The organism is Streptomyces sp. NPDC001663 (assembly GCF_042893105.1).
Taxonomy (GTDB): Bacteria; Actinomycetota; Actinomycetes; order Streptomycetales; family Streptomycetaceae; genus Streptomyces.
This window is the reverse complement of sequence record NZ_JBIAUR010000001.1, coordinates 1,260,626-1,316,264: the sequence shown is the minus strand read 5'-3', so window position 1 is coordinate 1,316,264 and position 55,639 is coordinate 1,260,626. Positions and strand designations below refer to the sequence as shown.

Sequence of the window (55,639 nt, the reverse complement as noted above, 5' to 3'; positions counted from 1 at the left end):
TGGGGGCGCCGGGGTGGGCGGGGCGCGGCGTGCGGCGGCCGGCGGCCCGCGCGCCCCCCCCCCCCCCGCACGCCCCCGCGGGGCCGGGGGGGGCCCCCCCCCCCCCCCCCGCTTCTCAGCCGGTGAGGTCTTCGGTTGTGGCCGTCCGGCGGTGCGAGGCTGGGCGCGACAGTACGTTCGCGCCGCCGGACGGAGTCTGCAGAACCTCCGAAGAGGTGTGGCTGGGACCGCGGCGGATGCGACGGAACCGCGGTGCCTCTTCCCTCAGGTCGAAGAAGAGGCACCCGGGACCTTCACCACCGCACTGGCTCGCACGCCGCCGCGGTCCTCGGCCTGCCCGCGCCGTGCCGACGGCCACCCCTCATCCGGGCCGTTCGGCTGTCGCGGGCCGTCTGTCGGTCAGTCCTCGCGCAGGGCGCGGACCGCCTCCTCCACGCGCTTGCCGTACTCCGGGTCGGCGGCGTGGAAGTGGGCCAGGTTCTTCTCGATCACGTCGTCGCGGGAGACCTTCGAGAGGCCGCCGGCGATGTTGGCGATCAGACGGGACTTCTCGTCCTCGGACATCAGGCGGTACAGCTCGCCCGCCTGGAAGAAGTCGTCGTCCTTGGTGTGCTGCGGGGCCTCGTGGGTGCCGGTCCACCCGCTGATCGCCAGCGGGGCGGACAGCGCGCGGCCGGTCTCCGCCGGGCCGTCGTACGAGTTCGGCTCGTAGTTCTTGGCGCCGCGGCCCTGGGAGTTGGTGGCCATGAAGCCGTCGCGGCCGTAGTTCTGCGCGGTCGTCGCCTTCGGGGCGTTGACCGCCAGCAGGGTGTGGTTGACGCCCAGGCGGTAGCGGTGGGCGTCCGCGTAGGCGAACAGGCGGCCCTGGAGCATCTTGTCCGGCGAAGGACCGATGCCCGGCACGAAGTTGTTCGGGGAGAACGCGGCCTGCTCGACCTCGGCGAAGACGTTGTCCGGGTTGCGGTCGAGGACCAGGCGGCCCACGCGCTGCAGCGGGTAGTCCTTGTGCGGCCACACCTTGGTGAGGTCGAAGGGGTTGAAGCGGTAGTCCGCCGCCTCGGCCGCCGGCATGACCTGGACGTAGAGGGTCCAGGACGGGTTCACGCCCCGCTCGATCGCCTGCAGCAGGTCCGTCTGGTGCGAGCCCGCGTCCTTGCCCGCGATCTCGGCCGCCTGCTCGGACGACAGGGACCGCACACCCTGGTTGGTCTTGAAGTGGTACTTGACGAAGAAGGCCTCGCCCTCGGCGTTCGTCCACTGGTAGGTGTGTGAGCCGTAACCGTTCATGTGGCGGTACGACGCCGGGATGCCGCGGTCGCCCATCAGCCAGGTCACCTGGTGCGTGGCCTCGGGGGCGTGCGCCCAGAAGTCCCAGACGTTGTCCGGCTCCTGACGGCCCGTGAACGGGTCGCGCTTCTGCGAGTGGATGAAGTCCGGGAACTTGATGGGGTCCTTGATGAAGAACACCGGGGTGTTGTTCCCTACGAGGTCGTAATTGCCCTCTTCCGTATAGAACTTGACCGCGAAGCCACGCGGGTCGCGCACCGCGTCCGCGCCGCCGAGCGAGTCGGCCACGGTCGAGAAGCGCAGGAACACCTCGGTGCGCCTGCCGACGCTGCTCAGGAAGTCGGCGTACGTGAAGCCGGTGACGTCGTCGGTCACCTCGAAGTAGCCGTACGCGCCCGAGCCGCGGGCGTGCACCACGCGCTCCGGGATGCGCTCGCGGTTGAAGCGCGCCAGCTTCTCCAGGAGGTGCTGGTCCTGGAGCAGGAGCGGGCCGCCGGCGCCGGCGGAGGCTGAGTTCTGGTTGTCGGCGACCGGGGCGCCGGACTCGGTGGTGAGCACGCGCTTCGACATCGTGGACCTTCCGTGCGGGTGGCAGCGGAAAACTGTTTCCGCTTTGTGGAGCCTAAGTTCGGGACGAGAGGAACGTCAACAGTTTGTTGAAGTGGTTTCCGGGCGGTGCCGCCGCCTGGGCGCGACAGGACAGATGTCAGCGGTGGCACCGCCCGGAAGCTTCTACGGGCGCCGGCTCAGAGCCGGGCGCCGGACAGGCGCTCGACGGCCCGCAGCAGGGCCGAGTGGTCCAGGCCGCCGTCGCCCTGCGCGCGCAGGCTGGCCACCAGCTGGGCGACCACGGCACCGACCGGCAGGGCGGCGCCGACGTTGCGGGCGGCGTCGGTGACGATGCCCATGTCCTTGTGGTGCAGGTCGATGCGGAAGCCGGGCTTGAAGTCGCGCTGAAGGAAGTTGTCCTTCTTGCGCGTCAGCACGGTGGAGCCGGCGAGGCCGCCGTTGAGGACGTCCAGCGCCGCCTTGAGGTTCACGCCGGACTTCTCCAGGAAGACCACGGCCTCGGCGCACGCCTGGATGTTCACGGCGACGATCAGCTGGTTGGCGGCCTTCACGGTCTGCCCGGAGCCGTGCGGACCGCACAGCACGATGGTCTTGCCGAGCGCCTCGAAGATCGGCTTCGCGATGTCGAAGTCGGCCTGCTCTCCGCCGACCATGATGGACAGCACGGCCTCGATCGCACCGGCCTCACCGCCGGACACGGGCGCGTCGAGCACCCGAACACCCTTGTCCTTGGCGGCCTTTGCCAGGTCGACCGAGGTCTGCGGCGTGATGGACGACATGTCGATCAGCAGCGCGCCGGACCTGGCGTTCTCAAGGATGCCGTCGGGGCCGTACGAGATGGCCTCGACCTGCGGCGACGCGGGCACCATCGTGACGATCACGTCGGCGTCCTTCACGGCCTCGGCGATCGAACCGGCCACGGTGCCGCCGGCGGCGGCCAGGCGGTCCAGCTTGTCCTGCTCCAGGGTGAAGCCGGTGACGTCGTAACCCGCCTTGATCAGGTTCTCGGACATGGGGGAGCCCATGATGCCGAGGCCGATCCAGGCAATCGCCGGGCGGGTCGGGTGGGAAGAAGCTGCGGGAGAGTTGCTCATGACGGGGGTGTGCCTTTCGGTACGGGGGTCAGCGGGACAGCCAGTCGAAGGCCTCGGCGCTCGGGCGGTCGCCCGGCTTGTACTCGAGGCCGACCCAGCCGTCGTAACCCGCCTTCTTCAGCTGGTCGAGGAGGTCTTCGAGGGGCAGCGAGCCCGTGCCCGGCGCTCCGCGGCCCGGGTTGTCGGCGATCTGGACGTGGCCCGTCTTCGCCGCGTACCGCTCGATCACCGACGGGAGGTCCTCGCCGTTCATGGACAGGTGGTAGAGGTCCATGAGGAACTTCGCGTTGCCCAGCCCCGTCGCCTCGTTGACCTTGTCGACGATGCCGATGCCGGCCGGGGCGCTCACCAGCGGGTAGAGCGGCGACTCCGGCTTGTTCAGGGTCTCGATCAGAAGGACCGCCCCGATACGGTCGGCGGCCCGCGCCGCGAGCACCAGGTTCTCCAGTGCCAGCGCGTCCTGCTCGGCCGGGTCGACGCCCTCGACGCGGTTGCCGTACAGCGCGTTGAGCGCCTTGGTGCCGAGCGACTGGGCGAAGTCCGCGGCCACGTCGATGTTGGCGCGGAACTTCTCCGACTCCTCGCCGGGGATCGACAGGGCGCCGCGGTCCGGGCCCGGAAGCTGTCCGGCGTAGAAGTTCAGGCCGGTGAGCTGGACGCCCGCGTCCTCGATCGCCTTCTTCAGGGCGTCGAGCTCGGACTGCTCGGGGGTGGGGGAGTCGACCCAGGGCCACCACAGCTCGACCGCGGTGAAGCCCGCCGCGGCGGCGGCCGCGGGGCGCTCCAGGAGCGGGAGTTCCGTGAAGAGGATCGACAGGTTGACGTTGAAGCGCTGGTCGTCGAATCCCATTGGGGTCGGCGCTCCCTTCCGTGGTGGTTCTTGTTATTCCGTATTGCGGAAGTTCGTTTCTGCTTAATGGAAGACTGCCTGCGGTGAGGGAGGCCTGTCAAGAGAGCGCACACAAAAATGCCCCCGCGCGGAGGGCGCGGGGGCGGGCCGAAGAGGCTGATCAGAGCGCGTCCACGGCGCTCACCTTCCAGCCGTCGGAGGTACGGCTCATCGTCATCCGCACCCGGTTCAGGTCCAGGCGGGAGCCCGAGACCTGGGTGCTCTGCGTGACCTGGTTGACGAAGAGCAGGACGGTGACCCTGTCCGGTGCCGCCGAGACGACGGAGGCCGCGGTGACCGACGCCTTCACCACCCCGTGGTACTTCTTCGCCGTCGGCCCGACCACACTCGCCGTCGTCTTCCCGTACTCGTCCCGGAAGCGCCCGGTCAGCCGCTCACGCGCCCGGGTGAAGTCGCGGTCCAGATGCCGGTAGTCGTACGACAGCACGACCGGCGCCGCCTTCCGCGCGGCCGTGAGGGCCTGCGTACGGGCGCTCTCGGTGCGCCGCTCCTGCCCGTACTGCCAGCCGAGCACCGAGACCGCGACCAGGCCCATGACGAGGAGGGCGCCGAGAACCGCGGTGAGCAGCCACCGCCGGGACGGGCGGGCCGGCGCCTCGTCCGTCAGGTCCTCGGGTGACGGCTCCGGCGGGTCCTCCCAGCCGTCCGCGGCCGGCGGGTCGATCGTCAGGGTGCGCCCGGTGAGCGGTTCCTCGGGCTGCTTCGGGTCCTCGACCCGCCGGGTGCGCTTGGCCGCCGCGCGGGCGGCCGCGTTCATCGCGCGGCTGCGGGCTGTCGGGTTCGCCATCGTCGTACTCCTCACTGGTGGTGCGTGACCGGTGGCGCGGGTCAGCCCACGAACTCGACGTCGGAGGTCAGCCAGCGCCCGTCCCGGTGGACCAGGTCGAGCTGCAGCCGATAGGTGCGGGCCTCCCCCTTGGGCACGGCGGTGTTGGTGACCTTGCTGTCGGCGACCACCAGGACGCGGGCCGAGTGCGCGTCGGAGCGGACGATGCCGGCGTCGAGGACCTGCCCCTCGGAGACCGACTTGTTCTCGGCGACGAGCTTGGTCAGGTCCTGGGTCTGCGCGCTGAACTGCTTCCTGAAGTCGCCGGTGGCGCTCTCGAGGACGTTGGCGCTGTCCCGGTCGTAGTGCCGGTAGTCGAGCGAGGTGAAGTTCAGCGCGGACTGGCGGGCGGCGGACAGGATGTCCTGGCGCCGCATGTCCTTCTCGTGCTGGTCGTAGAGGCGCAGGCTCAGCCAGAGAGCGGCTGCCGTGGTCAGGAGGGTCGCCACGACGAGTCCGACCGTGAGTGCCTTCCCGTTCCCGCCGAGTTCCTTCACGGTCAGGCCATAGGACCGACTAGCAGCCATTGCCACGACTCCTTTCCGAACACCGTCTGCTGGCCGCCCGTCGAGCCGATCTCGACGGGCCTTCCGTCCGGGCCGGTCGCGGTGCCGGTCTCCGGGTCGTACGGCGTGACGTACGCCGCCTGGTTCGCGCCGCCCGAAGCGGAGCGTGCGCCGGGGGCGTTCTGCGCACCCCGCACCGAGGTCTTGCTGCCGCGCGGGGCGGTGCAGCGCGCGTCGGTGTTCGCCGCGCGCGTGCCGGTGTCCGAGGGGTCCCGCCGGGTCGTGCCGTATCCCTGGGTGCACGGCGCCGGGTCGTCGGCGTTCACCACAAGGCCGAAGTGGAAGGTTCCGTCGCCCGGGACGACCGTGTAGCTGCCCGAGACCAGCGCCGGGAAGGTGACGAGCGCCTGCTCGACGCCGGGCAGGTGGGCCAGCGTGACCTGGCCGCCGCTGATCAGGTTGGCCAGCAGGACCGAAAGCTGCGGACCGGTCGACTTCAGCAGGGAGTTGACCTCCTGCGCGGCCGGCGCGGCGTTGCCGATCAGCTTGCGCAGGTCCCCGTCGCTCGACTTCAACTGTTCGGTGAGCAGCGCCAGATCGTGCGCGAACGACTTGATGGACGAGCCCTGGTCGGCCTGCGTCTTGAGGACCTTCCGGGAGTCCTCGATCAGAGAGATCGTCTGGGGGAGCGAGTCGGACGCCGACTCGACGAGCGCGTTGCCGGAGTCCACCAGGCGGCTCAGGTCGGGGCCGGTGCCGTTGAAGGCCTTGCCCAACTCGTCGACGGTGACCCGGAGATCGTCCTTGCCGACGGAGTTCACCAGCCGGTCCAGGCTGAGGACGAGGTCGGTGGTGGGCAGCGGCACCCGGGTGCTGCCGCGTGGGATGGCGCTGCCGTCGAGGAGGTAGGGGCCGTGGGAGGTGCGCGGCTGCAGGTCGACGTACTGCTCGCCCACCGCCGAGCGGTTCGCGACCACGGCGAGGGTGTCCGCCGGGATGCGCGGCGCCCCGTCCTTGATGTCGAGGGCGACCGACACACCGTCGTCGCCGGTCAGCCCCAGCTTGCCGACGCGGCCCACCGGCACCCCGCGGTAGGTGACCTCGGCGCCCGGGAAGATGCCCCCGGAGTCGGCGAAGTCGGCCCGCACGGTGTAGCCGCGGTCCAGGAGGCTGTCCACCAGGCCGGTGTACTCGGCGCCGACGTACGACACCCCGACGGCGGTGACGGCGGCGAAGGCGAGCAACTGTGCCTTGACGGTACGGGTGATCACGGCTGGACCCCCTTCAGCATCAGCTCGGCGAGCGCGAGGTCGATCCCCTCGGGTGCGCGGGCGCCGGTGGCGTAGGCGCTTGTGCACACGGGCGGGCACAGCACGTCGCCGCCGCCCGAGGAGGCCGAGGGGGTCGGCAGGCCCGGCGCGCTCGGCAGCGCGGTCGGTGTGGGGACGCTCGGCAGGTCCGGGACGTCCGGGAGATCCGGCACGTCGGGGGTGCTCGGCGTCTGCGAACCACCCTTGTCCCCACCGGAGTTGCCGCCCGCTACGTTCCCGTACAGGTCCGCGAGGTCGAGGTCCGCGGTGAGATGGAGGTTGACGTAGTCGCCCTTCACCGCCTCGGTGGCGTTGCGCGGGAACGGGTAAGTGGTCAGCAACTCGAGGGAGTTGGGCAGGTCGCTGCCCGCCTTGTTCAGCTGCTGCAGGATCGGCCGGAGCTTCTTGAGGTTCGCGACCGTGTCGTCGTGCGAGGCCTCGACCACCTTGGTGCCGGTCTTGCCGAGCTTCGACAGTGCGGTGAGCATCTTCGTCAGGTTGCGCCGCTCGCCGGCCAGGACCTTCAGCGCGGGCGGCATAGTGTCGACGGCCTTGGCGATGGTCTTCTTCTCCTTGCCGAGCCGCCCCGCGAGCCGGTCGACGGCCTTGATCGCGCGGACGATGTCCGCCTTCTGTTCGTCCAGTCCGCCGACGAACGTGTTCAGCTCCTTCAGTAGCGACCGGACCCGGTTCTCCCGGCCGTCCAGGGCCTTGTTCAGCTCCACGGTGATCGTCTTGAGCTGGGCCACACCACCGCCGTTGAGCAGCGCGGACAGCGCGGACAGCACCTCCTCGACCTCCGGGTTGCGGCCGCTGCGGGACAGCGGGATGCGGTCGCCGTCGCGCAGCCGGCCCACGGGGGCCGTGCCGGTGGGGGCGGCGAGCGCCACGTACTTCTCGCCGAGCAGGCTGGTCTGCCGCAGTTCCGCGACCGCGTTGGCGGGCAGCTTCACCGAGTCGGCGACCCGCAGCCGTACGCGCGCGTGCCAGCCGTCCAGCTGCACCTTCTCGACCGCGCCCACCGTGACGTCGTCGACCTTCACCGCCGACTGCGGCACCAGGTCCAGGACGTCACGGAACTCGACGGTGACGTGGTACGCGTGCCCGTCGTCGGCGGCGCCGCCGGGCAGCGGGACGTCGTACCAGCCGTTGAACTCGCAGCCGGACAGCAGCAGCGAGCCGACCGCCGCCCAGGCGAAGGTTCCCGCCTTGCGTCGTATGCTCATGCGCTCGCCCCCAGGATCCCGCCGAGCGTCCTGTCGGTCGTGCCCGTCACCGCGGTGCCCTGCGTGGGAAGTTCGGGCAGGGAGTCGAAGAGTTTCGTCAGCTCCTTGCAGTCGGGGTTCTTGCCGCCTGTCTCGCCCGCCGTCTTGAGCAGGGAGCACAGGAGCGAGGCCGGATCCTGGGCCTGCTGGGCGTTGTTGCGGGTGTCGAGGGTGCCGGAGGACGGGTTGTAGGTGTTGTTCAGGTTGGACAGGCCGACGGGCGCGACCGTCAACAGCTCGTCCAGCGCGGCCCGTTGGGTGACGAGCACCTTGGTCACCTTGCTGAGGCCCTTCACGTCCGAGGTCAGCGACTTCTTGTTCTCCTTCACGAAGGCGGACACGTCACCCAGCGCCGTGGCGAGGTTCGCGAGCGCCGCCGCGAGGTCCTTGCGCTCGCCCGCGAGCTGCTGGGCGACCTTGGCGAGGCTGGTGTTGAACGACCGCACGCTCTTGTCGTCGGCCGCCAGCGCCGCGGTGAACACCTGCAGGTTCCGCACCGTGCCGAACAGGTCCGTGCGGCCGTCGGACAGCGTGGTGACCGCCTGCGAGAGGTCCTGGACCGTCTGGTTGAGGTTCTCGCCCTGTCCGTCGAGGTTGTCGGCACTGACCCCGAGCAGCCGCGACAGGGAGCCGTCCTTGTTGGCGCCCTTGGGACCGAGGGCGTCCGCCGTGGTGTGCAGGCTGTCGAAGACGCGGTCCAGTTCCACGGGTACTGCGGTGCGCTTCTCGGGGATGACGGCGCCGTTCCGCAGGACCGGGCCCTTCCGGTACACCGGCAGCAGTTGCACGTAACGGTCGCTGACCACCGAGGAGTTGATGATCGCGGCCTTCGCGTCGGCGGGGACCTTGCGCCCTTCGTCGTACTCGAACTCGACGCGCACCCGGTCGCCCTCGGGCGTGATCGTCTTGACCTCGCCGATCCTCACGCCGAGGACACGGACGTCCGAGCCGGGGTAGATGCCGACCGTGCGCGGGAAGTACGCGGTGACGTGGACCTTCTCGGACCGCGGCCACAGCGCGTAGGTGAGGGCGGCGATCAGCGCCACGACGGTGACCAGAACCAGGTTCCTCCTCACTGCCCCCCTCCCGTCTTCGGGACCACCGGAGCGGCGACGAGGTTCTGGACGTAAGAGTCGAACCAGCGGCCGTTTCCGAGGGTGTTGGTGAAGACCCGGACGTACGGCGCGAGCAGCTTCACGCTGCGGTCCAGGCTGGACTGGTTGCGTTCGAGCATCTGCACCACACGGTTCAGGCCCTTGAGGGCGGGCCCGATCTCCTTGTCGTTGTCGTCGACCAGGCCGGAGAGCTCGATGCCGAGCGTGGCCGAGGTCTTCAGCAGCTTGTGGATCGCCGTACGGCGCTTGCTGATCTCCTTGAACAGGCTGTTGCCGTCCTTGACGAGGGCGGTGAAGTCCTTGGAACGGTCGGCGAGTACGCCGGTGGTGCCGTTGGCGTGGTCGAGGAGTTCACCGAGGGCCTTGTCGCGCGAGGCCACCGTGCGGGAGATCCGCGACAGGCCCTTGATGGACGCGCGTACCTCGGCGGGCGAGTCCTGGAAGGTGGTGGAGATGGTGTCCATGGCCTTCGCCAGCTGCTCGGTGTCGACCTTCTCCGAGGTGGTGGTGAGGTCGCTGAAGGCCTGCACGACGTCGTACGCCGCCACCGTGCGCCGCAGCGGGATCTCGCTGCCGGGGCTCAACTGGCCCGGCCCCTTCGGCTGCAGGGCCAGGTACTTCGCGCCGAGGATCGTCTTGACTCGGATCGACGCACCGGTCTCGGTGCCGAAAGCCGGGTCGCCCTTGACCTTGAAGGTCACCTTGACGTGGTCGCCGTCCAGGTCGACGTCCTCGACCTTGCCGACCTTCACCCCGGCGATCCGCACCTCGTCGCCGGGCTTGAGACCGCCGGCCTCCGAGAAGGCCGCGCTGTAGGTCTTGCCGTCGCCGATGAAGGGGAGGCTGTCGGCGTTGAACGCGGCCACCGTCAGCAGCGCGAGGACGGTGAGGCCTACGGCGCCGATGACGACCGGATTGCGCTCACGGAACGGGATCAGGCGGGGGCGCCGGAGCCGTATGCGGGGCAGCCTGGGCGGATCGATGCGGACCTTCATCATCGGCTGAGGCTGAGGCTGAGGCTGCGGCTTCGGCTGCGGCTTGCCGGGGCGTGGTGCCCGCCGGGGAAGCCGTGGTCTGGGCAGCTTCGGCGGGTCGATGCGGACCCTCATCAGGGGTTCCGGCTTGCGAGGCCGGGGGGCTCGCTGGGGCAGCCGTAGCTTCGGCGGGTCGATGCGCACCTTCATCAGGGGCTCCGGGCGCTGCTTGCGCGTCACGATCCGCACCTCGCCCTCGCCACATGCATGTCGGGGGTCAGCACCTGCTTCGTCTTCGGCAGCACGATCCGGCCGTCGAAGTCGCAGAGGTAGAAGTTGAACCACGATCCGTACGACGCGGTCCCCGTCAGTGCGTTGAGCTTGTTCGGCAGCCGCTTCAGCACGCCCTCCACGGTCTTCTCGTTGTCGTTCAACGTCCCGGTGAGATCGGTCAGTCGGGCGATGTCGTCCTTCAGCGGCGGCCGCGCGTCCGTCAGCAGCCCCGAGGTGGCGTCCGTCAGATCGCCGATGTTCACCAGCGACTCGCCGATCGGCTTGCGGTCGGCGGACAGTCCGGAGATCACCCGCCGCAGCTGCTTGAGCAGCCCGGAGAAGCGGGTGCCGCGCTTGTCGAGCGTCCCCAGCACGGTGTTGAGGTTGTCGATCACCGAGCCGATCAGCTTGTCGCGGTCGGCGAGCGTCGTGGTGAGCGAAGCGGTGTGCACCAGAAGGCTGTTGACGGTGCCGCCCTCGCCCTGCAGCGTCTTGATGATCTCGGTGGCGAGCTGGTTGACGTCCTGCGGGCTGAGCGCGGCGAACAGCGGCTTGAAGCCGTTCAGCAGGGCGTTGAGGTCCAGCGCGGGCTGCGTGCGCTTCAGCGGGATGGTGGCGCCGGGCCTCAGCCGGGTGCCGTCGCCCACGCCCTCGGTCAGGGCGACGTACCGCTGTCCGACCAGGTTCCGGTAGCGGATGACCGCATGGGTGCTGGTGAGCAGCGGCCGGTCCGCGCCGACGGTGAAGGTGATCTCCGCCAGCGTCCGGTCCTTGATCCGGATGCCCTCGACCTCGCCGACCCGCACCCCGGCGACCCGGATGTCGTCGCCCTTCTCCAGGCCGGTGACATCGCTGAAGACGGCACGGTACGTGCGCTCGGGGGTGAAGGAGACGTTGACGATGGTGGCGGCCAGCAGGGCCGTCGCCGCGATCGTGACCAGCGCGAAGACGCTGAACTTGACGAGGGGAGCCGCGGTCTGCCGGGCCGGGGTGGTCCTCATGCCACACTCACCGCCGTCCCACGCGCCATCGGCCCGAACAGCAGCGTGGCGACCGGCGGCACCTCGTCGGCCGGCACGCCCATCACCGGCGACACCAGCGAGTCGACGGCCCGCTGCTCGGCCCGGGTGGCGGAGACGCCGAGCAGGGACGAACTCCCTTGCTTCGAGCCGTCGTTGAGGTGCGTTCCGGGGGACGGCACCTGCGGGCTGGGCAGATCACGGCAGTTCGGCCCCGAGTGCTCGCCGTATTGCGGCTCCTCGCCGGGCTGGTACGCGCCCTGCTGACGTACGACTTCGAGCGTGATGTGCATCTTGGCGCCCCGGAAGGCCTGATCGGAGGCCTGTTCCTCGTGGACCAGGCCGGCCAGGAGGCACGGGTACTCGGGGGAGTAACGGGCGAAGAGCTCCAGGGTGGGGCGGGAGACGCGGCCGAGGGTGATCAGCCGGTCGCCGTTCGCGTCGAGGAAGTCGTCCGCGGTGTCCGCGACCGTCGCCGTCGTGGTGAGCGCGCTCGCGAGCCGGTCCCGCTCCTCGACCAGCGTGCGGCTGGTGGTGACGGTGTTGCGCAGGATGTCCATCAAGTCGGGGGCCGCATCGCCGTACACCTCCGCGACGTCGGCCAGACGGGCGAAGTCCTCGGTGAGGGAGGGCAGATGGGGATTGAGGCGGTGCAGATAGGCCTCCACGCGTGTGAGGTTGTCGCCGATCCGGTCGCCGCGGCCCTCGAGGGCGGTGGCGAAGGCGGAGAGCGTGGCGTTGAGCTTGCCGGGCTGCACGGTCCGCAGCAGCGGCAGCAGGTCGTTCATCAGCTGCTGCACCTCGATGCCGACGCGGGTGCGGTCCTGGGTGATGACATCGCCGGCGCGGATGGACCGGGCCGAGGTGTGCGCGGGCGCGACCAGGTCGACGTACTTCTCGCCGAACAGCGTCTTCGGCAGCAGGCGTGCCCGCACGTCGGAGGGGATGTCGGCGACGTACTGCGGCTTGAGCGCGATGTCGAGCGTCGCCTTCGTCCCGTCGGCGTGCACCGAACGCACCTCGCCGACCAGCAGGCCGCGCAGCTTGACGTCGGCGCGCGGGTCGAGCTGGTTGCCGAGGCTGTCGGCCTCCAGCTTGATCCGCACGACCGGGGTGAACGCCTGCCGGTACACGGCGACGGACAGCGACAGCAGCAGCGCGAGGACGGCGAGGAACACCACGCCGTACAACCGCAGTCTCAGCACCCTCATACGGCTCACCCCGCAATCCGTACGGTCGTGTTGGCGCCCCAGATCGCGAGCGACAGGAAGAAGTCAAGGACGTTGATCGCCACGATCGAGGTCCGCACCGCGCGGCCCACCGCGACGCCGACGCCCGCCGGGCCGCCGCTCGCGTAGTAGCCGTAGAAGCAGTGCACGAGGATGATCAGGACGGCGAAGACGAGCACCTTGCCGAAGGACCACAGGACGTCGACCGGTGGCAGGTACTGCGAGAAGTAGTGGTCGTAGGTGCCCGCCGACTGGCCGTAGTAGCCGGTGGTGATGGTGCGGGCGGCGAGGTACGAGGACAGCAGACCGATCACGTACAGCGGGATCACGGCGACGAAACCGGCGATCATCCGCGTGGTGACGAGAAACGGCAGCGAGGGCACGCCCATGACCTCCAGGGCGTCGGTCTCCTCGCTGATCCGCATCGCGCCGAGCTGGGCGGTGAAGCCCGCGCCGACCGTCGCGGAGAGCGCGAGTCCGGCCACCAGGGGTGCGATCTCGCGGGTGTTGAAGTACGCCGACAGGAACGCCACGAAGTTGGAGGTGCCTAGCTGGTTGAGCGCGGCGTATCCCTGCAGGCCCACCTCCGTGCCGGTGAAGAACGACAGGAACGCGATGACGCCGACCGTGCCGCCCACGACCGCGAGGGCGCCGCGGCCGAAGCTCACCTCGGCGAGCAGCCGCAGGATCTCCTTCTTGTAGCGCCGAAGGGTGCGGCCCGTCCACGCCAACGAGCGGCCGTAGAAGGAAAGTTGGCGCCCCAGCGCCTCAAGACTGTCGAACAGCGCCATGCCTCAGCCCCTCTGCGGGACGACTTGGAAGTACACCGCGGTCATCACGAAGTTCGTCACGAACAGCAACATGAAGGTGATCACCACCGACTGGTTCACGGCGTCGCCCACACCCTTCGGACCGCCCTTCGCGGTAAGTCCCTTGTACGAGGCGACGATCGCCGCGATCGCCCCGAAGACGAGTGCTTTGATCTCGGCCGCCCACAGGTCGGAGAGCTGCGCGAGCGTGGTGAAGGAGGCGAGGTAGGCGCCCGGAGTGCCGTTCTGCAGAACGACGTTGAAGAAGTAGCCGCCGGCGACGCCGACCACGGACACCAGGCCGTTGAGCAGTACGGCGACGACCATGGACGCGAGCACCCGCGGGACGACCAGCCGGTGGACGGGGTCGATGCCGAGGACCTGCATCGCGTCGATCTCCTCGCGGATCTTCCGTGCCCCGAGGTCCGCGCAGATCGCCGTGCCGCCCGCGCCCGCGATCAGCAGCGCGGTGACGATCGGCGAGGCCTCGCGCAGCACGGCGAGGACCGAGGCGGCGCCCGAGAAGGACTGGGCGCCGAGCTGTCGCGTCAGACTGCCGATCTGCAGCGCGATGACGGCCCCGAAGGGGATGGAGACAAGAGCCGTCGGCAGGATGGTGACGCTCGCGACGAACCATGCCTGCTGGATGAACTCCCTTGCCTGGAACGGCCGTCGGGGCATCGTCCGGACGACGTCCAGCGCCATCGCGAACAGGTTCCCCGACTGCCGCAGTGCTCCGGTCGGTGACAGTCTCATACGTCCGCCACCGCCTTCCGGCGCCGCAACTCCGCTTCCCGTTCCGCGATCGCGTCCCAGCGGGGCGGTCGCAGGATGCCTGGACCCGGCAGCAGGCGGGGAGTCAGAGCCTGGCTGCCGGGAGTCTGTGTGCCGTTGCCCAGTTGGGCCAGCTCCTGCTCGACCTGGGCGGCGTCCTTCTCCTCCGCCATGCCGATCGGGCCCTGCATCCGCCCGTTCAGGAACTGCCGCACGACCGGCTCGTCACTGGTCAGCAGCTCCTCCCGCGGCCCGAACATGACCAGCTCGCGCCGGAACAACAGGCCGATGTTGTCGGGGACTTGGCGGGCGGAGGCGATGTCGTGGGTGACGATCAGGAAGGTCGCGTCGATCTGCGCGTTGAGGTCGACGATGAGCTGGTTGAGATAGGCGACGCGGACGGGATCGAGGCCGGAGTCGGGCTCGTCGAAGAGGATGATCTCGGGATCGAGCACCAGGGCCCGGGCCAGTCCCGCCCGCTTCCGCATCCCGCCGGATATCTCACCGGGCAGCTTCTCCTCGGATCCGATCAACCCGACCATGTCCATCTTCTCCAGCACGATGTGCCGGATCGCGCTCTCGGACTTGCGGGTGTGCTCGCGCAGCGGGAACGCGATGTTGTCGTAGAGATTCATCGAGCCGAACAGTGCGCCGTCCTGGAACAGCACGCCGAACAGCTTCCGCACCTCGTACAGTTCGTGCTCGCGAAGCCTCGTGATGTCCCGCCCCGCGATGCGCACGCTGCCGCGGTCCGGCTTCAGCAGCCCGACGAGCGTCTTGAGGAACACCGACTTGCCCGTGCCGGAGGGGCCGAGCATGACCGAGACCTCCCCGGCGGGCAGCGTCAGCGACACGTCCTGCCAGATGACCTGGTGCCCGAAGGACTTGGTCAGCCCTTCCACACAGATCTCGACACCCATCCGGTCCACCTCTCGGCCCCTGGAGCTGCTCCGACATCTGCTCTACGGGGAGGGGTGGGGGGTCCGTCGCTCGGGAGGGGGATTTTTTTCGGGTGGGTCTGCGGGGCCGAATTGGGGCGGGGTCTGTGGGGGTTCTGTGGGTCGGTTCGGGCGGGGTCTGTGGGGGCGCTGCGGTTCGGTTCGGGCGGGGTTCGTGGGGTGGAGTGGGTGGGTCTGCGGGATCGAGGTGTGTGGCCGGCGATGGATGCGCGAGGGGTTACAGAACCGCTTCGAGGGAGCCCGAGGGAATGGTCGGGTGGCCTGTGGGATCGATTCGGGCGGGGCCTGTGGGGGCGCTGCGGGTCGGTTCGGGCCGCCCGCGAGGCGGAGCGGGAGGGCCGGCGGGATCGATGTGTGCGCTTGCGCGGCGGATACGGGCGGGTCTACGGGGGCCGTTTCGGGCGGGTCTGCAGGTTCGGTCGGGCGGGTCAGCGGGACCGGTTCGGGCGGGCCTGCAGGATCGGTCGGGCGGGCCTGTGGGATCGGTTCGGGCGGGACTGCGGGCCGTTTCGGCCGGCGCTACGGGACCGTTCGGGCGGGCCTGCAGGATCGGTCGGGCGGGTCAGCGGGACCGGTTCGGGCGGGCCTGTGGGATCGGTTCGGGCGGGACTGCGGGCCGTTTCGGCCGGCGCTACGGGACCGTTCGGGTCGCGCCCCACCATGTGGTGTAGCCGCGATAAAGGCGAAGACGCAGGTCGCGCACACCATCGGTCGGCTCGGTACCCGCAACCCCTGACTCACCATCAGATAGAGGTCGTAGTCGCCGCCACCGGCGCGGAGGTCCACAGCCCTGGCCTTGGCGAACGCCGCATTCACCATCGGCGACGCCGAGCCGCAAGCATCTTTGATTGATGCGCCGTCAGGTCTCGGCGGTCGGCGGGCGTTGAACCCGGCCCGCGACCTGGGCTTTCGCCGCGATCGGCGCTACACCACTCGGCGGGACACCATCACCGTTCGGGCGGGCCTGCAGGATCGGTCGGGCGGGTCAGCGGGACCGGTTCCGGCGCGCCTGTGCGATCGATTCGCACGGGACTGCGGGCCGTTTCGGCCGGCGCTACAGGACCGTTCGGGCGGGCCTGTGCGATCGTTCGGACAGGACTGCGGGGCCGTTTCGGGCGGGCAGCGGGACCGGTTCGGGCGGGCCTGTGGGGCCGTTTCGGGCGGGTCTACGGGACCGACGGGACCGTGCTCAGGGTGGGGGTCGGCAGCGAGGTGGACGGTGCCGCGGGGGTGGGGACGGTGGACTCGACCGGCGTGGTGGGCAGGTCGGGGAGATTCGTCACCTTCGGTAGTCCGGACACCGTGGGCACGCTGGGTACCCCCGGCACCTTCGGGACCGTCGGCGCCGAGACCTCCGGCAGAGGCGGGACCGACAACGGCACCACCGGCGTTCCGTCGCCGGGCGGCCCGGCCGCCGGGGGAGTGGCCGACGTGGCCGAGGGGGCCGGTGACCGCCGCGCCTGACTCGTGCCGGTGCTGTCGGTCCGCAGGGCCCCCGCGCCGGGAGCCACCGACGGATGCGGAGCCGTCGTGGTGCCGCCGCCCCCGTCCAGTGCGTACGGCAGCACGAACCCCGCCACCGCCAGCGTCGCCGCCGTAGACGCGACCGCCACGGCCTGCGCCTTGCCGCCGGCCTTGAGGCGCCCGCGGCCGAGCAGGAACAGAAGGAACCCGAGCGTGGCCGCCAGGGAGTTGCGCAGGGTTCGCCGGGCCCGGGCCAGCAGCGACTCGACCGTGCGGTAGCTGAGCCCCATCTTCACCGCGACCTGGCCGACGTCCAGGTCCTCGGACTTCAGCCACAGTGCCTCCGCCTGCCGTGCGGGCAGCTCACCGCTGCGCACCGCCAGCCACTTCGCCTCCGCCCTGTCGCACACCGCCTCCTCCACCGGCACCGGACCGGGCGCGATCAGCGTCGGGCTGACGTGGACCTCGGCCTCACGGTTGACCTGCCGGTACCGGTCGACGCACAACCGCATCGTCACCGTCGTCAGCCACGCACCGAGCCGCTCGTCGTCCAGATTCGGCCGCTCCGCCGCACGCAGCATCGCCTCGTGCACGGCGTCCTCGGCGTCCTCCTGGCTCATCGACCTGCGCCGGGCCACCTTGAGCAACTGCTCGCGGTGGCTCCACATCCGCTGCCAACGCTCGTCGGCGGCATCCATCTCCGCAGGCATCTCCGTCGCCATGAGGGCCCCTTCGCGCTCACCCGCCGGTGTCCCGGTCCGGCGGGTGGCGACATTACCGCCGGGTAGCCGCGGTTGTGGAGGGGGAGGAGGCCATCGAGTCCGCGCCGTTACTGGTCAGAGGCCGGTGCTGGGGAGCACGTCACCGACGGGGAGGTCGATGCTCGGGGTGGGTACGGGGGCGACCGGTTCCGCCGTACTCCCGCTCGCCGGGCGGGAGTTGGAGGGGGTCGGCGAGACCGGGGCGGAGGGGGCCGGGGCCGGGGAGGGCGTGGCGCTCGGGCGAGGGGACGGTTTCGGCTTCGAGGCCGGCTTCGGCCGTGAGGGCTCGGGGCGCGTCGAGGACCGTACCGCCGGATCCGCCGGACCCGTCGAACCGTCCGGCACCACCCGATGCCCCTCCATGAAGTACGCGTACCAGGCCCGCACCGTCCGCAGATACGCCGCCGAGTGGTTGTAGCCGAGGATCGCCCGGTCCAGCCCGGCGGCCTCGGACAGGTCCCGCCCGGCCGCGCACAGATACCGCCCCGCAGCGAGCGCCGCGTCGAAGACGTTGTCGGGGTCGGACCGCCCGTCGCCGTTCCCGTCCGCACCCCACCGCGCCCACGTCGACGGGATGAACTGCATCGGCCCCACCGCCCGGTCGTACACCGCGTCCCCGTCGTACGCACCACCGTCCGTGTCCCGTACGACGGCGAAGGCGCCGCCGTCCAGCCGCGGACCCAGGATCGGCGTCACCGTCGTACCGTCCGAGGTCACCCGCCCGCCGCCCGCCTGCCCCGACTCCACCTGGCCGATGGCGGCCAGCAGCTGCCAGCGCAGTCCGCAGCCGGGCGCGGTGCGGGCGAGCTCGGCCTCGGCGTGCCGGTAGGCCGCGAAGACGGTGGCGGGCACCGCGCCGCCGGTCACCGATGCCGTGCCCGTTCCCGCATGCGTGCCCTTGTGCCTGCGGGTGAGCGGCGGAAGATCCGTGCGGTACGGAGCGTCACCGGACACGCTCGGCCCGTGCTCCGCGGTCTCCCGAGCCGGCACGGCGGCCCGCGCCTCGGTCGTCCCCGGTGCCTGCGACGCGGTCAGCGCCGCCATCGCCGCCGCCGCGACCGCCGTACCTCTGACACGTCCGACCCTCTGCCCTGCCACGTCCCGATCCCCTCCCTGTGAGCTGCTCTCGACTGCTCTACGGGGACGGGCGGCACGTCCGTCGGTGTGCCTACCCTGAAGAGGTGGCCCGGTCCAACGACGAGGTCGCCGCGCTGCTCCAGGAGTACGCGGACCTGATCTCGATCACCGGAGGAGACGCGTTCAAGGTACGCGTCTACGAGAAGGCTGCCCGGTCGGTCGGCGGCCACCACGCCGACGTCTCCACGCTCGACCTCAAGGGCCTCCAGCAGATCCCGAACGTCGGGAAGTCGATCGCCCAGAAGGTCCTCGAGTACTTCGACAACGGCAGCGTCTCCGCCGTCGAGGAGCTGCGCGCGAAGATCCCCGCCGGGGTCCGACGCCTCACGGCCATCCCCACGCTCGGCCCGAAGAAGGCCCTGACCGTGTACGAGGAGCTGGGCATCTCCTCGGTCGACGAACTCGCTGACGCCATCCACGAGGAACGGCTGCGCGACCTGAAGGGCTTCGGGCCGAAGACCGAGGAGAACATCCTCCACGGCATCGAACTCCTGCAGTCCTCCGGCGGCCGCGTCCAGCTCGACGTCGCGATGGACCTCGCCGACGACATCGTGGCCGCGCTGTCCGCGGTGAAGGGCTGCCTGCGGTGCGCGTACGCCGGGTCGCTGCGCCGGGTGCGCGAGACGATCGGCGACATCGACATCCTCGCCGCGGCCAGGAAGTCGGCGCCGATCATGCAGGCGTTCACCGAGCTGCCGTACGTCACCGAGGTCATCGGAACGGGCGAGAAGAAGACGTCCGTGCGCACCAGCAAGGGCCTCAACGTCGACCTGCGTGTCGTACCGCCGGACTCCTGGGGCGCGGCCCTGCAGTACTTCACCGGCTCCAAGGCCCACAACATCCGCACCCGTGAGCGGGCCGTGCACCACAAGCTCAAGCTCTCCGAGTACGGGCTCTTCGACGTCGAGAGCGGCGAGAAGATCGTCTCCGAGACCGAGGAGGAGGTGTACGCCCGCCTCGGCCTGCCCTGGATCCCGCCCACCCTCCGCGAGGACCGCGGGGAGATCGAGGCCGGGCTGCGCGACGAGCTGCCCGACCTGGTGACCGAGGCCGACCTGCGGGGCGATCTGCACACCCACACCGACCTCACCGACGGGCTCGCCACGCTGGAGGAGATGGCCGAGGCGGCCGCCGCGCGCGGGTACGCCTACTACGCGATCACCGACCACGCGCCGGACATGGCCATGCAGCGCATGACGGACGAGCGGATGCTCGCCCAGCGCGAGCGCGTACGCGAGCTCGACGGGAGCTACGCCACCCGCGGCAGGCGCGGCGGCCTGCGGCTGCTGCACGGGACCGAGCTGAACATCGGCCCCGACGGCGAGGTGGACTGGCCCAAGGAGTTCCTGGCCGGCTTCGACCTGTGCGTGGCCTCGGTGCACTCGCACTTCAACCAGGACCGCGAGGCGCTGACCAGGCGCATCGTGCGGGCCTGCGAGAACCCGTACGTCAACGTCATCGGCCACCCCACCACCCGCATCATCGGCAAGCGGCCCGGCATCGACGCCGACCTGGACGCGGTCTTCGCCGCCTGCGCCCGCACCGGCACCGCCCTGGAGATCAACGCCCACCCGGACCGCCTCGACCTGCGCGACGAGGACATCCTGCGGGCCCGGCGGCACGGCGTCCGGTTCGCCGTGAACAGCGACGCCCACGCCGTCCCCCACCTGGCCAACATGCGCTACGGCATCGGCACCGCCCAGCGCGGCTGGCTCACCGGCGACGACGTGATCAACACCTGGCCGGAGCGGCGGCTGCGGACCTTCTTGCGCAAAGGACGGCAGACACAGCCGTGACCGCGAGGCCAGGCCTGACCGGGAGGCGAAGCCGTAATCCACAGGGCCGCCCGAAAATGCGTACAGGGCGTTAGGTTGAGCGCGTGCGATTGAGAGTGGAGTTCACGACCGAGCCCTTCGACCTCGACGAGGCACCCGCGCACGCGCTGGTCGCCCGCGAGGTCGTCGAGGCGGCCGAACTGGACGCGGTGGACGTCGGCCCGTTCGGCAACACGGCGGAGGGCGGCGCCGACGCCGTGCTCACCGCCGTGGACGCCCTGCTGCGCAAGAGCCTGGAGGCCGGCGCCACCCGGATCTCGCTGCAGGTCAACGTGATCGGGGAGGGCCAGGAGTGACCGGCACCGGCGACGAGCCCTTCATCACGGCCGTGAAACCGCTGGTCGACGCCATGGGCGGCGAGATGCTCCCGCCCGACGAGGCCGGCCCCGACGACGTCGTGCTCTCCTGGGAGGGCGTCGACGCGGTCGCCGTACGCCTGCCGCAGCTCGCGGACTCCCTCGACCACATCCTGGCCGCCATGGAGCGCAAGCAGGGCAAGCCGCTGGCCGAGCTCGACCGCAAGTCCAAGCAGGAGGTCGTACGGATACTCGAGGCGCGTGGCGCCTTCTCCGTACGGCACGGCGTGGAGACCGTGGCCGGCGCGCTCGGCGTCAGCCGCTTCACCGTCTACAACTACCTGAACCGTGAGAAGGACAGCTGAGCGCTTCCGGGTTTGTTACCCCGAATTTTCAACAAAGTGTTGACGTGACGTTGCGTCGAGGCGTTAGCTAACCGCAGCCCGTTCAGCACGAAGGCCCTTCGCGGCCACGGAGGCACCCGTGACTTCGACTTCCACGCCCCCGGGCCTGGCCCGGTTCAACGTTCTGGAGGAGCACGCGGCCTTCGCCGCCCTCCACGAGGCGTGCGCCGCCACGGCCTGGGCGAAGCGGCTGCTCGCCGCCCGCCCGTACGCCACCGTGGACGACCTCTACGCGACCAGCGACGCCGCCATGGCCGAGCTGAGTGCCGAGGACCTGGCGGAGGCGATGGCCGGGCACCCGCCGATCGGCCGCCCCAAGCCGGGCGACCCGACCTCGGCGCGGGAGCAGCGCGGCATGGCCGGCGCCTCCGAGGAGCTCAAGGCGGAGATGCTCGAACTGAACCTGGCGTACCAGGACAGGTTCGGCCATGTCTTCCTCATCTGCGCCACCGGCCGGACCGGCGAGCAGATGCGCGACGCGGTCAAGGAGCGGATCGGGAACTCGCCGGAGCAGGAGCGGGAGATCGTCCGCACCGAGCTGGGCATGATCAACCGCATCCGACTGGCCCGACTCGTCGAAGAAGACTGAAGAGGAAGCCTGATCATGAGTACGAGCACCACCGCATCGGTGTCCACGCACATCCTGGACACCAGCATCGGCCGCCCCGCCGAGGGCGTCGCCATCGAGCTCTCCGCCCGTAGCGGGCGGGATGCCGTGTGGCAGGCGCTCGGCGATTCCGCGACCGACGCGGACGGGCGGTGCAAGGACCTGCCGGCCCTGCCGGAAGGGACGACACACGTACGGCTCGACTTCGCGGTGGAGCCGTACTTCGAGAAGAAGCAAGCCGATGCGCAGCAGGACGCCCCCGCGAATCGGGACAGCGGTGCGTTCTTTCCAGAGGTAGCGATCACCTTCGCCGTCAAGCCCGGCGAGCACTACCACGTACCGCTGCTGCTCAACCCGTTCGGCTACTCCGTATACCGAGGGAGCTAGCAGACACATGCCCACGATCCTGGGACAGAACCAGTACGGCAAGGCCGAGAACCGAGTCGTAAAGATCACGCGGGACGGCGCCACCCACCACATCAAGGACCTGAACGTATCCGTGGCGCTGAGCGGCGACATGGACGAGGTCCACTACTCCGGCTCCAACGCCAACGTCCTGCCGACCGACACCACCAAGAACACGGTGTACGCGTTCGCCAAGGAGCACGGCATCGAGTCGGCCGAGCAGTTCGGCATCCATCTCGCGCGGCACTTCGTGACCTCGCAGGAGCCGATCAAGACCGCCCGGATCCGCATCGAGGAGTACGCCTGGGAGCGGATCGACGCCTCCGACGCCAACTCGCAGTTCATCGGCGCGGACGAGGTCAAGCACTCCTTCGTGCGCAAGGGCCAGGAGACCCGGCTCACGCAGATCACCTACGACGGTTCGTCGTGGGAGGTCGTCTCCGGCCTGAAGGACCTCGTCGTGATGAACTCGACGAACTCCGAGTTCTGGGGCTACGTCAAGGACAAGTACACGACGCTCCAGGAGGCGTACGACCGCATCCTGGCCACCCAGGTCTCGGCCCGCTGGCGGTTCAACTGGACCGACGACGAGCAGCGGATGCCCAACTGGGAGAAGTCCTACGAGCAGACCAGGAAGCACATGCTCCAGGCCTTCGCCGAGACGTACTCGCTCTCGCTCCAGCAGACCCTGTACCAAATGGGTTCGCGGATCATCAACAACCGCAGTGAGATCGACGAGGTCCGCTTCTCGCTGCCGAACAAGCACCACTTCCTCGTCGACCTGGAGCCCTTCGGGCTGAAGAACGACAACGAGGTGTACTTCGCCGCCGACCGGCCGTACGGCCTGATCGAGGCGACCATCCTGCGGGACGGCTGCGAGCCGAAGATCCCCGTGGACCTGACGAACCTGTAGTAGTTCCTTCTCGGCACCCGCGGCCGGCGGGTCTCCTCGCCGGCCGCGGCACTCAAATTCCCCAGGGTCCTGCCGTGCCCTCACCACAAAGTCCATTGAGCGAAAAGGACGAATCATGGCAGCAGCCCAGCGCATCGTCATCGAGAACTGTTCGATCGCGACGGTCGACGCCAACGACACCGAGTACGCAAGCGGCTACGTCGTCATCGCAGGCAACCGCATCGAGTCGCTCGGCGCTGGCAGGGCCCCGGAGGGCCTGGAGAACGTCGTACGCCGCATCGACGCCTCCGGCCATCTGGTGACCCCCGGCCTGGTCAACACCCACCACCACTTCTACCAGTGGATCACCCGGGGTCTGGCCACGGACCACAACCTCTTCAACTGGCTCGTCGCGCTGTACCCGACGTGGGCGCGCATCGACGAGCAGATGTGCTACTCGGCGGCCCAGGGCTCGCTGGGGATGATGGCCCGCGGCGGCGTGACCACCGCGATGGACCACCACTACGTCTTCCCGAAGGGCTCCGGCGACCTGTCCGGCGCCATCATCCGAGCCGCCCGCGAGATGGGCGTCCGCTTCACCCTCGCCCGCGGCTCCATGGACCGCAGCGAGAAGGACGGCGGACTGCCCCCGGACTTCGCCGTCGAGACCCTCGAGGGCGCCCTCGCCGCGACCGAGGCGACCGTCAAGGAGCACCACGACGCCTCCTTCGACGCCATGACCCAGGTGGCCGTGGCCCCCTGCTCGCCCTTCTCCGTCTCCACCGAACTGCTGCGTGAGGGCGCCGAGTTGGCCCGCCGCCTCGGGGTGCGCCTGCACACGCACGGCTCCGAAACGGTCGAGGAGGAGCAGTTCTGCAAGGAGCTGTTCGGCATGGGCCCGACCGACTACTTCGAGTCCACCGGCTGGCTCGGCGAGGACGTGTGGATGGCGCACTGCGTCCACATGAACGACTCCGACATCGCCGCCTTCGCCCGTACGAAGACGGGTGTCGCCCACTGCCCGTCCTCCAACGCCCGTCTCGCGGCCGGCATCGCCCGTGTCCCCGACATGCTGGCGGCCGGCGTCCCGGTCGGCCTCGGCGTCGACGGCACCGCCTCCAACGAGTCCGGCGAGCTGCACACCGAGCTGCGCAACGCCCTGCTCATCAACCGTCTCGGCGCCCACCGCGAGGCCGCCCTGAACGCGCGCCAGGCGCTGCGCCTCGGCACGTACGGCGGCGCCCAAGTCCTGGGCCGCGCACGCGAGATCGGCTCCCTGGAGCCCGGCAAGCTCGCCGACCTGGTGCTGTGGAAGCTGGACACCCTCGCCCACGCCTCCATCGCCGACCCGGTCACCGCGCTGGTCTTCGGTGCGGCGGCCCCGGTCACCGCCTCCTTCGTGAACGGCCGTCAGATCGTCGAGGCGGGCCGCCTGCTGCACGTCGACGAGGACGCCATCGCCCGCTCCACGCGGGACGAGGCCCAGCGCCTGGCGCGGATCGCCGCGCAGGGCTGAGCACCGTACTCCCTTGTGACGTACGGCAATTGAAGATCTCCGGTCGAGGGGGACGGCCCTCGACCGGTGGCCGTGGACCCGAGCGGGGTCCATGGCGGCCGTCTCCGGGGCGTGCGCCCGACGCGTGCGCCCCGGAACGGTCTCCGACGCCCTTTTTGTGGGGCTCCGTCCCCCCGGTCCCGCACGACCGCGCACCACCTCCAAGAAACCCACGTCAGAGCCGACGTGTTAGCTGACCCGGAGGAACCGCCGTGACCGCCCACCCCGTTGACGAAAAACTCCCCGCACTCAAAATGGCCACCACGGGTCTGCAACACGTGGCCGCCATGTACGCGGGAGTCGTCGCCCCGCCACTGATCGTCGGGGCGGCCATCGGCCTCTCCGGCACCGAACTGACCTTCCTCACCGGAGCCTGCCTCTTCACCGCGGGCCTCGCCACCTTCCTCCAGACGCTCGGCATCTGGAAGATCGGCGCCCGCCTCCCCTTCGTCAACGGCGTGACCTTCGCGGGCGTCGCCCCCATGGCCGCGGTCGTCGCCTCCACCAAGGACAAGTCCGACGCGCTGCCGATCATCTTCGGCGCGGTGATCGTGGCCGGCCTTCTCGGTTTCATAGCCGCCCCCTTCTTCAGCAAGGCGGTCCGCTTCTTCCCGCCGGTGGTCACCGGTACGGTCATCACGCTGATCGGCGTGTCCCTGCTGCCCGTCGCCTTCGGCTGGGCGCAGGGGCCCAATCCGGCCGCGGACGACTACGGTTCGACCACTTATCTGGGCCTGGCGGCCGCAACTCTCGTGATCGTGCTGGTGCTTCGCCGCTTCACCCGCGGCTTTGTCAAGCAGATCGCCGTCCTGCTCGGCCTGGTGGCCGGCACATTGGTCGCGATCCCCTTCGGTGTCACGGATTTCAGCCCGGTCGCGGACGCGGACGTCGTCGGTTTCCCGACGCCCTTCCATTTCGGGGCGCCTCAGTTCCAACTCGCCGCGATCCTGTCGATGATCGTGGTGATGGTGGTCTCGATGACCGAGTCGACCGCGGACATGCTGGCGCTGGGCGAGATCGTCGAGCGTCCGGCAGACCAGAGGACCATCGCGGCGGGCCTGCGCGCAGACACCCTCGGCTCGGCGATCAGCCCCCTCTTCAACGGCTTCATGTGCAGCGCCTTCGCACAGAACATCGGCCTGGTCGCGATGACGAAGATCCGCAGCAGGTACGTCGTCGCCACCGGCGGCGCCTTCCTGGTGCTGATGGGCATGTGCCCGATGGCGGCCTCGCTCATTGCCGTCGTACCACGTCCGGTGCTCGGCGGCGCGGGCGTGGTCCTCTTCGGTTCGGTCGCGGCGAGCGGCATCCAGACCCTGGTCAAGGCGGGCCTGGAGAAGGACAACAACGTCCTGATCGTGGCCGTCTCGCTGGCCGTCGGCATCATCCCGATCACGGCGCCGGAGTTCTATCACGCGTTCCCGGAGACCGCGAAGATCGTCCTGGACTCGGGCATCTCGACGGGCTGTGTGACCGCGGTGGCGCTGAACCTGGTCTTCAACCACCTCGGCAGGGGCAGGGACGCACAGGACGTCACCCATCCCATGGAGGCCGTCCCCGCTCAGTCGATCTCGTAACTGTCCCCGTACACCTTCCACTTCAGCGGAGTGTCGAGGTCGAGATTGCCCGCGGCGAGGAACACTCGCTGGGCCGTCTCGACCCGGCTGACGTCGCTGTGGGCGGTCTCCTGCTTCATCGCCCATGGACGCGGTCCCGCTCGTCGCGCTGGGCCCTGCGGAACGTGGCCGTCCTGGCGGCGCTCCGCCAGGCGGCGGGGAAGCCGGGGTCCAGCCCCTCGTGGCTGTCGGTGCCGTCGACCGCCCGCAGCGCGGGCAGACAGGCGGCCGCTCCGTGTACAGCTCGACGAGAGCAAGCACCTCGATGTAATGCGGCGAGCAGGGTGCGGCGGGCGGCTTTTCTGTGCAGGATCGGCACGTCATCTCCAATGCGGGCGCTGTGAACGGCAGTCGAGACTCGCGCGCCAACTTGGGAAAGCCGTGCGGTGCCGGTAGGAAGTCACTGTGAGTCGACCGGTGCGTCACGGCGTGAGCCGACGGGGGAGTACGTCATGAACGAGTCGGGCCGTGTCGAGGCCTTCAGCGACGGTGTGTTCGCCATCGCCATCACTCTGCTCATCCTGGAGATCAAGGTCCCCGAGGTGGGCGAACACGGCGGTCTGTGGCACGCGCTCGGCGCGCAATGGCCGTCGTACGCCGCCTATGTGGTGAGCTTCCTGGTCATCGGCATCATGTGGATCAACCACCACCAGGTGTTCAGCTATGTCGCCCGGATCGACCGGACGCTGATGTTCCTGAACCTGCTCGTCCTGATGGTGGTGGCCGCGGTGCCCTGGCCGACCGCGGTGCTCGCCGAGTACCTGCGCGAGGACGAGGCCTCGCACGTGGCGGCCGCGGTCTACAGCCTGGTCATGGTCGTGATGGCGCTCACCTTCCAGGCCCTGTGGTGGCACCTGACCCGCACCGGCCACCTCTTCGACGCCCGCGTCGACGTCCCGGCGGCGCGGGCGACCCGCGCCCGCTTCGCGCTGGGCTCCCTGGCGTACCCGGTGACGGTGGGCCTCGCCTTCGTCTCGGCCCCGCTCACCCTGGCCGCCCACGGTCTGATCGCCCTGTACTACGCCTTCAATCAGGTACCGGTGCCGACGCGTGAGGCCCCGGCCAGTTCATGAGGTTGGCGAGCAACTCCGCCTGCTCGATCGCGTCGTCGAGGGCGTGGTGGGTGTGGCGGCGGCTCGACAGCAGGTGGCGCGGCATGGTGCCCTTGGCGACCGACCGCAGCGGCAGCCCCGCCTTCGTCGCGTACAGCGTCTTCATGTCCAGACAGCCCGAGTGCCCGAAGGGGCTCGCGCCGGTGAAGCGGATCAGATACCAGTACAGGAACGTCCAGTCGTACGAGGCCGGGTAGCCGCACATCACGGGCTGCGCCCCGGAGCCGACCTCCCGCACCCAGTCGGCGAACTCGGCGAGCGCGACGGCCGGTTCGGCACCCTCGGTCCTCAGCCGCTCCCGGTCGAGCCCGCTGACCGCGAGCGCCTCGGGCACGAACTCGTCGCTGATCGGCCGGAGTTCGCGGTAGAAGGTCTGCCGCTCGGGATCGGCGCCGGTGAATCCGTCGGCGTCCTGCGTCCCGGCGACCGCGGCGCCGAGGCTCAGCATCGAGTACGGCCCCGGGATGGGACCGTCGGCCTCGATGTCGACGGAGATGTAGCGGCTGGGTCTGATGCGTCGTGTTCTTTCGGCCATGAGGGTGGAGCATCGCAGGTGGGCGGGGTGGCCCGCATCCGGAATTCCGTCCCGGCGGACGGGACTCAGCTCCGGCGGATCGCCTGGCAGGGCGTCGCCTGCGGCAGGCGGCCCGTGAAGTACGAGCGGGGCGGTACGCCCATCAGGGTGCGGAAGTCGGTCGTCATGTGGGACTGGTCGTAGTAGCCGGTGGTCGCGGCCAGTTCGGCCCAGGGGCGGGTCGCGGCATGGTCCAGCACCGTGCGGACGCGGTTGATCCGGGCGTAGTGCTTGGGGGAGAGGCCGACGCCCTCGGCGAACAGGTTGCGCAACTGCCGCTCGCTGACGGCGAGTTCGCGGGCGACGTCGCCCACCTGGGCGGGTGCGCGGCCGGTGCGGACCGACATGGCGTCGACGCCCGCCCGCACCAGCTCGGTGCGTGAAGGGTCCGCAGCGGCCGCGAGCAGCTCGGGGAGTACGTCCGTGAGATGGGCGAGGGCCTCCTCGGGCTCCAACCGCCGCAGCGCATCGGCCAGTTGGCGGGCGGACGGGGCCGGAAGCTCGCCCAGCTGCACCGCACGGCCGACGAGGTCGACGGCCGGAACGCCGAGCAGCGGGCGGACGGTGCCGGGCGCCAGCCGCAGCTCCACGCAGGACGCGCGGCGCTTGCCCCGGTGGTAGGAGGCGCGGGCGCGCGGGCCGACGACCAGGGCGCTGCGGACGCCGTGTGCCCCGGTGCGGACGACCACCTTGGTGGCGGCCTCCGGGAGATGGACGAAGGGCTCCGACGGCAGGTCACCGACCCACACGGACCCGATGCTCGCGATCCACGGGCGCAGCAGCTCGGGCGTGGGCAGGACCTCACGGGACACGGCGTTCGTCACCTCTCCACGGTAAGCGCGCCGCACGGCCGCCCGGGCCGCCGAACCGTGCCGGAATTTCCAAGAGTTCCGGGCCCTCGGCCGCCCACCGTTGACGACATGATCCTCGTGACGGGTGCCACGGGCACCATCGGCAGTGAAGTCGTACGACAGCTTGCGGCGCGCGGCGAGAAGGTCCGCGCCTTGAGCCGGGAGCCCGCGCAGGCACGGGTGCCGTCCGGAGTGGAGGCCGTGCCGGGTCACCACCGCGACCGGGCCTCGGTCGAGGCCGCGATGGCGGGTGCTGAGGCCGCCTTCCTGGTGGGTGTGTTCGGGCCGGACGACGCCGAGCACGACCGCGGCCTTGTGGAGGCGGCGAAAGCGGCGGGCGTACGGCGGATCGTGAAGCTCTCCGCGATCGGCACCGGCGACCCCCGTCTGGGCGTGTTCGGGACCTGGCATCTGCCCGGCGAGGAAGCCGTGCGGGCGAGTGGTCTGGAGTGGACGGTCCTGCGCCCGTCCGCCTTCGGCTCCAACACCCTGAGCTGGGTCACGGCGGTCCGCGAGGGCACGCCCGCGCCGAACATGATGGGCGACGGCCGGCAGGGGGTCGTGGACCCGAGGGATGTGGCGGAGATCGCCGTCGCAGCGCTGCTCGACCCACGGCACGCGGGGCGCACGTACACCCTGACCGGCCCCGAGACGCTCAGCGCCCATGAGCAGGCCGCCGTCCTCGGCGAGGTCCTCGGCCGCCCGGTGCCGCTCCACGACCTCTCACCGGAGGATCGCCGTCAGCAGCTGCTCGCGTCCGGCCTGAGCGAGACCTACGCGGACGGCCTCATGATCACCGCCCGGTTCATCCACGGGGGCGGCAACGACGTCGTCACCGAGGACGTGCCGGAGGTGCTGGGGCGGCCGGCGCGGACGTACCGGCAGTGGGCCGAGGACCACCGGGACGCCTTCGCACCGGCCGGCTGAGACCTGGCGGCGGCCGTCAGTCCCGTATCGGCTCGGTACGGGTCCTGAGCACGGCCGCCGCAAGGACCAGCGCTCCCGCCGCGACCAGTGCCGCCACCCGGAACGCCAGCTGATACCCCTCCGCCGTGGCCGGCACCAGCTGCGCACCCCGGCCGAGCAGCCCCTCGGTGTGGCTCGCCGCCAGCGTCGACAATGCGGCGAGGCCCAGCGAACCCCCCACCACCTGCGTGGTGTTGAACAACCCGGACGCCAGCCCCGCGTCCTCCTCCCGCGCCCCGGACATGGCGAGCCCGGTCAGCGGGGGCATCGCGGCCGCGAACCCGGCGGCCAGCAGGAGCATCGCAGGCAGCACGTCGGTGACGTACGAGCCGTGCACGGGAGCCCGGCTCAGCAGCGCCATCCCGCCGGTGATCAGCACCAGCCCGGCGAGCAGCACGCGGTACGCCCCGAAGCGGCCGATCGCCCGCGCCGACAGGCCCATCATCAGGACGCCGATCGCGACGGGAGCGGGCAGGAAGGCGAAGCCCGTGGCCAACTCGCCGAAGCCCAGGACACGTTGGATGTAGAGCGCCCCGATGAACTGGAAGCCGTACATCGTCGCGATCATCAGGATCTGCACGGTGTTCGCCCCGGTCAGCAGCCGGGAGCGCAGCAGCGTCGGCCGCAGCAGCGGGTGGGCGGTCCGCGCCTGGCGGACGGCGAACGCCGCGAAGAGGGCGAGGGCGAGCGCGGCCAGGAGCAGCGTCGCAGCGGGGCCGCGGTCGCCGGAGCCGACGATGACGTACACCGTGAGCATCAGCGCGGCGGTGACCAGCGCCGCGCCCGGGTAGTCGGCCCCGCTGCCGAGTCCGGCGCCGCGCTCCGGGGCCAGCACCCGGACCGCCGCCAGCCAGGCGACGATGCCGATCGGCAGGTTGATCAGGAAGATCCAGTGCCAGCTCAGGGCCTCGGTGAGGGCCCCGCCGAGGAACGTGCCCAGCGTCGCGCCCACCGAGCCGACCGCACTGAACACGGCGATGGCGCGCGCCTGTTCGCGCGGCTCGGGGAAGAGTGCCACCAGCATGCCGAGCACCACCGCCGAGGCCATCGCACCGCCGACGCCCTGCACGGCCCGTGCGGCGATCAGCAGGCCCTGGCTGTTGGCCGTCCCGCACAGCACGGACGCCACGGTGAAGACGGCGAGCCCGGCCGTGAACATCCGTTTGCGGCCCAGCAGGTCGCCCAGCCGCCCGATCAGCAGGAGCAGCCCGCCGAACGGGATCAGGTAGGCGTTGACCACCCAGGCCAGTCCGGCCGGGCTGAAGCCGAGGTCGCTCTGGATGGCGGGCATCGCCACGGTGACGATGGAGCCGTCCAGAATCGTCATCAGTGCCCCCGCGCACAGCACGACGAGGGACGCCCAGCGGGAGTACGTTCGATGAGCCGTTCGCGTCGGTGACTCGGTGAGGGCCGTCATGGCGGCATGGCCTCCGTAATCTCCATAGGAACCATAGGTGCACGACTTGTAACGGAGTACATCGTGAGTGACCATGGAGAGCGGCGTAAGGAGGCAGTCCGATGTCCCAGAGGAACACCGGTGTTACCGCGCAGGTCGTGAACGCGCACGCGTGCCCGGTCCGCGAAGTTCTTGACAGGGTCTCCGGGAAGTGGAGCGTGCAGATCCTGGTCGCCGCCGCCCACGGACCCATCCGCTTCACCGAGTTGGAACGCAGCATCGAGGGCATCAGCCGCCGCATGCTGACCCTCACCCTGCGCAACCTGGAGCGCGACGGCCTCGTCATCCGCACCGTCCACCCGACTGTCCCGCCGAAGGTGGAGTACGAACTGACGCCGGTGGCCCGCGAGTTGCACGAGACGCTGCAGCGCCTGACCGACTGGGCCGAGCGCAACCGCGTCTACATCGCCGAGTCCCGTGCGGCCTACGACACCGAGCACCAGCCGGAGTTGACCGACGCGTAGGGCGCCCCGGAGAAGGGCGCCCGTGGGGTCAGAGGCCGAACAGCTGCGGCTCGTCCGTCAGCGCCCGGAAGTAGCCGCGCGGGTCGGTCACCAGCCTGCGCTCCGTGAGGTCCATCAGCCCGCCGACCGACGCGACCTCGGCGGAGACCGTGCCGTCCGTCTTCCGTATGGTCTGCACGACCCGGAACGTCTTGCCCTCGCCCCACTCGAAGGCGCACGTCACCTCGACCTCGTCGGCCGCGCGCAGTTCCCGCACATAGCGGATGTTCGTCTCCAGGACCACCGGTCCGACCCCCTTGGCGAGCAGCTCGGCGGGGCCCACTCCGGCGGCCTGGAGTATGCACCAGCGGGCGTGTTCCGCGTACTGCAGATACACGCTCTGGTTGAGGTGGCCGAGGGCGTCGGTCTCGTATCCGCGGACGGTCACCGGGACGGAAAACGGCTCGCTCACTGCGTTCCCTTCTCGTGCTGGACTCTCGTGCCGGATGCAACGACCCCCGATCTTGGCATGCCCATCACGTCCGGCGCGGGGAGGCCAGCAGATACCGCGTACCTGTGCGCGGCTCCGCGTACTCGCCCACCTGCCAGCCCGCCCGCTCCAGCGTCAGCGAGCAGGCCCGCCGTCCCTCGGCGGTCGGCTCGTGCACGGCGACGGCCTCCGGCTGCGGGGTCGCGCGCACCCGGTAGCCGTCCGACGGGTCGGGCCCGGCGGGGCGGTGGCCGGCCGCCTCCAGGGCGAGCGCGGCGGCCTGCACCAGATGCGTGCGCTCCCATCCGCACGGGCGGTCCGTCGCCCCGTCCGGATTCGTCATCCGGCGCAGCTCCAGCAGCCCCTGCCAGGCACTGTGCACCTCGCGGGTGCGGGCGGGGCCGTCGCCCGCGGCCTCCTCCTCACCGCCGACGCGCGCGGTGAACACACCGCCGGCGGCGGGTCGTTCGGGCTCGGGAGGCGTCCCCGGCTCCGGCTCGACGGCCTCCCGTATGCGATGCCCGGCCGGAGTCAGGAAGTGGTCGTGCGGCGGCCGCGGATGCCGAAAGGCGAGCCCCCGCTTCACCAGCGCCGCGAGCTGTGTATCCGTACCCCGCAGGCGCCCGGTGACGGGATCGGCGTCGTCGATGACACGCCGCTGCGCGGCGGTCGGCGGTCGTGTCACGGCGTACTCCTCCCGTCGTCGAGCCCCTCTCCCACCTGCTTCGAAGGCTACGACGAGGGTCTGACAACCGGCCTCGACCCGTGAGGTCACACCCCGGGCCGCACATTCCACCCGGCGATCACATGCCGCCCGTGCTCCGTCCCCAGCCGGCACAGCGTCCCGGTCGCCAGCTGGAACAGCGCCCCGCCCGACGCCGGCAGCCCGAGCCGCCGCGCGGTCAGGACCCGTAGGAAATGACCGTGTGCCACCAGCACCACGCACCCCTCGGTGTTCGCGTGTGCCGCGTCGACCTTGGCGAGCATCCGGTCCGCGCGCTCCCCGACCTGCTCCGGAGTCTCGCCGGGGTGTTCCGGCGGCCCGGGTGCGACCCCGTCCGTGAACAGGAACCAGCCCGGCCGGGTGCGCTGGATCTCGACGGTCGTGATGCCCTCGTAGCCGCCGTAGTCCCACTCCCGCAGATCCACGTCGACCCGCACCTCGTGCAGCCCGATCAGCTCCGCGGTCTCCCGCGCCCGCTGCGACGGGCTGACGAACGCGGCCCCGATCCGGTGCGACCGGATCAGCGGCACCAGCCCCCGCGCCTCCTCCCGGCCGCGCTCGGTCAGCGGAACGTCGGTCCACCCGGTGTGCCGCCCGGACCGCGACCACTCGGTCTCACCGTGCCGGACGAGAAAGAGATCACCCATGACTCCAGGCTAGGAGTCCAGGCCCGCCCGCGCCCGGTGTCGCTACTGCCGATATCCGCTCAGGAACCGTCCGATCCGTCCGATCGCGGCCTCCAGGTCGTCCGCGTGGGGGAGGGTGAGGATGCGGAAGTGGTCGGGGGTGGGCCAGTTGAAGCCCGTGCCCTGGACCACCTGGATCTTCTCCCGGAGCAGCAGGTCCAGGACGAACTTCTCGTCGTCGTGGATCTTGTGCACCTTGGGGTCGATGCGCGGGAACGCGTACAGCGCGCCCTTCGGCTTCACGCAGGACACCCCGGGGATCTCGTTCAGCTTCTCCCAGGCCACATTGCGCTGCTCGTACAGCCGGCCGCCCGGCGTGGTCAGGTCGCGGATCGACTGGCGGCCGCCGAGCGCGGCCTGGATGGCGTACTGGGCGGGCGCGTTGGCGCACAGCCGCATGGAGGCCAGCATGGTCAGGCCCTCCAGGTAGTTCTTCGCGTGCTGCTTCGGGCCGGTCACGACCAGCCAGCCCGAGCGGAAGCCCGCCACCCGGTACGTCTTGGACAGGCCGCAGAAGGTGAGGACGACCAGGTCGGGGGCGAGGGCCGCGGCGGAGTGGTGGACCGCGTCGTCGTACAGGATCTGGTCGTAGATCTCGTCGGCGAAGACCATCAGGCCGTGGCGGCGGGCGAGGTCGAGGATGCCCTCGACGATCTCCTTGGGGTAGACCGCGCCGGTGGGGTTGTTCGGGTTGATGATGACCACGGCCTTGGTGCGGTCCGTGATCTTCGAGGCCATGTCGGCCAGGTCCGGGTACCAGTCGGCCTGTTCGTCGCAGAGGTAGTGAACGGCCTTGCCCCCGGCGAGAGTCGTCACCGCCGTCCACAGGGGGAAGTCCGGGGCGGGGATGAGGATTTCGTCGCCGTCCTCGATCAGCGCCTGTACGGCCATCGAGACCAGTTCGGACACGCCGTTGCCGAGGAAGACGTCGTCGACGTCGACCTCCAGACCGAGCGTCTGGTAGCGCTGGGCGACCGCACGGCGGGCGGAGAGGATGCCGCGCGAGTCGGTGTAGCCGTGCGCCTGCGGGAGCATCCGGATCATGTCCTGGAGGATCTCCTCCGGCGCCTCGAAGCCGAACACCGCCGGGTTGCCGGTGTTCAGGCGCAGCACGCTGTGGCCCGCCTCCTCCAGTGCGTTGGCGTGCTCGATCACCGGGCCGCGGATCTCGTAACAGACCTCGCTGAGCTTGCTCGACTGCCGGAACTCCATGCTCGCTCGCCCCTCCGCTTTCGTGTGTTGCTTGGTTTTACCAAGTTCGAGCTTGGAAAGTCCAACAACTTGTCTAGACTGCGTCGCATGTCACGACGCCGAAGCTACGACCAGTACTGTTCCGCCGCCCGCGCCCTCGACCTCGTCGGCGACCGCTGGACCCTGCTGATCGTCCGCGAGCTGCTGGCCGGTCCCCGCCGCTACACGGACCTGCACGCGGACCTGCCGGGCGTGAGCACGGACGTGCTCGCCTCGCGGCTGAAGGACATGGAGCGGGACGGGCTGAGCACCCGGCGCCGGCTGCCGCCGCCGGGTGCGGCGTATGTGTACGAACTGACGGCACGCGGGCGGGAGTTGCTGCCCGTGCTGCAGGCGCTGAGCGTGTGGGGACAGGCCGAGCTGGGCGAGCGGCGGCCCACGGACGCCTTGCGGGCGCACTGGTTCGCGCTGCCGCTGCTGCGTTCTCTGGAGGGTTCCGAGGGGGAGGGGCTCGTCGAAGTGCGGCTGGACGAAGGGGACTTCCATCTGTACGTCGGTGCGGAGGACGGGCCCGTGTACGGCGACGGACCCGCTCCCCGCGAACCCGACGCCCGCCTCGTCCTGGACGCCGACACCTGTACGGCCGTCAGCCGTGGGGAGTTGACCCTGTCCGACGGGGTGCGGGGCGGGCGTATCGAGGTGAGCGGAGAGGGCACTTTGGCCAAAGCCCTCCTGGAGGCATGAAAAAGGTCCGCCGCACCCGGGCGCGGCGGACCTTTTGACGTACCGTCAGGCTCCCGGCGGCACCCGCGACGGCCGTCCGGTCCCGCGCGTCAGCGTGTAGCCGCCGATCCCGGCGAGCGCGGCCAGCATCGCGCCCACCGCGGTCCACACCCAGCGGTCCGACCACCAGCCGGACGTCCAGCCGCCGTCGGGCTCCAGGCCGGCGAGCACCGCCTCCTTGGTCGAATCCTCTTCCTGCGACTGCGCCATGACGCCGATGCCCGGCACCAGCGGCTTCGCCAGCGAGCCGTCCACCGCCGCCGAGCCGCCGATGTCCTTGGAGTCGACCCGGACCGAGGTGCTCACCGGCTGGCCGAGGTCGGCCGCCGTCAGGTTCACCACGGTCAGCCGGATGTAGTACGTGCCCGGCAGCGGGTCGTTCGCCCACTGCTCCGACCAGGCGCGCACGGTACGCAGCGTGCAGGCCAGGTCGACCGAGGCCGTGCCCGGGGCCGCGGTGCGCGTCTGCGCCCCGTACTGGCAGGCCTGGCGGCGCCGCAGACCGTCGTAGACGTCGATCTGCCAGGTCTGCGAGCCGTGCGTCTCGGGCAGTTTCACCGTCGCCTCGACGGTGGGCCGCTGCCCGGCGTCCGCGGGGAAGGACCAGTACAGGTAGTCGCCCGTGGAGCCGCTCGCCGTGGCCTGCTGCCCCTGCTCGATCTCGGTCGCCGTACGGAACGACGTACCGGCCGAGGTCGGCGCGCTGTCGTCCGAGGAGGCAGAGGGCGAGGGCGAGGAGTCGGCGACGGCCGGGGAGACGGCCAGCCCGAACAGCAGCGCCGCCGCGCCCAACACACGTGTGATCCGCATCAGTTGGTCCTCCAGACCGCGATCCGCCAGCGCGACACCCAGCCCCAGAGCAGACCGGCGAGGAAGCCGACCAGCACCAGCGCGCCGAGCAGCCACCAGCCGCGCCCGAGGCCGAAGGAGGCCACGTCGCTCGAGTGCGAGGGACCGTCGACCACGTCCACGGTCAGCTCCAGCGGCAGACCCGGCGTGGTCTTCACACCGGAGGACGCCGAGAAGGAGTTGGTGACCTGGAGGCAGACGGTTTCCGGGGCCGGCTTGTCGCTGTCGTCGTCGTCCCGTTCGGGCTTGGCGTAGCGCAGCCCGGTGGAGGCGACGTCCGTACGCCCGTTGCCCGCGGCCTCCCCGCGGACGATCTCACGGCCGTGCACGGTGACGGCCCGCAGCAGCGTCCCGTAGTCGGGGTTGACGGACCGGTCGGCCGCCACGCTCACCGAGGCGCGCAGTTCCTGACCCGCCATGACCTCCACGCGGTACCAGCGTGCCTGCCCGAACTCCTCGCGGTCCGTGTACAGACCGGACTTCAGCGTCGGGGCGTCCGTGCACTGCGCGGCGCCCTCGGTGGCCACCGGCGTCACCACCGGATCGGCCGCCCGGTCCACCAACTGGTTGACCTTGTCGGTGAGTTCGTCGGTGTGCTCGACCGAGGTGTAGGTGCCGCCGGTCGCCTCGGCGATGCAGCTGAGCTGCTTGCGCATCTTGGTGTTCGGGACCAGACCGAGCGTGTCGATCGTCATCCCGATGCCCTTGGCGGCGATCTCGCGGGCCACCTCGCACGGGTCGAGCGGGGCGCAGGTGTCCTCGCCGTCGCTGATCAGCACGATCCGCTTGGAGCCGTCGCCGCCCTCCAGGTCGTCGGCCGCCTTCAGCAGGGCGGGGCCGATCGGCGTCCAGCCGGTGGGCGAGAGGGTCGCCACCGCGGTCTTCGCCTCGGTGCGGTCCAGCGTGCTGACCGGATAGAGCTGCGCGGTGTCCTTGCAGCCCGTCTTCTGGTCGTTGCCCGCGTAGTTGGCACCGAGTGTACGGATGCCGAGCTGGACCTCCTCGGGCGTCGCGTCGAGGACCTCGTTGAACGCCTGCTTCGCGGCCGCCATCCGGGTGCCGCCGTCGATGTCCCGGGTCCGCATGGAACCGCTGACGTCGAGCACGAGATCGACCTTCGGGGTGGCCTCGCCCGTGGGTTCGCCGGCGCTCGCCGCGACCGGGAACGCGAGCCCGGCCGCCAGGGCGGCGAGCAGGGCGCACACTCCTGCCGCCAGCCGTTGTGTTCTGATCATCGGCGGATCTTATTGATCAGATGCGCCGGGCTCCAAAACGAACCGTCAGTCCAAGAGGTTGGGCAGCTCCGCCCACTGGTCCCCGGGCGTCCCCGGCGACATCCGCATCAACGTCAACGCCTTTGTGGGCAGCGGTCCTTCGCGCAGCGAGACCAGATCGGGGGTGCGCGGCAGATCCCGTACGGCCGTCTCCAGCGCCCCTCGCAGTGCCGTCGCCGAACCCGCCGTACCCGCAAGGGCGCCCGCGACCAGCGACCCGAACAGCTTGCGCCGCAGCGTCGTTTCGTCGTCCGTGACGATCCGTCCGGACAGTTCCGGCACCGGGATGCCGTGCCGGGACAGCCGGGCCGGGCTGACGCGGATGTCGGCGAGGTCGCGGTAGACCAGCCGCAGCGGGGCACCCGTCCGCGACAGGACGACGAGGAGGTTCTGGCCGTGCGCCTCGAGGGCCACACCCAGTTCCAGCAGGCGCAGGCCGACGGTGAGGGTGAGGCGGGTGAAGTCGGCGAGCCAGGCAGGGGATTCGGGCAGCGAGGTGGTGGCGAGTGCGGCCACCGGCACGACCCGCTCGCCGCTGTCGGTGGCCGCGTACGTCTGCGGCGACTCCCGCAGTACGGCGGCGAGGTCCGGCGAGTCGGCCGTGGCCGCACCCAGCGTGCGCGTGACGTGCAACAGGCCGTCCGAGCGTGCGGCCAGCGACTCCGCGAAGGCCGACAGTGTCGCCGACAGCCCGATCGAGTAGACCGAGATGTCCCGCACCGAGGACGTCAGCCGAGCGCTCAGCGCGGTCTTGACGTGCGGCCCGCCGGGGACGGCGAGCGTGCGCAGGGACATCAGCGGATGCGCGCCGAACCCCTCCTCGCACGTCCGCTTGAGCACATGCGCCGCCTGCCAGGGATGCACCGGCAGCAACAGCCGTTCCCCGTCCCGCAGTTCGTCCGGCCACGCCCCCGTCACCAGGCACTCCTCCGCCCGCACCGGCAGCGTCCCCAGCGTCACCACCGGCCGGTGCTCGGGCCCGTAGGCGAGCTGCTCGGCCACCGAGAAGCCGGGTCGGGAACGGCAGCCCGGGTGGTACGGATGCCCGTCGACCACCCGCTGCTCCCACTCCCAGTCGGCCGCGGGCCACCCGTTCGGACGGCTCTCCTGTCCGGCCCGCGACAGCGCCAACGACGCGACGCTGTGCCCGAGTTCGGCCGCGAAGTCGACGCAGTGCGGTACGGCGAGGTCGGTCATCAGCCGCGCCGGATGGTCGTACGCCACGCCGTCGAGGCGTACGACGGTGACGTAGCCGGCGGTGGCGTAGGGGTCCGGCGTCGGCCCCTGCAGCCGGCGGCCGTCCCGCAGCCGCAGGGCGAGCCCCTCCCGGCCCGGCTCCCGGCCGCTGATCCACGGCAGTGGCTCATGGGCGAGCGCCCGCCACAGCCGGGTCAGCACGGCCGCCCGGGCACCGGGCAGCTCGGCCGCGTACCGCTCCAGAAGTCCGGGGCGTACGGCGGCGAGCTCGTCGGCGACCTCGGCCTCCGCGGGGTGGGGACGGTGCACGGGCGGGCTCCTCGGGTACGAGTAGGGCGTCACGCACAGGAGGTGACGGCATACATACTGATCGTCTCCGCCCGAACGGACCTCAGGGAACGAGTGGATCGCGTGGTTCTCATCCCCCCGCATGCCGGTGCCGACGCCGCCGTCCGCGCCGACGAGTACGCGGCCGCGCCGCTTCTCAACTGTCTGCTGCGCGAGGTGGCGGAGCCACTCGGGCAGAGCGGAGCGCGCCGGACCTACCGGCTGCCCGGCGTCGACCGGCTGCTGCGGGTGCGCGGCGAACGGCGGCCCGCCGAGCCCGAGGTGTATGCGGCAGGCCAGTGGCATCACATCGGCCACACCGAACTCGTCAAGCTCGTCTCCGAGGAACTGCGGCGCCACACCGGCCTGTCCAACCACGAGCTGCCGGCCGAGATGATCGACAGCCGGGACGCGGTGGCCGCGCTGCTCACCGCGCGCGCCCGGGCGACGGCGCCCGAGGACCCGTATCTGCGCTCCGAGCAGTCCCTGATCACCGGCCACCCCTACCACCCGGCCCCCAAGGCGCGCGGCGGCGGCCCGGTCGCCGGCTGGCTGCCGTACGCCCCCGAGGCGCACGCCCGCTTCCCGCTGGTGCTGCTCGGCGTGCGCGAGGACACGGTCGTCGAGGAGGGCGACACCTCCGCGCTCGACGCCTTCGGCGAGGCCCCGCCCGGCTACCGGCTGCTGCCCGCCCACCCCTGGCAGCTGGGGCTGGTCGACCTCCGGGAGGCCTTCGCGGACGGGCGGCTCGTACGGATCGGCACGACCGCCTTGGACGCCTGGCCGACGGCCGCGATCCGCACGCTGTACGCCTCCGAGCGCGACCTCTTCCTGAAGTTCAGCCTCGACGTCCGCATCACCAATGACATCCGCCGGCTGTGGCGCCACGACCTGCTGAAACTCCGCCGGACGGACTCGGCGGTCACATCGGCCTTCGCCGCCTTGCCGGGCCCGGCCGCCTGGCTGAGCGACCGCGGCTACCGGACCGCCGACTTCGCCTTCGAGGAACTCGCCGTCCTCGTCCGCGACGGACTCCACGACCACCTGCTGCCCGGCGCGACCCCACTGCTCGCCGCGGGCCTGGTGGAAGGCTTCGACGGCTCCCCGCTCGACGACGCCGCCGACCCGGCGGCCTGGTGGGAGGCGTACCTGAAGGCGGTCGTACCCCCGGCCCTCGCGGCCTTCGCCGACCACGGCGTCGTACTGGAGGCGCACCTGCAGAACACGCTGGTCGCGGTCGATGCCGACGGCCTGCCCGTGCAGGCGCTGTTCCGGGACGTGGAGGGCGTGAAGCTGCTGCCGGACGTGTCCCGGGAGGCCGGCTGGGAGCGGCTGGTGTACTGCCTGGTCGTCAACCACCTCACCGAGATCGCCGCAGCCCTCGCCGAACGCCGGCCCGGCCTCGACCCCTGGCCCGCGGCCCGCCGCGAACTCTCCCGCCACGACCTCCCCGAGATTGCCGCCCTGCTCACCGCGCCGACCCTCCCCGGCAAGACCAACCTCCTCCTGCGCTGGACCGGCGCGGACGGCGCGGACGCCCGCTACCTGCCGCTGCCGAACCCCCTGGCGGACTGACCGGCTGACATACCCTGGCGGGTGTGCTGCGCGATGTGACTGCTGTTCGATACGTGACCCCGCTGCGGTCCGGCGGCTCCGTGCCCGGAGTCGTCGAGGCCGACGACCTGGGCACCTACGTCGTGAAGTTCACCGGCTCCGCGCAGGGCCGCAAGGCGCTGGTCGCCGAGGTGATCGTCGGCGAACTGGCCCGCGCGCTCGGCCTGCGCTTCCCCGAACTGGTCCTGGTCCACTTCGACCCGGCGATCGCCGACAGCGAGCCGCACCAGGAGGTACGGGACCTCCACGCCGCCAGCCACGGCCTCAACCTCGGCATGGACTATCTGCCGGGCGCCAAGGACTTCACCCCGGAGGTGGCGAAGAGCTTCCCGGTGGACCCGCTGGAGGCGGGCCGGATCGTCTGGCTCGACGCGCTGACGGCGAACGTCGACCGCACGGTCCACAGCTCGAACCTGATGGTCTGGCCGACGCTCGGCATCGCACCCCCGCGCCTGTGGCTCATCGACCACGGCGCGGCCCTCGTCTTCCACCACCGCTGGGACGGCTCCGACCCCGCGAAGGCCTACGACTTCCGGCACCACGCCCTCGGCCACTACGCGCCGGACGTGCGCGCCGCCGACGCCGAACTGGCGCCCAAGGTCACGCAGGAACTGTTGCGCGAGATCGTGGCGGAGGTCCCCGACGCCTGGCTGACCGGCGAGGAGGACTTCGCGACGCCCGACGAGGCCCGGGAGGCGTACGTCGACCACCTCCACGCGCGCGTGCAGACCTCCGCGGCCTGGCTGCCCACCGACTTCCCCACCCGGGAGGAACTCGCCGCCGAGGAGGCCCTCCGGGCGGCGCGCACACAGGAAGGCCGGCCGAAGTGGCTGAAGCGGGTCCCCGACCTGCACGGCAAGCCGGCCGCGGAACAGGATTGGTCGGTGCACCTCGGATGACGGAGGCTTCAGTGGGTGAGCGGCGGGTCGAGATCGAGTACTGCACCCAGTGCCGCTGGCTGCCCCGCGCGGCCTGGCTCGCGCAGGAACTGCTCACCACCTTCGAGGCGGAGCTGTCCGAACTGGCACTGAAGCCGGGCAAGGGCGGGATCTTCGTCGTCCGGGTCGACGACGAGGTGGTCTGGGACCGCAAGGAACAGGGCTTCCCGGAGCCCACGGCCGTCAAGCAGGCCGTACGCGACCGAGTGGCCCCGGGGAAGTCCCTGGGCCACTCGGACAAGTGAACTGCCGTTGGGTGATCAGCCCTTGAGCTGCTCGTACGCCGGCAGCGTCAGGAAGTCCGCGTAGTTGTCGTCGAGGGAGACCTGGAGCAGCAGGTCGTGCGCCTGCTGCCAGTGGCCGGCCGCGAAGGCCTCCTCGCCGATCTCCTGGCGGATGTTGGAGAGTTCCTCGGCGGCGACCTTGCGGGCCAGCTCCGGGGTGGCGAGTTCACCGTTCTCGAACTCGACGCCCGCGTTGATCCACTGCCAGATCTGCGAGCGGGAGATCTCCGCGGTGGCCGCGTCCTCCATGAGGTTGAAGATGGCCACCGCACCGAGACCGCGCAGCCAGGCCTCGATGTAACGGATGCCGACCTGGACGGCGTTGATCAGGCCGTTGTACGTCGGCTTGGCGTCCAGGGAGTCGACGGCGATCAGGTCGGCGGCCTCGACGTGCACGTCCTCGCGCAGCCGGTCCTTCTGGTTGGGCTTGTCGCCGAGGACCTTGTCGAAGGACTCCATGGCGATCGGCACCAGGTCGGGGTGGGCCACCCAGGAGCCGTCGAAACCGTCGCCGGCCTCACGGTCCTTGTCGGCGCGGACCTTCTCGAAGGCGACCTTGTTGACCTCGGCGTCCCGGCGGGACGGGATGAACGCCGCCATGCCGCCGATCGCGTGCGCACCGCGCTTGTGGCAGGTGCGGACGAGGAGTTCGGTGTACGCCCGCATGAACGGGGCCGTCATCGTGACCGCGTTGCGGTCCGGCAGGACGAACTTGGCGCCGCCGTCACGGAAGTTCTTGACGATGGAGAACAGGTAGTCCCAGCGGCCGGCGTTCAACCCCGAGGCGTGGTCGCGGAGTTCGTAGAGGATCTCCTCCATCTCGTACGCCGCCGTGATCGTCTCGATCAGGACGGTGGCGCGGATGGTGCCCTGCGGGATGCCGACGTACTCCTGAGCGAAGACGAACACCTCGTTCCACAGGCGCGCTTCGAGGTGCGACTCCGTCTTCGGGAGGTAGAAGTACGGGCCCTTGCCGAGGTCGAGCAGCCGCTGGGCGTTGTGGAAGAAGTAGAGGCCGAAGTCGACGAATGCGCCGGGGACTTGGGAACCGTCGGCATCGACCAGATGCCGCTCGTTGAGGTGCCAGCCGCGCGGCCGCATGACGACCGTGGCGAGCTCGTCGTTCGGGCGCAGGGCGTACGACTTGCCCGACTTCTCGTCCGTGAAGTCGATGTTGCGGGTGTACGCGTCGGCCAGGTTGACCTGACCGAGGACCACGTTCTCCCACGTGGGCGCGGAGGCGTCCTCGAAGTCCGCGAGCCAGATCTTGGCGCCCGAGTTGAGGGCGTTGATGGTCATCTTGCGGTCGGTGGGGCCGGTGATCTCGACGCGCCGGTCGTTCAGGGCGGCGGGGGAGGGGGCCACCTTCCAGGAGTCGTCCGCGCGGACCGCGGCGGTCTCCGGGAGGAAGTCGAGGGTGGAGGTGCGGGCGATCTCGGCGCGGCGCTCGGCGCGGCGGGCGAGGAGTTCGTCACGGCGCGGCGTGAACCGCCGGTGCAGCTCGGCCACGAAGGCCAGTGCCGCGTCGGTGAGGACCTCCTCCTGCCGGGGCAGGGGCTCGGCGTCGACGATGGCCAGCGGGGACGGCGCTGGTGCGGACATGAGCTGTCACTTCCTTCAGCGGTGGCACCGGGTGCCAGTCGAACCGGGTACGGCGAGGGACGCCCTGGGAGGGGTAGGGCGCTTCTGAACAGTGGATACTAGTTTCCTCATTGTGGAAGTTCAATAGTTTGTTGATGTCGAGATTCTCCGGGTCGAGGCAAGGTGGCGCTGAGTGCCACCCCGCTCACTCAAGGTGGACCAGGTCGGCCTCCGTGTCGATGTCGTACGGCTGTGCCACATCCCCGCACTCGACGAGCGTGATCGCCGTCGCATGCGCCTTGAGGTAGGCGCGGGCCCCGCGATCGCCGGTCGCGCTCTCGGCGATTGCGGCCCAGTGGGCGGCGCCGAAGAGGACGGGATGCCCGCGCACACCGTCGTAGGCGGCCGACACGAGCGACGTCTCGTCCCGGTACGCGGCCAGCACGCGCCGGACCGCCTCCGGCCCGATTCCCGGCTGGTCGACGAGCGAGACGAGCGCGGCCCGGGGCCCCGTCCCGGCGAGCGAGTCCAGCCCCGCCCGCAACGAGGTCCCCATGCCCCGCTCCCACTCGGGGTTCTCCACGAGCACACACCCCTCCAGCTCCGCCCGCTCCCGCACGTCGGCTGCGCGCGCCCCCAGGACCACATGGACGCGGGTGCAGCCGGCCGCGCGCAGCACGCCGACCGCGTACTCGACGAGCGGCCTGCCGCGGTGTTCCAGCAGGGCCTTGGGCCGACCCCCGAGCCGGCGCCCGCCGCCCGCGGCAAGCAGCAGCCCGGCGACGCGGTCCGGGTCCTCGATGTCTCCGTTGTCCGTCATGCGTCCTGCATACCTGACGCCCGGGCGAGTGCCCGGTTTCAAGGGGCTGAATTTCGGTCCGCGGAGTGGCGCACCCGGCATCGGGTGGCGTTTACTGACCCGCGTCCCCCGGCGCCCGACCAACGCCACGGGGGTGCGTTGCGGGAGCACGAGCGGGATCATGGAGTGAGTGCGCACAACGATGTGCGAGGGGGGAGAGCTGTGTTGCGGAGCTTGGGGCAGAGGCGGCCAGTGACCGGCAGCGACGAGGACCCGAGAGTGGCGGAACTGCGGACCGCGGTGTCCCGGCTGCGCCGCGAACTCGCCGCGCACCCCGCCGAGTTCCCCGACCGCGGCATCGCCGAGGACGAGCTCGCCGCCCTGGCCGCGATGACGATCGACGGCGCCCCCGAGATCCCGCGTCTGCGCCGCTCGCTGCTGCTGATCGCCGGCGCGATCGGATCGGTGAGCGCACTGTCCCGCGGACTGTCGGAGGTGCGCAGCGCGGTGGACCTCTTCGGGGAGCCGCCGCGCCGCTGAATCGTGGCCGGGGCCGGTGGCAGGGGGCGTACTCAGATCTCGACGACCAGCTCGTAGCCGCTGCTCTGCATGTCGTCGCACAGGACGTACGCGGCGTCGAAGCGCTCCTTGAACTCGGGTGAGCCCTGCCAGGCGCGCATCGAGTGGAGGTCCTGCCAGGCGGCGAAGGAGACGAAGGCGTTCGGGTTCCTGAGATCCCGGATCAGCCGGGCTCCGAGGAACCCCTCGTTCGCCTCCTTGGTCCAGGTCAGGAACTCCCGCCAGCGCTCGACGAACTCGTCGGCGTTCCCCTCTTTGACCTGCCACCTCCCCGAGGACCAGTGCTTGTTCTCCTGCAGCGTGGTGGCCACCTCGTTCCGCTGACGGTCCCCTGCCTTCAGGCTAGGCGCCGAGCACCGGGAGTGCTTCTCTAAGCCGCCGGCCCCGAGCTCGCCAGCGCCTCCGACAGCTCCACCGCCACCTGCTGCAGCACCGGGACGATCTTCTCCGTCGCCGCCTCGGTGACACGGCCCGCGGGGCCGGAGATCGAAATGGCCGCGGCGGTCGGGGAGTTGGGGACCGAGACCGCGAGGCAGCGGACTCCTATCTCCTGCTCGTTGTCGTCGACGGCGTAACCGGCGCGGCGCACGTCCTCCAGGGCGGCCAGGAAGCCGTCCGCCGTGGTGATCGTCTTCTCCGTCGCGGCCGGCATGCCCGTGCGGGAGAGAAGGGCGCGCACCTCGTCGTCGGGGACGTTCGCGAGCAGCGCCTTGCCCACGCCCGTGGAGTGCGGCAGGACCCGCCGGCCGACCTCGGTGAACATGCGCATCGAGTGCTTCGACGGCACCTGCGCCACGTACACGATCTCGTCGCCGTCGAGCAGCGCCATGTTCGCCGTCTCGCCGGTCTCCTCGACCAGGCGGGCGAGGTAGGGGCGCGCCCAGGTCCCGAGCAGCCGGGAGGCCGACTCGCCGAGGCGGATCAGCCGCGGGCCGAGCGCATACCGGCGGTTCGACTGCTGACGGACGTAACCGCAGGCCACGAGCGTGCGCATCAGCCGGTGGATGGTGGGCAGCGGCAGTCCGCTGCTCGCGGAGAGCTCGCTCAGACCGACCTCGCCGCCCGCGTCCGCCATCCGCTCGAGCAGGTCGAAGGCGCGCTCGAGGGACTGGACCCCACCGCTGGCGGACTTGGCGGAGTCGGTGGTGCTGGCGCTGGACGTCGGCACGGCGCGTTCCTTTCGGGACTGGCGGAAGGGCAGAAGCCTACCCGGCAGTCGGTTGACTCCCTGGTTGTGCGTAGCTACGTTCTGCTTGCCGGAATTCTAATTCCGCGTTGTGGAAACGTCCAGAGTGGGGGCGCAAGGAGCACCCTGGAGAAGTGTGCCCTTGACGGCGCGGAAGCGGGAGTGAAGACTCCTTCAACAGAACGTTGAATTCCGTTACGTGGAAGTAAATTGCGGCGGCTGAGAGGGGTCCGGGTGTCCGACGTAGAACTGGTGCTGCGCTCGACGCGCGTCATCACACCCGAGGGGACGCGTCCCGCCACGGTCGCGGTCGCGGGCGGAAAGATCACGGCCGTCCTCCCCTACGAGATCGACGTACCGTCGGGCGCCCGCCTGGAGGACTTCGGCGACGACGTCCTGCTGCCCGGCCTGGTCGACACCCATGTGCACGTCAACGACCCGGGCCGCACCGAGTGGGAGGGCTTCTGGACCGCCACGCGCGCGGCGGCGGCCGGCGGCATCACCACCCTCGTCGACATGCCGCTCAACTCCCTCCCGCCGACGACGACGGTCGACAACCTCCGTACGAAGAAGGACGTCGCTGCCGACAAGGCGCACATCGACGTCGGTTTCTGGGGCGGCGCCCTGCCCGACAACGTCAAGGACCTGCGCCCGCTGCACGAGGCCGGTGTCTTCGGCTTCAAGGCGTTCCTGTCGCCGTCGGGCGTGGACGAGTTCCCGCACCTGGACCAGGACCGACTCGCCCAGTCCCTGGCCGAGATCGCCTCCTTCGGCGGCCTGCTGATCGTGCACGCCGAGGACCCGCACCACCTCGAGGCGGCCCCGCAGCACGGCGGCCCCAAGTACGCCGACTTCCTGGCCTCCCGCCCCAGGGACGCCGAGGACACGGCGATCGCCCAGCTCATCGCGCAGGCGAAGCGCCTCGACGCGCGCGTGCACGTACTGCACCTCTCCTCGTCCGACGCGCTGCCGCTGATCGCGCAGGCCAAGGCGGAGGGCGTCCGGCTCACCGTCGAGACCTGCCCGCACTACCTCACCCTGACCGCAGAGGAAGTCCCGGACGGGGCCAGCGAGTTCAAGTGCTGTCCGCCCATCCGTGAGTCCGCCAACCAGGACCTGCTGTGGCAGGCGCTGGCCGACGGCACCGTCGACTGCATCGTCACCGACCACTCCCCGTCGACGGCCGACCTGAAGACGGACGACTTCGCCACCGCCTGGGGCGGCATCTCCGGCCTTCAGCTGAGCCTGGCGGCGGTCTGGACCGAGGCGCGCAGGCGGGGCCACGGCCTGGAGGACGTCGTCCGCTGGATGTCGTCCCGGACGGCCCGACTCGTGGGCCTGGACGCGCACAAGGGCGCCATCGAGGCCGGCCGTGACGCCGACTTCGCGGTGCTCGCACCCGACGAGACGTTCACCGTCGACCCGGCGGCACTCCAGCACCGCAACCGTGTGACGGCGTACGCCGGCAAGACCCTGTACGGCGTCGTGAAGTCCACCTGGCTGCGCGGCGAACGCATCGTGGCGGACGGCGAGTTCACCGAGCCGAAGGGCCAACTCCTCACGCGCACCCCCTGAATTCACCGCACCCGCACGCGGCCGACTCCCGAAAGGCAGACCTGATCACCGTGACGGCGATACAGAGTTTCACCGGCGACGCAAACCCCTACGGAGGCGGTGACCCGTACGCCGACTACCGCACCGCCGACTTCCCCTTCACCCAGTACGCCAACCTCGCCGACCGGCAGCTCGGCGCCGGTGTCATCGCCGCCAACGACGAGTTCTTCGCCCAGCGCGAGAACCTCCTCGTGCCCGAGCCCGCCGAGTTCGACCCCGAGCACTTCGGGCACAAGGGCAAGATCATGGACGGCTGGGAGACGCGGCGCCGGCGCGGGGCCTCCGCCGAGCACCCCTGGCCGACCGCCGAGGACCACGACTGGGCGCTGGTCCGCCTCGGCGCGCCCGGCGTGATCCGCGGGATCGTCGTCGACACGGCCCACTTCCGTGGCAACTACCCGCAGGCCGTATCGGTCGAGGGCACGTCGGTGCCGGGCTCCCCCTCGCCCGAGGAACTCCTCGGCGACGACGTGAAGTGGACGACCCTGGTCCCGCGCACGCCGGTCGGCGGCCACGCGGCGAATGGTTTCTCCATATCCGTCGAACAGCGCTTCACACACCTGCGCGTCAACCAGCACCCCGACGGCGGCATCGCACGCCTGCGGGTGTACGGCGAGGTCGTCCCGGACCCGAAGTGGCTGGAGGTCCTCGGCACCTTCGACGTGGTCGCCCTGGAGAACGGCGGCCAGGCCGAGGACGCCTCCAACCTCTTCTACTCCCCGGCGACCAACACCATCCAGCCGGGCCGCTCCCGCAAGATGGACGACGGCTGGGAGACCCGCCGCCGCCGCGACCAGGGCAACGACTGGATCCGCTACCGCCTCGCGGCCCAGTCCCAGATCCGCGCGCTCGAGATCGACACGGCGTACCTGAAGGGCAACAGCGCGGGCTGGGCGTCGGTATCCGTGAAGGACGGCGAGACCGGCGACTGGCACGAGATTCTCCCGCGCACCCGCCTCCAGCCCGACACCAACCACCGCTTCGTGCTCCCGGCCCCGGCCGTCGGCACGCACGCGCGCGTGGACATCTTCCCGGACGGCGGCATCTCGCGACTGCGGCTGTACGGCTCGCTGACGGAGCAAGGGGCGTCGGAGCTGGCGGCCCGGCATCAGGAGCTGGGCGGCTGACTCACGCGCGCGTGGAGCGCACCGGCTGACACGCACGCGCGTGGAGCGCAGCGGCCCTGCATCACCGGTGCGCTCCACGCGTTGCTCAGGCCGCGTGCCCGCCATCCACCGCGAACTCCGCTCCCGTCACGTAGTCCGCCCCCGCCAGATACGCGACCGTCGCCGCCACCTCGTCGGCAGTCCCGAAACGGCCCACCGCCGTCATCGCCGCCTGGTCGGCCGCAAACGGCCCGTCCGCCGGGTTCATGTCGGTGTCCGTCGGACCGGGATGCACGATGTTCGCCGTGATCCCGCGCGCGCCCAGCTCCCTGGCGAGCGCCTTCGTCAGGCCGATCAGCGCCGACTTGCTCGTCGCGTACAGCGTCCCGCCGGGCCCCGGGACCCGCTGCGTCATGCATGTGCCGATCGTGATGATCCGCCCGCCGGACGGCATCCGCGCGGCCGCCGCCTGCGAGGTCAGGAACACCCCGCGCACGTTGACCGCGAGGACCCGGTCGACATCGGTGAGCGACAGAGCCTCCAGCGGACCCAGCACACCGACGCCCGCGTTGTTCACCAGCACGTCGAGGCCGCCCAGCGCCTCCGCCGTGCGCTCCACCGCCCCGGCCGCCTCGTCCGCGTCCCCGGAGTCCGCCCGCACGGCCATCGCCCGCCGCCCCAGCGCCTCGATCCGCCGTACGACGTCCTCGGCCGCCTCCTTGCCGTTCACATACGTGAGCGCCACGTCCGCGCCCTCCCGGGCGAGCCGCAGTGCCGTCGCCGCGCCGATGCCGCGGCTGCCGCCGGTCACCAGGGCCACCTTGCCGTTCAAGCTTCCGTAAGTGGTTGTCATGGGTCCATCCCAGCGGCCCCGCAACCGCAGTGCTGGCGGCGAACGGACACCGAGATCCAGTCGCCGGAAGTGGCCGGAACTCTTTGCTCCACCTCCCGCGTTCTCCCCACGTGACACTTCAGCAAGAGATCGTCGGCAACGCCATGCAGATGGCGATCGTCAACCTGCGCCCCGGCCAGACCGTGTACTGCGAGGCCGGCAAGTTCCTGTTCAAGACCACGAACGTGACCATGGAGACCCGCCTCTCCGGCCCGTCGAACAACGGCGGCCAGCAGCAGGGCGGAGGCGGCGGCATGGGCGGCATGCTGCGCCAGGCCATGGGCACCGCCATGCAGGTCGGCCAGCGCATGCTCGCGGGCGAGTCGATCGCGTTCCAGTACTTCAGCGCGCAGGGCGGCGAGGGCACCGTCGGCTTCGCCGGCGTGCTCCCCGGCGAGATGCGCGCCCTGGAACTCGACGGCACGCGCGCGTGGTTCGCCGAGAAGGACGCCTTCGTGGCCGCCGAGTCCACCGTCGACTTCGGCATCGCCTTCCAGGGCGGCCGCACCGGCATGAGCGGTGGCGAGGGTTTTGTCCTGGAGAAGTTCACCGGTCACGGCACGGTGATCATCGCGGGTGCCGGCAACTTCATCGACCTCAACCCGGCCGACTTCGGCGGCCGCATCGAGGTCGACACGGGCTGCGTCGTCGCCTTCGAGGAGGGCATCCAGTACGGCGTCCAGCGCGTCGGCGGCCTCAACCGCCAGGGCATGATGAACGCCGTCTTCGGCGGCGAGGGCCTGTCCCTGGCCACCCTGGAGGGCAACGGCCGCGTCATCCTGCAGTCCCTCACCATCGAGAGCCTGGCCAACGCCCTGAAGAAGGCCCAGGGCGGCGACAAGCAGGGCCCGACGGGCGGTCTGTTCTCGACGCACGCCGGATGAGGTGCCGTAGCGCCGACCGATGAGTTGCGGGTGCCGGTGGGGTCTGAGGTGATGACAGCAGACCCCACACCAGGAAGCAGGCACCCATCATGGGCAAGCTCGTCTCCACGATCTTCGTCACGCTCGACGGCGTCTACCAGGCCCCCGGCGGCCCCCAGGAGGACACCCGGGGCGGCTTCGAGCACGGCGGCTGGAGCTTCGTGTTCGGCGACGAGGACTTCGGCCGGTTCGTCAACGAGGTCTTCGAGCGCCCCGCCGCGTTCCTCCTCGGCCGCCGTACGTACGACATCTTCGCCTCGTACTGGCCGAAGGTGACCGACCCCTCCAACACCATCGCCGCCAAGCTGAACGCCCTGCCGAAGTACGTCGCCTCATCGACCCTGACCGACCCCGAGTGGGCCAACACCACGGTGATCAGCGGCGATCTCGCCAAGGAGGTCACCGCCCTCAAGGAGCGCACCGACGGCGAGCTCCAGGTTCACGGCAGCGGCGCCCTCGTCCAGTCGCTGCTGGCACTGGACCTCGTCGACACCCTCCACCTGGTGACGTTCCCGGTGGTCCTCGGCTCCGGCTTCCGCCTCTTCACGGAGGGCGCCGTACCGACCAGGTTCCGGCGCACCGACGGCCGCGTCACCGCCGCCGGAGTCTCCATCCAGACGTACGACCCGGCCGGACGGCCCGACTACGGCTCCTACGAGCTCCCGGAAAACGCCTAGCCGACCACCACACGCGCCGGTACGGTGATCGCTCCACGCGGCAGCCACCGACGTCTCCGCATCCGACGGAGACCGGGAGAGCCGCCCCATGTCGTCGATCGCCCTACCGCGCCCACTCGCGCCCCGCCGCACCTGGCCGACCGACCTGCCCGTCCTGCTCGTGGCGGTCGTGTGGGGCGCGAGCTATCTCGCCGCCAAGGACATCACCACCGCACGCACGGTGCTCGCGGTCCTGGTGCTGCGGTTCGCCGTCGTCCTGCCCGTGCTGACGGCCGTCGGGTGGCGCTCGCTGCGCGCCCTCACCCCCGCCCAGTGGCGCGGCGCCGGCCTGCTTGGGCTGATCCTCGGCGGGATCTTCCTCCTGGAGACGTACGGCGTCGTCCACACCTCGGCGACCAACGCCGGCCTCATCATCAGCCTCACCATGATCTTCACGCCGCTCGCCGAGGCCGCCGTCACCCGCACCCGGCCCCCGCGCGCGTTCCTCGCGGCCGCCGGAGTCTCCGTGCTCGGCGTCCTTCTGCTCACCCAGGGCGGCGGCTTCACCCGCCCCTCCCTCGGCGACCTGCTGATGCTGCTCGCCGCCCTCGCCCGCACGGTGCACGTCCTCGCCATGTCCCGCATCAAGGCCGTGCAGGGCGCCGACGCGCTGCCCCTGACCACCGTCCAACTGGGCGCCGCCGTCGCCGTGTTCGCCGTACTGTCGACCGGCGCCGACACCACACCGTGGGCGACGGCGGCCGGGTTCGGGGCGCGCGAGTGGGCCGGGCTGCTGTTCCTGTCCGCCTTCTGCACGCTGTTCGCCTTCTTCGTGCAGATGTGGGCCGTACGCCGTACGTCCCCCTCCCGCGTCAGCCTGCTGCTCGGCACCGAGCCCCTGTGGGCCGCCGCGGCCGGCATCGCGCTCGGCGGCGAGCGGCTCGGGGCGCTCGGCCTGGTCGGCGGGGCACTGGTGCTTGTGGGGACCGCGTGGGGGCGCAGGGCCGCAAGTTAACTCGCGGAAAACTCATCGGACTTGACGGGAAAATCTCCGGGTTTGACATTGACATGCCACTGTCTACGCGCGTCATCATGGAGTCCATGAGATTCCCCCCACGTGCCACTCGAATCGGCGCCGCAGCCGCGCTCCTGTCCGCCCTCGTAGTGGGCGGCACCGTCTCCGCGACGACTGCGGACGCCGCTGCCACGTCCGTCGGCAGCATCTGCTACGGCGACCTGCCCTCTCAGGCGTACGACACGCTCGACCTGATCGCGCAGGGCGGCCCCTACCCGTACTCGCAGGACGGCACCGTCTTCTCCAACCGTGAAGGCGTCCTGCCCAGCCAGCCGTCCGGCTACTACCACGAGTACACGGTCAAGACTCCTGGTTCGTCTACGCGCGGAGCTCGCCGCATCGTCACCGGCGAGGAGACCCAGGAGGACTACTACACCTCGGACCACTACGCCACGTTCGACCTGATCGACTTCGGCTGCTGAGCGACTTCCCCCGCTCGGCCCGAGGAACGGTGCGACGAGCCGGAAGTCCGGTCCGCGCTCATCCGGACTTCCGGCTCTCCGCGGCGGCGAACAGCGCGAACGCCAGCACCACCAGGGCGACGCTCGCGTAGACCCCGTAGCCGTCGAGGAAGCCGAGCCGTTGCACGAGGCCCACATGCCAGTCGGTGAACTCGTGCAGCAGGCCCAGCACGCCCTGCACCAGGGCGAGAAATCCGAGCAACTCCAGCAACTGCTTCATGCCATGACCCTCGCCCCGCGGACCCCCCACACACATCGGCCGCGGGGCGAGCAGCGCCCGCCGGAAGTCCACCCTCCCGCGGTCCGGGCACGCCGAAAGTCTGCGGCGGTGCGACTTTGGTCGGGGATCGCCGCCGTTCCGGGGTGGCGGCCGGTCTCACTGCGTAGATTTGTCGACCGTGAGCGATGACAAGTCGACGCCGGACGCGGTGGGGATCGTAGGGCGCCGCAGGTGGCTGTTCCCGTCCTCCGTGCTCCACGAGATCGACCCCGACGCGCGGCGGTCCGGGCGGTCGGGGAGACCCCGGCGTACCACGCGTGACTGGATCGTCGATTTCACCTGCTTCGTCCTCGCCGTGGCGATCGGCCTGGCGGCCGCGGACACCCTGAACGACGATCCGCACACGCCGCACGCCCTCGCCGTCCTCGACCAGTTGCTCGGCGCGCTGGCCTGCGGAGCGGTCTGGCTGCGCCGCCGCTGGCCGCTCGGGCTGGCCGTCGCGATGCTCCCCGTCGGGTTCCTGTCGAACACGGCCGGCGGCGCCGGCATGATCGCGATCTTCACGCTCGCCGTGCACCGGCCCTTCCGGTACGTCGCCTGGCTCGGCGGCGTCTCCCTCGCGCTGATCCCGCTGTTCTTCTGGGTGCGCCCCGACCCCGACCTGCCGTACGCGGGAGCGGTCGCCTTCACCGAGCTGCTCAGCCTCACCGTCATCGGCTGGGGCATGTTCGTCCGCTCCAAGCGCCAGCTCATGCTGAGCCTGCGCGACCGTGCCCGGCGCGCCGAGACGGAGGCGCAGCTGCGCGCCGAGCAGGCGCAGCGCCTCGCGCGCGAGGCCATCGCCCGGGAGATGCACGACGTCCTCGCCCACCGGCTGACGCTGCTGAGCGTGCACGCGGGCGCCCTGGAGTTCCGGCCCGACGCGCCCCAGGAGGAGATCGCGCGGGCGGCCGGTGTGATCCGCGAGAGCGCGCACGAGGCCCTGCAGGACCTGCGGGAGATCATCGGCGTGCTGCGCGCGGGCGAGCCCGACGAGGCGGGCCGCCCCCAGCCGACGCTCGCCGCCCTGGACGCGCTGGTCGCCGAGTCCCGCGAGGCCGGCATGAAGGTCACGCTCGTCAGCCGCGTCACCGACCCCGCCGCCGTCCCCGCCTCGGTCGGCCGCACCGCGTACCGCATCGCCCAGGAGGCCCTGACCAACGCCCGCAAGCACGCCCCCGGCACGGAGGTCACGGTCTCCGTCACGGGCGCCCCGGGCGACGGACTCGTCGTCGACGTACGCAATCCCGCCCCCGAGGGCGAGGTGCCGTCCGTCCCCGGCTCCGGACAGGGCCTGATCGGCCTGACGGAACGCGCCACGCTGGCCGGCGGCCGGCTGGAACACGGGGCCGAGGGGGACGGAGGGTTCCGGGTCCGGGCCTGGCTGCCCTGGGCATGACACCCATGCGATGATCTTCGGCGTTTCGCAGAAGCACCGGAGGGGACAGCAGGGTGAGTTTCGGGGGACCCAATCCGTACCAGCAGCCGTGGCCGCCGAACGGGGGCCCGTACCCGCCGCCGCCCCCGCCTCCCGGCACGGGGCCGTACGTCCCGCCGCAGCCGTACGGCTATCCGCAGCCGGGTGCGCAGTTGTACGGCCCCCAGCCCGTTCCGGCGCCGCCACCCTGGGGAGTCGTGCCCGCACCGCAGCAGACCTCCTTCTGGGACGAGCTGCGCGGTCTGCGCGGGGCCGAATGGCCGCCCCTGAGCGTGCTGTTGAGGGGCGGGCGTCCGCGCATCCACGGCTGCACCTGGGCGTTGCTGGTCTTCCCGTGCGCGTGGATCCTCACGGTGCCCCTGCTCGGCGGCTACGCGCTCGTGCGCTCGGCCCGCCACCGGGCGCACGGTCTCTTCCCAGCGCGCGGCCATCGGGGCATCGAGGACCCGGAGGTGAAGCGCGTGCAGCGGATCCGGACCTGGACCGCCTTCGTCATCTCCTTCCTCATCCTGGTCGTGTACGGCGGGTTCGAGGGCGTGAGTGAGGCCGAGGACCAGTACCTGACCCGGCTCGCCCTCACTCCGCCGATGCTGCTGGTGAGCGCGCCCCTGGTGGTCGGGCTGCTGTTCCGGTGGGCGTCGCCGCAGACCAAGGCGCAGATGCGTCCGCGACTGCGCGCCGCCGGGCGGGCGGCTCTCTGGTACGTCGGTGCGGTGACCGCCGTGCCGGTTTTCGTCATCCTCCTCGGGCTGGCCGAACCGGCCGTGGGGAAGCAGGCCGCGCCCTGGGTCGCGCTCGCGATGTTCGTGCCCATGGTCTGGCTGGTGGTCTTCGTGCTGTTCGCCTCCGCCCCCGCCGTCCGCAGCGGCTTCAACGCCGCGCCGATCCACGCGGCCCTGCCTGCCCTGCTCACCGGCGTCCTGGTGTGGGAGTTCGCGGTCGTCGGCGTCGCGACGGGCGGGTTGCCGCCCGGGCCGCCGCTGGTCCAGGTCTGCGCCCTGCTTGGTGGGCCCGCCTCCGTAACTGCCGTGGCCTGGTGGGAGATCCACCGGCTGCGCACGCGCCACGGGGTGTCGCTGCGTGGCTGAGGGATCACCTCCCTCGGGCACAACCGTGATTAGTTAAGGCCATGACTGCGATCAGACTGCTCCTCGTCGACGACGACCCCCTGGTGCGGGCCGGACTGTCCCTGATGATGGGCGGTGCCGACGACATCGAGATCGTCGGCGAGGCCGCCGACGGCAGCGAGGTCGAGGCGCTCGTCGACCGCACCCGTCCGGACGTGGTCCTCATGGACATCCGGATGCCGTCGGTGGACGGGCTCACGGCCACGGAGCGGCTGCGCGGGCGCAAGGACGCCCCGCAGGTCGTCGTCCTGACCACCTTCCACGCCGACGAACAGGTGCTGCGCGCCCTGCG

The 55,639-nt window shown here is 70.8% G+C and carries 57 protein-coding genes and 1 pseudogene (1 of these 58 only partly in view); 25 read left to right on the top strand and 33 right to left on the bottom strand.

Features of this window, described 5'->3' with window-relative positions; all coding sequences use genetic code 11:
- Positions 1-399 precede the first annotated feature (399 nt).
- From ACFY1L_RS06245 to ACFY1L_RS06170, 16 genes are all read right to left on the bottom strand, one after another.
- Complete coding sequence (locus tag ACFY1L_RS06245) at positions 400-1,857, bottom strand: catalase (RefSeq protein ID WP_388818820.1); 1,458 nt, start codon at positions 1,855-1,857, stop codon at positions 400-402.
- Positions 1,858-2,033: 176 nt separating this feature from the next.
- Positions 2,034-2,951, bottom strand: coding sequence for a 2-hydroxy-3-oxopropionate reductase (locus tag ACFY1L_RS06240; RefSeq protein WP_388818817.1), 918 nt, complete (start codon positions 2,949-2,951; stop codon positions 2,034-2,036).
- Between the two features lie 28 nt (positions 2,952-2,979).
- A complete protein-coding gene (locus ACFY1L_RS06235; RefSeq protein ID WP_388818814.1) occupies positions 2,980-3,801 on the bottom strand; it encodes a TIM barrel protein in 822 nt (273 codons plus the stop codon).
- 160 nt (positions 3,802-3,961) lie between these two features.
- On the bottom strand, positions 3,962-4,648 hold the full coding sequence (locus ACFY1L_RS06230) for a hypothetical protein (protein WP_388818811.1): 687 nt from the start codon (positions 4,646-4,648) through the stop codon (positions 3,962-3,964).
- Positions 4,649-4,689: 41 nt separating this feature from the next.
- Positions 4,690-5,214, bottom strand: a complete 525-nt coding sequence (locus tag ACFY1L_RS06225) for a hypothetical protein (protein ID WP_388818809.1) — start codon at positions 5,212-5,214, stop codon at positions 4,690-4,692.
- Positions 5,187-6,464: an MCE family protein gene (locus ACFY1L_RS06220; RefSeq protein ID WP_388818807.1), complete on the bottom strand. Its 1,278-nt coding sequence runs from the start codon at positions 6,462-6,464 to the stop codon at positions 5,187-5,189. The genes ACFY1L_RS06225 and ACFY1L_RS06220 overlap by 28 nt, the downstream gene beginning before the upstream one ends.
- Complete coding sequence (locus ACFY1L_RS06215; RefSeq protein WP_388818805.1) at positions 6,461-7,729, bottom strand: MCE family protein; 1,269 nt, start codon at positions 7,727-7,729, stop codon at positions 6,461-6,463. The genes ACFY1L_RS06220 and ACFY1L_RS06215 overlap by 4 nt, the downstream gene beginning before the upstream one ends.
- Positions 7,726-8,832 carry an MCE family protein gene (locus tag ACFY1L_RS06210; protein WP_388819009.1) on the bottom strand — a complete coding sequence of 369 codons (1,107 nt, stop codon included), beginning with the start codon at positions 8,830-8,832 and terminating at the stop codon, positions 7,726-7,728. The genes ACFY1L_RS06215 and ACFY1L_RS06210 overlap by 4 nt, the downstream gene beginning before the upstream one ends.
- A gap of 8 nt (positions 8,833-8,840) precedes the next feature.
- Complete coding sequence (locus tag ACFY1L_RS06205) at positions 8,841-9,881, bottom strand: MCE family protein (RefSeq protein ID WP_388818803.1); 1,041 nt, start codon at positions 9,879-9,881, stop codon at positions 8,841-8,843.
- A 212-nt stretch (positions 9,882-10,093) separates the two neighbouring features.
- Positions 10,094-11,131: an MCE family protein gene (locus ACFY1L_RS06200; protein WP_388818801.1), complete on the bottom strand. Its 1,038-nt coding sequence runs from the start codon at positions 11,129-11,131 to the stop codon at positions 10,094-10,096.
- Entirely contained in the window at positions 11,128-12,360 is a 1,233-nt protein-coding gene (locus ACFY1L_RS06195) for an MCE family protein (RefSeq protein WP_388818798.1), read from the bottom strand. The genes ACFY1L_RS06200 and ACFY1L_RS06195 overlap by 4 nt, the downstream gene beginning before the upstream one ends.
- Before the next feature lie 5 nt (positions 12,361-12,365).
- A complete protein-coding gene (locus tag ACFY1L_RS06190; RefSeq protein WP_142146582.1) occupies positions 12,366-13,169 on the bottom strand; it encodes an ABC transporter permease in 804 nt (267 codons plus the stop codon).
- Between the two features lie 3 nt (positions 13,170-13,172).
- The gene (locus tag ACFY1L_RS06185; RefSeq protein ID WP_142146584.1) at positions 13,173-13,943 is read right to left on the bottom strand and encodes an ABC transporter permease; all 771 of its coding nucleotides are present in this window, start codon (positions 13,941-13,943) and stop codon (positions 13,173-13,175) included.
- Positions 13,940-14,881 carry an ABC transporter ATP-binding protein gene (locus tag ACFY1L_RS06180; protein WP_388818793.1) on the bottom strand — a complete coding sequence of 314 codons (942 nt, stop codon included), beginning with the start codon at positions 14,879-14,881 and terminating at the stop codon, positions 13,940-13,942. Before ACFY1L_RS06180 ends, ACFY1L_RS06185 begins: the two co-directional genes overlap by 4 nt.
- Before the next feature lie 1,205 nt (positions 14,882-16,086).
- Positions 16,087-17,106 carry a sigma-70 family RNA polymerase sigma factor gene (locus tag ACFY1L_RS06175; RefSeq protein ID WP_388818790.1) on the bottom strand — a complete coding sequence of 340 codons (1,020 nt, stop codon included), beginning with the start codon at positions 17,104-17,106 and terminating at the stop codon, positions 16,087-16,089.
- 114 nt (positions 17,107-17,220) lie between these two features.
- Positions 17,221-18,243 carry a lytic transglycosylase domain-containing protein gene (locus ACFY1L_RS06170; RefSeq protein WP_388818787.1) on the bottom strand — a complete coding sequence of 341 codons (1,023 nt, stop codon included), beginning with the start codon at positions 18,241-18,243 and terminating at the stop codon, positions 17,221-17,223.
- 83 nt (positions 18,244-18,326) lie between these two features.
- Here ACFY1L_RS06170 and polX point away from each other — a divergent pair, with 83 nt between their 5' ends.
- The 8 genes from polX to ACFY1L_RS06130 all read left to right on the top strand — a co-directional run bounded on the left by polX (position 18,327) and on the right by ACFY1L_RS06130 (position 25,853).
- Positions 18,327-20,078 (top strand): DNA polymerase/3'-5' exonuclease PolX, encoded by a 1,752-nt coding sequence (polX, locus tag ACFY1L_RS06165; protein ID WP_388818784.1) that lies wholly within the window; start codon positions 18,327-18,329, stop codon positions 20,076-20,078.
- An 83-nt stretch (positions 20,079-20,161) separates the two neighbouring features.
- Entirely contained in the window at positions 20,162-20,413 is a 252-nt protein-coding gene (locus ACFY1L_RS06160; protein ID WP_361264039.1) for a hypothetical protein, read from the top strand.
- Complete coding sequence (locus ACFY1L_RS06155) at positions 20,410-20,778, top strand: helix-turn-helix domain-containing protein (protein ID WP_361264036.1); 369 nt, start codon at positions 20,410-20,412, stop codon at positions 20,776-20,778. The genes ACFY1L_RS06160 and ACFY1L_RS06155 overlap by 4 nt, the downstream gene beginning before the upstream one ends.
- 118 nt (positions 20,779-20,896) lie before the next feature.
- Complete coding sequence (uraD, locus tag ACFY1L_RS06150; protein ID WP_388818780.1) at positions 20,897-21,406, top strand: 2-oxo-4-hydroxy-4-carboxy-5-ureidoimidazoline decarboxylase; 510 nt, start codon at positions 20,897-20,899, stop codon at positions 21,404-21,406.
- A gap of 15 nt (positions 21,407-21,421) precedes the next feature.
- Positions 21,422-21,811, top strand: a complete 390-nt coding sequence (uraH, locus tag ACFY1L_RS06145; RefSeq protein WP_388818777.1) for a hydroxyisourate hydrolase — start codon at positions 21,422-21,424, stop codon at positions 21,809-21,811.
- 7 nt (positions 21,812-21,818) lie between these two features.
- Positions 21,819-22,742 (top strand): factor-independent urate hydroxylase, encoded by a 924-nt coding sequence (gene pucL, locus ACFY1L_RS06140; RefSeq protein WP_388818774.1) that lies wholly within the window; start codon positions 21,819-21,821, stop codon positions 22,740-22,742.
- 115 nt (positions 22,743-22,857) lie between these two features.
- Positions 22,858-24,237: an 8-oxoguanine deaminase gene (locus tag ACFY1L_RS06135; protein WP_388818771.1), complete on the top strand. Its 1,380-nt coding sequence runs from the start codon at positions 22,858-22,860 to the stop codon at positions 24,235-24,237.
- 251 nt (positions 24,238-24,488) lie between these two features.
- Positions 24,489-25,853, top strand: coding sequence for a nucleobase:cation symporter-2 family protein (locus ACFY1L_RS06130; RefSeq protein WP_388818768.1), 1,365 nt, complete (start codon positions 24,489-24,491; stop codon positions 25,851-25,853).
- On the opposite strand, the pseudogene ACFY1L_RS06125 reads toward ACFY1L_RS06130, so the two are convergent.
- Positions 25,838-26,156 (bottom strand): annotated as a pseudogene (locus tag ACFY1L_RS06125) (chitosanase); the annotation flags it as partial. The gene ACFY1L_RS06130 and the pseudogene ACFY1L_RS06125 overlap by 16 nt on opposite strands.
- Positions 26,157-26,344: 188 nt before the next feature.
- On the opposite strand from ACFY1L_RS06125, the gene ACFY1L_RS06120 reads away from it, so the two are divergent.
- Positions 26,345-26,965 (top strand): TMEM175 family protein, encoded by a 621-nt coding sequence (locus ACFY1L_RS06120; protein WP_388818765.1) that lies wholly within the window; start codon positions 26,345-26,347, stop codon positions 26,963-26,965.
- On the opposite strand, the gene ACFY1L_RS06115 is transcribed toward ACFY1L_RS06120, so the two are convergent.
- Entirely contained in the window at positions 26,919-27,539 is a 621-nt protein-coding gene (locus ACFY1L_RS06115) for a 3'-5' exoribonuclease domain-containing protein (protein ID WP_388818762.1), read from the bottom strand. The genes ACFY1L_RS06120 and ACFY1L_RS06115 overlap by 47 nt on opposite strands.
- Before the next feature lie 65 nt (positions 27,540-27,604).
- On the bottom strand, positions 27,605-28,402 hold the full coding sequence (locus ACFY1L_RS06110; protein WP_388818759.1) for a helix-turn-helix domain-containing protein: 798 nt from the start codon (positions 28,400-28,402) through the stop codon (positions 27,605-27,607).
- Positions 28,403-28,498: 96 nt separating this feature from the next.
- Between ACFY1L_RS06110 and ACFY1L_RS06105 the strand changes: the two genes are divergently transcribed.
- Positions 28,499-29,356 (top strand): NAD(P)H-binding protein, encoded by an 858-nt coding sequence (locus ACFY1L_RS06105; protein WP_388818756.1) that lies wholly within the window; start codon positions 28,499-28,501, stop codon positions 29,354-29,356.
- Between the two features lie 16 nt (positions 29,357-29,372).
- On the opposite strand, the gene ACFY1L_RS06100 is transcribed toward ACFY1L_RS06105, so the two are convergent.
- Positions 29,373-30,812, bottom strand: coding sequence for an MFS transporter (locus tag ACFY1L_RS06100; protein WP_388818753.1), 1,440 nt, complete (start codon positions 30,810-30,812; stop codon positions 29,373-29,375).
- 101 nt (positions 30,813-30,913) lie between these two features.
- Here ACFY1L_RS06100 and ACFY1L_RS06095 point away from each other — a divergent pair, with 101 nt between their 5' ends.
- Entirely contained in the window at positions 30,914-31,315 is a 402-nt protein-coding gene (locus tag ACFY1L_RS06095; RefSeq protein ID WP_361264000.1) for a helix-turn-helix domain-containing protein, read from the top strand.
- 28 nt (positions 31,316-31,343) lie between these two features.
- On the opposite strand, the gene ACFY1L_RS06090 is transcribed toward ACFY1L_RS06095, so the two are convergent.
- The 4 genes from ACFY1L_RS06090 to ACFY1L_RS06075 form a co-directional block, all read right to left on the bottom strand.
- Positions 31,344-31,766, bottom strand: a complete 423-nt coding sequence (locus ACFY1L_RS06090) for an acyl-CoA thioesterase (protein WP_388818750.1) — start codon at positions 31,764-31,766, stop codon at positions 31,344-31,346.
- 64 nt (positions 31,767-31,830) lie between these two features.
- A complete protein-coding gene (locus tag ACFY1L_RS06085; RefSeq protein WP_388818747.1) occupies positions 31,831-32,469 on the bottom strand; it encodes a hypothetical protein in 639 nt (212 codons plus the stop codon).
- Positions 32,470-32,555: 86 nt separating this feature from the next.
- Positions 32,556-33,155, bottom strand: coding sequence for a histidine phosphatase family protein (locus ACFY1L_RS06080; RefSeq protein ID WP_388818744.1), 600 nt, complete (start codon positions 33,153-33,155; stop codon positions 32,556-32,558).
- Positions 33,156-33,197: 42 nt separating this feature from the next.
- A complete protein-coding gene (locus tag ACFY1L_RS06075) occupies positions 33,198-34,406 on the bottom strand; it encodes a pyridoxal phosphate-dependent aminotransferase (RefSeq protein WP_388818741.1) in 1,209 nt (402 codons plus the stop codon).
- An 87-nt stretch (positions 34,407-34,493) separates the two neighbouring features.
- On the opposite strand from ACFY1L_RS06075, the gene ACFY1L_RS06070 reads away from it, so the two are divergent.
- Positions 34,494-35,129: a winged helix-turn-helix transcriptional regulator gene (locus ACFY1L_RS06070; RefSeq protein ID WP_388818738.1), complete on the top strand. Its 636-nt coding sequence runs from the start codon at positions 34,494-34,496 to the stop codon at positions 35,127-35,129.
- A 45-nt stretch (positions 35,130-35,174) separates the two neighbouring features.
- Here ACFY1L_RS06070 and ACFY1L_RS06065 read toward each other — a convergent pair whose 3' ends face one another.
- From ACFY1L_RS06065 to ACFY1L_RS06055, 3 genes are read right to left on the bottom strand one after another with little or no spacing between them, the layout of a single operon-like run.
- A complete protein-coding gene (locus tag ACFY1L_RS06065) occupies positions 35,175-35,978 on the bottom strand; it encodes a hypothetical protein (protein ID WP_388818736.1) in 804 nt (267 codons plus the stop codon).
- Entirely contained in the window at positions 35,978-37,252 is a 1,275-nt protein-coding gene (locus ACFY1L_RS06060; protein WP_388818734.1) for a VWA domain-containing protein, read from the bottom strand. The genes ACFY1L_RS06065 and ACFY1L_RS06060 overlap by 1 nt, the downstream gene beginning before the upstream one ends.
- A 45-nt stretch (positions 37,253-37,297) precedes the next feature.
- A complete protein-coding gene (locus ACFY1L_RS06055; protein WP_388818731.1) occupies positions 37,298-38,797 on the bottom strand; it encodes an IucA/IucC family protein in 1,500 nt (499 codons plus the stop codon).
- A 93-nt stretch (positions 38,798-38,890) separates the two neighbouring features.
- Here ACFY1L_RS06055 and ACFY1L_RS06050 point away from each other — a divergent pair, with 93 nt between their 5' ends.
- The 3 genes from ACFY1L_RS06050 to ACFY1L_RS06040 are packed head-to-tail and all read left to right on the top strand — an operon-like array spanning position 38,891 to position 41,612.
- Positions 38,891-40,390 (top strand): IucA/IucC family protein, encoded by a 1,500-nt coding sequence (locus ACFY1L_RS06050; protein WP_388819006.1) that lies wholly within the window; start codon positions 38,891-38,893, stop codon positions 40,388-40,390.
- Positions 40,391-40,413: 23 nt separating this feature from the next.
- A complete protein-coding gene (locus ACFY1L_RS06045; protein WP_351329154.1) occupies positions 40,414-41,328 on the top strand; it encodes a HipA family kinase in 915 nt (304 codons plus the stop codon).
- A complete protein-coding gene (locus tag ACFY1L_RS06040; protein ID WP_351329152.1) occupies positions 41,325-41,612 on the top strand; it encodes an Rdx family protein in 288 nt (95 codons plus the stop codon). The genes ACFY1L_RS06045 and ACFY1L_RS06040 overlap by 4 nt, the downstream gene beginning before the upstream one ends.
- 15 nt (positions 41,613-41,627) lie before the next feature.
- Here the strand turns inward: ACFY1L_RS06040 and aceB are convergent, their stop codons facing one another.
- Together aceB and ACFY1L_RS06030 are read right to left on the bottom strand one after the other, a co-directional pair.
- Entirely contained in the window at positions 41,628-43,253 is a 1,626-nt protein-coding gene (gene aceB, locus ACFY1L_RS06035) for a malate synthase A (protein ID WP_388818728.1), read from the bottom strand.
- Between the two features lie 184 nt (positions 43,254-43,437).
- Entirely contained in the window at positions 43,438-44,052 is a 615-nt protein-coding gene (locus ACFY1L_RS06030; RefSeq protein ID WP_388818725.1) for an NTP transferase domain-containing protein, read from the bottom strand.
- Positions 44,053-44,283: 231 nt separating this feature from the next.
- Here ACFY1L_RS06030 and ACFY1L_RS06025 point away from each other — a divergent pair, with 231 nt between their 5' ends.
- The gene (locus ACFY1L_RS06025) at positions 44,284-44,571 is read left to right on the top strand and encodes a DUF5955 family protein (protein ID WP_361263967.1); all 288 of its coding nucleotides are present in this window, start codon (positions 44,284-44,286) and stop codon (positions 44,569-44,571) included.
- Between the two features lie 32 nt (positions 44,572-44,603).
- Here the strand turns inward: ACFY1L_RS06025 and ACFY1L_RS06020 are convergent, their stop codons facing one another.
- Positions 44,604-44,921, bottom strand: a complete 318-nt coding sequence (locus ACFY1L_RS06020) for an antibiotic biosynthesis monooxygenase family protein (RefSeq protein ID WP_388818721.1) — start codon at positions 44,919-44,921, stop codon at positions 44,604-44,606.
- 59 nt (positions 44,922-44,980) lie between these two features.
- Positions 44,981-45,778 carry an IclR family transcriptional regulator gene (locus ACFY1L_RS06015; RefSeq protein ID WP_388818719.1) on the bottom strand — a complete coding sequence of 266 codons (798 nt, stop codon included), beginning with the start codon at positions 45,776-45,778 and terminating at the stop codon, positions 44,981-44,983.
- A gap of 252 nt (positions 45,779-46,030) precedes the next feature.
- On the opposite strand from ACFY1L_RS06015, the gene allB reads away from it, so the two are divergent.
- A complete protein-coding gene (gene allB / locus ACFY1L_RS06010; RefSeq protein WP_388818716.1) occupies positions 46,031-47,371 on the top strand; it encodes an allantoinase AllB in 1,341 nt (446 codons plus the stop codon).
- 50 nt (positions 47,372-47,421) lie between these two features.
- Positions 47,422-48,537: an allantoicase gene (gene alc / locus ACFY1L_RS06005; RefSeq protein WP_388818714.1), complete on the top strand. Its 1,116-nt coding sequence runs from the start codon at positions 47,422-47,424 to the stop codon at positions 48,535-48,537.
- A gap of 85 nt (positions 48,538-48,622) precedes the next feature.
- On the opposite strand, the gene ACFY1L_RS06000 is transcribed toward alc, so the two are convergent.
- Positions 48,623-49,369, bottom strand: coding sequence for a 3-oxoacyl-ACP reductase family protein (locus ACFY1L_RS06000; protein WP_388818711.1), 747 nt, complete (start codon positions 49,367-49,369; stop codon positions 48,623-48,625).
- A 110-nt stretch (positions 49,370-49,479) separates the two neighbouring features.
- Between ACFY1L_RS06000 and ACFY1L_RS05995 the strand changes: the two genes are divergently transcribed.
- From ACFY1L_RS05995 to ACFY1L_RS05980, 4 genes are all read left to right on the top strand, one after another.
- Entirely contained in the window at positions 49,480-50,292 is an 813-nt protein-coding gene (locus ACFY1L_RS05995; RefSeq protein ID WP_388818709.1) for an AIM24 family protein, read from the top strand.
- 89 nt (positions 50,293-50,381) lie between these two features.
- Positions 50,382-51,008 carry a dihydrofolate reductase family protein gene (locus tag ACFY1L_RS05990; protein WP_388818706.1) on the top strand — a complete coding sequence of 209 codons (627 nt, stop codon included), beginning with the start codon at positions 50,382-50,384 and terminating at the stop codon, positions 51,006-51,008.
- Between the two features lie 88 nt (positions 51,009-51,096).
- Positions 51,097-52,002, top strand: a complete 906-nt coding sequence (locus ACFY1L_RS05985; RefSeq protein ID WP_388818703.1) for a DMT family transporter — start codon at positions 51,097-51,099, stop codon at positions 52,000-52,002.
- Between the two features lie 86 nt (positions 52,003-52,088).
- Positions 52,089-52,484 (top strand): ribonuclease domain-containing protein, encoded by a 396-nt coding sequence (locus ACFY1L_RS05980; RefSeq protein WP_388818700.1) that lies wholly within the window; start codon positions 52,089-52,091, stop codon positions 52,482-52,484.
- Between the two features lie 58 nt (positions 52,485-52,542).
- On the opposite strand, the gene ACFY1L_RS05975 is transcribed toward ACFY1L_RS05980, so the two are convergent.
- On the bottom strand, positions 52,543-52,743 hold the full coding sequence (locus ACFY1L_RS05975; RefSeq protein WP_361263939.1) for a hypothetical protein: 201 nt from the start codon (positions 52,741-52,743) through the stop codon (positions 52,543-52,545).
- Positions 52,744-52,912: 169 nt separating this feature from the next.
- Here ACFY1L_RS05975 and ACFY1L_RS05970 point away from each other — a divergent pair, with 169 nt between their 5' ends.
- The 3 genes in view from ACFY1L_RS05970 to ACFY1L_RS05960 are tightly spaced (at most 53 nt apart) and all read left to right on the top strand, a layout consistent with a single transcriptional unit that may run on beyond the window.
- Positions 52,913-54,181 carry a histidine kinase gene (locus ACFY1L_RS05970; protein WP_388818697.1) on the top strand — a complete coding sequence of 423 codons (1,269 nt, stop codon included), beginning with the start codon at positions 52,913-52,915 and terminating at the stop codon, positions 54,179-54,181.
- A 53-nt stretch (positions 54,182-54,234) separates the two neighbouring features.
- Positions 54,235-55,308, top strand: a complete 1,074-nt coding sequence (locus ACFY1L_RS05965) for a hypothetical protein (protein ID WP_388818694.1) — start codon at positions 54,235-54,237, stop codon at positions 55,306-55,308.
- A 41-nt stretch (positions 55,309-55,349) separates the two neighbouring features.
- On the top strand, positions 55,350-55,639 hold the beginning of the coding sequence (locus ACFY1L_RS05960; protein ID WP_388818692.1) for a response regulator. Its footprint extends 391 nt past the window's final position; the window shows 290 of its 681 coding nt (coding positions 1-290); its start codon is at positions 55,350-55,352; its stop codon lies beyond the right edge, outside the window.

Bases quoted from the DNA above. Each gene is read 5' to 3' on its own strand.
- ACFY1L_RS06205 (WP_388818803.1), bottom strand. From the start codon at position 9,881: ATGATGAAGGTCCGCATCGATCCGCCCAGGCTGCCCCGCATACGGCTC.
- ACFY1L_RS06175 (WP_388818790.1), bottom strand. From the start codon at position 17,106: ATGGCGACGGAGATGCCTGCGGAGATGGATGCCGCCGACGAGCGTTGG.
- ACFY1L_RS06075 (WP_388818741.1), bottom strand. From the start codon at position 34,406: ATGGAGTTCCGGCAGTCGAGCAAGCTCAGCGAGGTCTGTTACGAGATC.
- ACFY1L_RS06115 (WP_388818762.1), bottom strand. From the start codon at position 27,539: ATGGCCGAAAGAACACGACGCATCAGACCCAGCCGCTACATCTCCGTC.
- ACFY1L_RS06245 (WP_388818820.1), bottom strand. From the start codon at position 1,857: ATGTCGAAGCGCGTGCTCACCACCGAGTCCGGCGCCCCGGTCGCCGAC.
- ACFY1L_RS06185 (WP_142146584.1), bottom strand. From the start codon at position 13,943: ATGAGACTGTCACCGACCGGAGCACTGCGGCAGTCGGGGAACCTGTTC.
- ACFY1L_RS06135 (WP_388818771.1), top strand. From the start codon at position 22,858: ATGGCAGCAGCCCAGCGCATCGTCATCGAGAACTGTTCGATCGCGACG.
- ACFY1L_RS06000 (WP_388818711.1), bottom strand. From the start codon at position 49,369: ATGACAACCACTTACGGAAGCTTGAACGGCAAGGTGGCCCTGGTGACC.
- ACFY1L_RS06240 (WP_388818817.1), bottom strand. From the start codon at position 2,951: ATGAGCAACTCTCCCGCAGCTTCTTCCCACCCGACCCGCCCGGCGATT.
- ACFY1L_RS06200 (WP_388818801.1), bottom strand. From the start codon at position 11,131: ATGAGGACCACCCCGGCCCGGCAGACCGCGGCTCCCCTCGTCAAGTTC.
- aceB (WP_388818728.1), bottom strand. From the start codon at position 43,253: ATGTCCGCACCAGCGCCGTCCCCGCTGGCCATCGTCGACGCCGAGCCC.
- ACFY1L_RS06095 (WP_361264000.1), top strand. From the start codon at position 30,914: ATGTCCCAGAGGAACACCGGTGTTACCGCGCAGGTCGTGAACGCGCAC.
- ACFY1L_RS06100 (WP_388818753.1), bottom strand. From the start codon at position 30,812: ATGACGGCCCTCACCGAGTCACCGACGCGAACGGCTCATCGAACGTAC.
- ACFY1L_RS06120 (WP_388818765.1), top strand. From the start codon at position 26,345: ATGAACGAGTCGGGCCGTGTCGAGGCCTTCAGCGACGGTGTGTTCGCC.
- ACFY1L_RS06065 (WP_388818736.1), bottom strand. From the start codon at position 35,978: ATGCGGATCACACGTGTGTTGGGCGCGGCGGCGCTGCTGTTCGGGCTG.
- ACFY1L_RS06040 (WP_351329152.1), top strand. From the start codon at position 41,325: ATGACGGAGGCTTCAGTGGGTGAGCGGCGGGTCGAGATCGAGTACTGC.
- ACFY1L_RS06225 (WP_388818809.1), bottom strand. From the start codon at position 5,214: ATGGCTGCTAGTCGGTCCTATGGCCTGACCGTGAAGGAACTCGGCGGG.
- ACFY1L_RS06190 (WP_142146582.1), bottom strand. From the start codon at position 13,169: ATGGCGCTGTTCGACAGTCTTGAGGCGCTGGGGCGCCAACTTTCCTTC.
- pucL (WP_388818774.1), top strand. From the start codon at position 21,819: ATGCCCACGATCCTGGGACAGAACCAGTACGGCAAGGCCGAGAACCGA.
- ACFY1L_RS06070 (WP_388818738.1), top strand. From the start codon at position 34,494: ATGTCACGACGCCGAAGCTACGACCAGTACTGTTCCGCCGCCCGCGCC.
- ACFY1L_RS05980 (WP_388818700.1), top strand. From the start codon at position 52,089: ATGAGATTCCCCCCACGTGCCACTCGAATCGGCGCCGCAGCCGCGCTC.
- ACFY1L_RS06180 (WP_388818793.1), bottom strand. From the start codon at position 14,881: ATGGGTGTCGAGATCTGTGTGGAAGGGCTGACCAAGTCCTTCGGGCAC.
- uraH (WP_388818777.1), top strand. From the start codon at position 21,422: ATGAGTACGAGCACCACCGCATCGGTGTCCACGCACATCCTGGACACC.
- ACFY1L_RS05990 (WP_388818706.1), top strand. From the start codon at position 50,382: ATGGGCAAGCTCGTCTCCACGATCTTCGTCACGCTCGACGGCGTCTAC.
- ACFY1L_RS06030 (WP_388818725.1), bottom strand. From the start codon at position 44,052: ATGACGGACAACGGAGACATCGAGGACCCGGACCGCGTCGCCGGGCTG.
- ACFY1L_RS06195 (WP_388818798.1), bottom strand. From the start codon at position 12,360: ATGAGGGTGCTGAGACTGCGGTTGTACGGCGTGGTGTTCCTCGCCGTC.
- ACFY1L_RS06105 (WP_388818756.1), top strand. From the start codon at position 28,499: ATGATCCTCGTGACGGGTGCCACGGGCACCATCGGCAGTGAAGTCGTA.
- ACFY1L_RS06235 (WP_388818814.1), bottom strand. From the start codon at position 3,801: ATGGGATTCGACGACCAGCGCTTCAACGTCAACCTGTCGATCCTCTTC.
- ACFY1L_RS05985 (WP_388818703.1), top strand. From the start codon at position 51,097: ATGTCGTCGATCGCCCTACCGCGCCCACTCGCGCCCCGCCGCACCTGG.
- ACFY1L_RS06230 (WP_388818811.1), bottom strand. From the start codon at position 4,648: ATGGCGAACCCGACAGCCCGCAGCCGCGCGATGAACGCGGCCGCCCGC.
- ACFY1L_RS06080 (WP_388818744.1), bottom strand. From the start codon at position 33,155: ATGGGTGATCTCTTTCTCGTCCGGCACGGTGAGACCGAGTGGTCGCGG.
- ACFY1L_RS06215 (WP_388818805.1), bottom strand. From the start codon at position 7,729: ATGAGCATACGACGCAAGGCGGGAACCTTCGCCTGGGCGGCGGTCGGC.
- ACFY1L_RS06060 (WP_388818734.1), bottom strand. From the start codon at position 37,252: ATGATCAGAACACAACGGCTGGCGGCAGGAGTGTGCGCCCTGCTCGCC.
- ACFY1L_RS05975 (WP_361263939.1), bottom strand. From the start codon at position 52,743: ATGAAGCAGTTGCTGGAGTTGCTCGGATTTCTCGCCCTGGTGCAGGGC.